Below are 55,918 nucleotides of genomic sequence, written 5' to 3' on the forward strand. Positions count from 1 at the left end.
ATTATGGTGTTTTTCGTTACGCATACCTGGCGGCCGATACGCGGCCGCTCCTTGATGCCACTCCGGAGGACACCATGGCTCACGATCAATCCAGCCGTTACGCCGATCTCACGTTGAAGGAAGAGGACCTGATTGCCGCAGGCAAGCACATCCTCGTCGCCTACCAGATGAAGCCGCAGCCCGGTTACGGCTACCTGGCGACCGCCGCCCACTTCGCGGCCGAGTCGTCCACCGGCACCAACGTCGAGGTGTCCACCACCGACGACTTCACCAAGGGCGTCGACGCACTCGTCTACCACATCGACGAGGCCAACGAGGACATGCGGATCGCCTATCCGCTGGAGCTGTTCGACCGCAACATGACCGATGGCCGGATGATGCTGGTCTCCTTCCTGACCCTGGCCATCGGCAACAACCAGGGTATGGGTGACGTCGCGCACGCCAAGATGATCGACTTCCACGTGCCCAAGCGCGCCATCGAACTGTTCGACGGCCCGGCCAAGGACATCTCCGACCTGTGGCGCATCCTCGACCGTCCGGTGGTCGACGGCGGTTACATTGCCGGCACCATCATCAAGCCCAAGCTGGGCCTGCGCCCCGAGCCGTTCGCCCAGGCGGCCTACGAGTTCTGGCTCGGCGGTGACTTCATCAAGAACGACGAGCCGCAGGGCAACCAGGTCTTCGCGCCGCTGAAGAAGGTCATGCCGCTGGTGGCCGACGCCATGAAGCGCGCCCAGGACGAGACCGGCGAGGCCAAGCTGTTCTCCGCTAACATCACCGCCGACGACCACTTCGAGATGTGCGCCCGCGCCGATTTCATTCTCGAGACCTTCGGCGAAGATGCCGACAAGGTGGCCTTCCTGGTCGACGGCTACGTCGGCGGCCCGGGCATGATCACCACCGCCCGTCGCCAGTACCCGGACCAGTACCTGCATTACCACCGTGCCGGTCACGGCGCCGTGACCTCGCCGAGTGCCAAGCGCGGTTACAGCGCCTTCGTCCTGGCCAAGATGTCCCGTCTGCAGGGTGCCTCCGGCATCCACGTGGGCACCATGGGCTACGGCAAGATGGAAGGCGGCAAGGACGACCGTGACATCGCCTACATGATCGAGCGCGATTCCGTCGACGGCCCGGTCTACCACCAGGAGTGGTACGGCATGAAGCCCACCACGCCGATCATCTCCGGCGGCATGAACGCGCTGCGTCTGCCGGGCTTCTTCGAGAACCTGGGCCACGCCAACGTGATCAACACCGCCGGCGGTGGCGCCTACGGCCACATCGACTCCCCGGCTGCCGGCGCGATCTCCCTGCGCCAGGCCTACGAGTGCTGGAAGGCCGGGGCCGACCCGATTGAGTTCGCCAAGGAGCACAAGGAATTTGCCCGGGCGTTCGAGTCCTTCCCGCACGACGCCGATGCCATCTTCCCGAGCTGGCGGGAAAAGCTGGGCGTGCACAAGTAAGTGCCGCCCGCTTGGCCGGGACATTTCCGGCCATTGCAATACTCCCTTTGGCCGCTCGGCGACGAGCGGCTCTTTCTTTCCGCCCATTCCCGAGCGTTTCGTCAGGAAACGCTGCGGAATGGATGGAACGCATTTCTTGCAGGCAGGCCAGTCAATGAACGAACGATTCGAGATCGAGCAGTACCTCGTCAGCGAGGAACCCTTCTACCAGGCGCAGGGCCACGAGGTATCCGCCTACGAGACCGCCTACTCGGCCCGCATGCCGGTGATGGTCAAGGGCCCGACCGGCTGCGGGAAGTCGCGGTTCATCGAGTACATGGCCTGGAAGCTGGGCAAGCCGCTGATCACGGTGGCCTGCAACGAGGACATGACCGCCGCCGACCTGGTGGGGCGTTTTCTGCTCGATGCCGATGGCACCCGCTGGGTGGACGGCCCCCTGACCCAGGCCGCGCGCTTCGGGGCGATCTGCTATCTCGACGAGGTCGTCGAGGCCCGCCAGGACACAACGGTGGTCATCCACCCGCTGACCGACCACCGTCGCAACCTGCCGCTGGACAAGAAGGGCGAGCTGCTCGCGGCGCATCCGGATTTCCAGTTGGTGATCTCCTACAACCCCGGTTACCAGAGCCTGATGAAGGACCTCAAGCAGTCCACCAAGCAGCGCTTCGCCGGGTTCGAGTTCGACTACCCGGACGCCGGGGTGGAGCGGGGGATCATCGTCGGCGAGACCGGCCTGGACGAAGGCACGGCCGACAAGCTGGTGCAGGTCGCCGAGACGGCACGCAACCTCAAGGGGCACGGCCTGGCCGAGGGCATTTCCACCCGGCTGCTGGTCTACGCGGCGACCCTGATCGGCAAGGGCATGGAGCCGGCAGAGGCGGCCCGCATGGCCATGGTCGTGCCGCTGACCGACGACGCCGATATCCGGGATACCCTGCACCACGCCATCGACTCTGTCTTCGGTTGAGCCGGGGTTGCCGCGTATGCCCTTCGAGTCGACCCGCGAGGAATACCGCGACCGCTTCACGTGCGGTTTCGACCAGGCGCGGAGTATCTTCGATCCCTGCCTGAGCAATGCCCTGGAGAAGCTGGGCTCGAACAAGGCAATGGACGACTTTCTCCAGGGCGCCAACCTGCTCTGCATGATGGGGCAGGGGGTCGAGCCGGTGCTCGTGTACCTGGAAGAGGCCCCGGACACCGCCGCACTGGTGGGCGAGGCCATGATCGATGAGCTGGCCTACTACGCCTACAAGCTGGCCACCTCCACCAATGCCCCGGCGGTGGTGCCGTTCCTGCAGTCCATGCTGCCCGTGGCCCGACGACTGGAATGCGGGGAGGCCATGCAGGGCTTCCTCGATCTCGGCCTGGAGGTCATGCGTGAGACCACGCCGTCGATCCATGGCCACCACGCCATCCATCCCAGCCCGGCGCTGGATCGCTTCTTCGAGACCGCGCCCCGCGTGTTGGCCTTGCTCAACCTGGCCGGTCTGACCAACTGGGCCCGGTTCGGTGCCCGGGTGCATGCAAGCGATCCCGATGCCCTGAAGGCCTACTTCAGCCTCGAGTCGGCCGACAGCCGCAGCGTGCTCCAGCGCGAGTGCCACGGGACGTTGCTGACCGACAACGAGCGCCGGCTGGGCTACTACCTGCAGGCCCTGTGGGGGGATGACGAGCCCCTGGTGCCGTACCCGACCTTCGAGGCGGAGATCCCGCAGCGACCGTACTTTGACGAGCACGGGCTGCGTGTTCCCGATCTCTTCGATGATCGCGGTGATATCCCGGGCATCGATCGCTACCGGGCGCTGCTGGCTCACATGATGGCTCACCGGCAGTGGAGCGAGACGATCGTCGCCGACAATTACAGCCCGATGCAGCGCCTGGCCATGGAGGTCTTCGAGGACGCCCGGGTGGAATATCTGGCGATGGCGCGTTACCCGGGGCTGCGCCGGCTATTCCGCGCTCTGCATCCCCGGGTGGCGGAGGGGGACTGCGATCCGGCACGCCAGTCGTGCGTGAACCACCGGCTGATGATGCTCTCCCGCGCGCTGCTCGATCCCGGCGGCCACGGGTACGCGGACGCGGTCATCGACGCGTTCGCCGCGCGGTTCCATGAGCGCATGGCGCGGGGCGAAACCGGCACTCGGGATGCCGTCGCGCTGGGGATGGCCTTCATGGCCCGCAGCCGGCGGCCGTCGGATTCCTTCGCCGAGGTGTGGTTTCCGCCCGAACGGGTCGAGTTCCGGGACGATAACCGCCACCTGTGGCGTTTCATCGAGGAGGGCGACGAGGAAGAGCTGTTCGATCGCCATGCGGCTCGCGCCGAGGACGACGAACCCGGGCGCGACTATGCCCTGCCGCCGCGACTCTACCCCGAGTGGGATGTCGAGGCCCGGCTCTACCGTCCCGACTGGGTCAGCGTGTTCGACAGCCTGCACCCGTCCGGTCGGGCCGCCCATGTCGACGGGTTGCTGGAAAAGCACCAGGGACTGGTCAAGCAACTTCGGCAGGTGGCCGACCTGTTAAAGCCCCAGAACCGCGAACGCATCCGTTACCAGGAAGAGGGGGGCGAGCTGGACCTGGACGTGGCCATCCGGGCCATGATCGACCGCCGCAGTGGGGTCGAGCCCGACCCCCGCGTCAACATGAGTCACCGTCCCGCCGAGCGCGACATCAGCGTCTCGCTACTGGTGGACCTGTCCGCTTCCATCGCCGAGCGTCCCGAGGGCTCGAGCCAGACCATCCTCGAGCTCAGCCAGACCGCGGTCTCTCTGCTGGGCCAGGCGGTGGAGGCGCTCGGGGATCCGTTCGCGATCGCCGGCTTTGATTCGAACACCCGCCACGAGGTGCGCTACCGGCATATCAAGGGCTTCGATGAGCCCTGGGGGACGGAGGTCAAGGCCCGCCTGGCGGGCATGGAGGCCGGGATGTCCACCCGCATGGGGGCGGCCCTCCGACACGCCGGTCATTTCCTCTCCCACCGTCGTAGTGACAAGAAGCTGCTGCTGGTGCTCACGGATGGCGAGCCCCACGACGTGGATGTGCGTGATCCACGGCGCCTGATCGCCGATGCCCGCGAGGCGGTCAAGTCGCTGGATGCCGACGGCATCTTCACCTGGTGCATCAGCCTCGACCCGCGCGCGGACGAGTACGTGGCCGACATCTTCGGTCAACACTACACCGTGGTTGATCGGGTCGAGCGCCTGCCCGAGGCATTGCCGCGGTTGTTCATGCAGATCACCGGCTGACCGGCGGGCGACCGGGGCGCGTGCCCCGGCCGAGGGGTGATGTCGTGAGCTGCGGTTGGCACGATGCGCGGCCCCGTCGGGGGCACCCGGCTGCCAAGGCGATCTCGGTGTGAGTGGGTGCGGCTAGTTGAAGCTGGCCCTTCCTCTAGCCGTGGGTGACCTCCTTCCTGGAGGCCTGTCCACGATGGTTCAACCGACGTTGACTCGTAGGGCGCCGAAGGAATGGTCGTTCTGAACGCGTTAGTTGTTGGGTGAGGTCAGGGGGAGTTCGCGGACGTTCCACTCGCGCAGCCCGGCATCGTGCACCCGCATGTTGCGATAGCCGAGGCTGTAGAACATCGCGTAGTCGATGGCCGCACCGGTGCCGCCCAGGCAGGTGATCAGCATCGGGGTCGACGGGTCGATGTCGTGCTTGACGAAGAAGGGGGCGAGATCGGTGCGTTCGGTGTAGATCCTCCCGTCCTCGGCGGTGCGAAGAAAATCCGCCCACGGCTGGCTGATGGTGTCCGGAATGCGTCCGTGGCGAGGATTGGCTGGGAACTTGTCCTCACCGGCAAAGTGCGACGAGGGTCGGCCGTCGATGACGGGATAGTGGTCGCGGATGGCTTCGAGTTCCGCGGTCGATATCTCCAGCGCGGGCAGGGGGCGGGCGACGAAATCACCCGATTCGGTTGTGCTGCCCTGGTCCGATATCGGGCCATCGATCTGTTGCCAACCGTACCAGCCGCCATCCAGCATCCCGACGTTGGTGTGCCCCAGGTAGTGCAGTAGCCAGAAGAGGTAATAGGCGCCCAGCACTTCGTCGCGATCGTTGCCCTTGTAGTAGATCACCACGCCATCGCCGTCGTTCACGCCCAGTTGACGAAAGCGGGTCTCCAGCGTTTCTGCAGGGAGCCTGGTCAACGTGCCTTCGTCGTTCTGTTCACGCCAGACCGATTTCGAGGTGAACGTCGCCCCCGGGATGTGCCCGTCGAAGATGAAGGACGACTGGTTCGACATTTCGATGATCGACAGGCGCGACGCGTCCAGTCGTTCGGCCAACCAGCCGGGCTCGACCAGTGGTGGGACGCTGAGTGCCAGCGCCATGCGGGCCGGCAGGGCAAGCACGGACAGGGTGAGCAGAATGACGAGGACCGGTTTCATCGCCGTCTTCTCCATGCCGTTGGATCAAGGGTTTCGTCTTGTCCCGATGACCACGGAACAAGACGGTGTGCAACGGACGGCGTCAGGCGCGACGGAAGGAGTGACCGCGGCACTCGGGACAGGCGGGAAGCGGGCCGAAGGTGTCGTGGTGCAGGATGGCCCCGCAGTCGACACACTGGAGTCGCTTGGGACTGGTGGCGTGGCCGGTGGTCCATTCGCGTGGCTGGCTGCGCTCGGCCTCGTTGCGGATCTGCTCGAGGGTCACGTCGGTATGATCGGCGATCGACAGCAGCTTGGCGCCGATGTCGCCGGCCCAGTGACGCAGGGTGTCCCGAATGCTTTCGCCCTCGGTGGCGAGGCTTTCGCGGGTGTGTTCCAGGTCGTCCTTGACCGCCTCGACGATCTCGTGGCGGAAATCGGGTGTGTCGAGCCCCGCCGCTTCCTCGTCGGCCAGCTGAGCGATGCGGGCCCGGTCGGCGGGGCGGTTCTCGGGCTCGTCGAGCAGACGGGCGTAGATTCGCTCGAGCAGCTGGTAGTAGCCGTGCCGCAGGGCGTCAAAGGTCTCGCTGTGTTCGTGCTCGTGCTCGTGCTGGTTGTCGGTCATTCGCTCTGGCCTCCGTCGTGCCGGCTGGATGGGCCACGCCCCGGTCGGCGTCATGCGCGCCGAGTCGTGCAGGGGGTGGCTCCTTTCGGTATTCTAGTCGCCTTTATCGTGGCCGATTCCAGGCCGTCTTGCCAGTCGGGCAATTAACACGCACGCAGCCAAGGTAGACCCCCTAGTTCATGCACGAGCAATACAACCCCGCGAAGATCGAGGACGAGGCGCAACGCTTCTGGGAAAAGACGCAGGCGTTTCACGTCCGCGAGGATCCCACCCGCGAGAAGTTCTACTGCCTGTCGATGTTCCCTTACCCCTCGGGCCGACTGCACATGGGGCACGTGCGCAACTACACCATCGGGGATGTGATCAGCCGCTACCAGCGCATGCTGGGCAAGAACGTCCTCCAGCCGATGGGCTGGGATGCCTTCGGCCTGCCGGCCGAAAACGCCGCGCTGAAGAACAAGGCCGCCCCGGCGCGCTGGACCTTCGAGAACATCGACTACATGCGCGGCCAGCTCCAGCGTCTGGGCTTCGCCTACGACTGGAACCGCGAGCTGGCCACCTGCGACCCGGACTACTACCGCTGGGAGCAGTGGCTGTTCACCCGCCTGGTGAAAAAGGGGCTCGCCTACAAGAAGACCGCGGTGGTCAATTGGGACCCGGTCGACCAGACGGTGTTGGCCAACGAGCAGGTCATCGATGGCTGCGGCTGGCGCTCGGGCGCGCCGGTCGAGCGCCGCGAGATCCCGCAGTGGTTCATCCGCATCACCGATTACGCCGACCAGCTGCTCGAGGATTTGGACAAGCTCGACCAGTGGCCGGAGCAGGTGCGCACCATGCAGGCCAACTGGATCGGCCGCTCGCGCGGGGTGCAACTGGATTTTGCCGTCGAGAATGGTGAGCCGCTGACCGTCTTTACCACCCGCCCGGACACGCTCTACGGCGTGACCTACCTCGCGGTGGCCGCCGACCACCCGCTGGCGGTGGCTGCCGCCGAGAAGGATACGCAGGTGGCCACGTTCCGCGAGGAGTGCCGCCACACCAAGGTCGCCGAGGCCGACATGGCGACCATGGAAAAGAAGGGGCTGCCGCTGGGCGTGACCGCCACGCATCCACTGACCGGCGAGACGGTGCCGGTCTGGGTGGCCAACTTCGTGTTGATGGAATACGGCACCGGGGCGGTGATGTCCGTCCCGGCCCACGACGATCGCGACTGGGAGTTCGCCACCAAACACGACATTCCGGTCAGGCCCGTGATCAAAGGCAGCGAGCCCGAGCACGACTACGCAAACGGGGCGATGACCGAGAAGGGCAGCCTGATCGACTCGGGCGAGTTCAGCGGGCTTTCCAGCGATGAGGCCTTTGATCGCATCGTGGCCAGGCTCGCCGCCGACGGGCGTGGCGAGCAGACCATCAACTATCGCCTGCGCGACTGGGGCGTCTCGCGCCAGCGCTACTGGGGCTGCCCGATCCCGATCATCAACTGCAAGCACTGCGGTCCGGTGCCGGTGCCCGACGCGGACCTGCCGGTGGTGCTGCCCACCGACGTGGTGATGGACGGTCCGGGCTCGCCGATCAAGTCGGATCGCTCGTTCATCGACACCACCTGTCCCGAGTGTGGCGCGGCCGCCGAGCGCGAGACCGACACCTTCGACACCTTCTTCGAGTCGAGCTGGTACTACGCCCGTTTTGCCAGCGCGAACTCCAGTGAGGCGATGCTCGACGATCGTGCCGGTTACTGGCTGCCGGTCGACCAGTACGTCGGCGGTATCGAGCACGCCGTGCTGCACCTGCTCTACGCGCGCTTCTTCCACAAGCTGATGCGCGACGAGGGGCTGATCCCGGCCGACTGCCCCGAGCCGTTCACCCGCCTGCTCACCCAAGGCATGGTGAACAAGGACGGCGCGAAGATGAGCAAGTCCAAGGGCAACACCGTCGACCCGCAGGAGTTGATCGAGGAATACGGCGCGGACACCGTGCGCTTGTTCATGATGTTCGCCGCGCCGCCCGACCAGGGGCTGGAGTGGTCCGACTCGGGCGTCGAGGGCGCGTACCGTTTCCTCAAGCGCCTGTGGCGGCAGGTTGCCGAGCGCAAATTTGCCGGCATCGACCTGACCCGGCGGATCGACTCGGCCACTGAGCTGGCCGACAGCGACTCGGCGGCAAAGGGCCTGTACCGCAAGCTCCACGAGACTATCGGTCGGGTCACCGACGACATCGACAAGCGCCAGACCTTCAACACCGTGATCGCGGCGAACATGGAGTTGTTTAACGAACTGGCCCGGTTCGAGGCGACCGATGAGGTCGGCCAGGCGGTCGTCGCGGCCACCGTCCAGGACATGCTGCGCATGCTCGCGCCGATCGTGCCGCACATCACCCACGTGCTCTGGCATGAGGTGGGCGGTGAGGGCACCATTGCCGATGCGGCCTGGCCGAGCCAGGACGAGGCGGCGCTGGTGCGCGACGAGATCGAGATGGTGGTGCAGGTCAACGGCAAGCTGCGCGCAAAGATCAACGTGCCGGCCTCTGCCGACAAGGCGGCCATCGAGGCGCAGGCCCTGGCAAACGACGACGTGCAGCGCTTTATCGCCGAGGGCGAGATCAAGCGCGTGATCGTGGTTCCCAACAAACTGGTCAATATCGTGGTGGCGAAGTAATGGATACGACTCGCGCAAGGACGACCCGCTCGCACACCGGCATGCGTGCCGTTTCCCGTGCCTTCTTCCTGGGGCTGACCATGGCGGTGGCGGCGGTAACGCTGGTCACCTCGGGCTGCGGCTACCAGTTGCGTGGCGTGACCGAGGTCGATCCGACCTTCGAGCGCGTGCATGTCTCGGGGCTGTCGACATCGAGCCCGGTCTACCTCACGCTGGCGGCCGAAATCGACAAGTCGAAGGCCGTGCTGGTCGACGATCGGCGCGACGCCACGGCCCGGTTGGTGGTCGAGAGCGATTCGGTCGAGCAGCGCGCCTCGGTGGTCGACCCGAGCGCGGATGTGCGCCAGTACGAGTTGCTCCACGAACTGCGCTATCACATCGAGCTGCCTGACGGCTCACGCACGCCCAGTCGCGAGATCAGCCAGGCGCGCAACTACAACTACGATCCGACCGGGGTGCTGGCCTCGTCGAGCAACGAGGGGCAGATCCGTCGCGAGCTGGGTGAACTGGTGGGGCAGCTGTTGTTCTACCGAATGCTCGCACCGATCGATCCCGACACCCTGATCGCGCCCGCCGACGGTCGCTGAGGTCCAATGCTCGCCAAGCCGCAGGAATTCGAGCAACGTCTCGCCCGGGGCCTGGAATCCCTGTATGTCATCGGCGGCGATCAGCCGCTGCTTGTCCAGGAAGCGCGGGATGCCATTGTCGCGAAGGCCCGGGAGGCCGGTTGCGAGGAGCGATTGCGCTTCGAGGTGGACGGCAAGTTCGATTGGGGGGCACTGGAGAGCCAGGGGGCCAGTCTGTCGTTGTTTGCCAGCCGCCGGATCGTCGACCTGCGCATGCCGGGCGGCAAGCCGGGAAGGATTGGATCGAAGGCGTTGAGCACACTCGCCGACCGGGTCAAGGGTGGCGGTGAGTCCGACGTCTGGATCGTGAGTTTGCCGCGGCTGGACAACCAGCTGCAGAAAAGCGCCTGGTTCAAGGCCCTGGCCGGGGCGGGGCTCGCGGTGCGCTTCAACGACGTGCCGCTGGCGCAATTGCCCGTCTGGATCACCCGGCGGGCCGCCGCACAGGGCGTGCGCCTCGAACGCGACGCGGCCGAATTGATTGCCGGGCGCGTCGAGGGAAACCTGCTGGCCGCCGCCCAGGAGATCGAGAAACTGGCCTTGATGGACATCGAGGGGCCGGTGGATGCCGCCCGCGTCGCCCAGGGCTTGGCCAACCAGTCGCGAGTCGATACCTTCGCGTTGAGTGATGCGGTGCTCGATGCCGACCGCGAGCGCGGGCTGTACCTGCTCTCGCGGCTGCGGGCCGAGGGCACCGAGCCATTGTTGATCCTGTGGGTGATCGCCCGCGATCTGCGCGCACTCGTGGCGCTGGCGGGTAACGACCAGGCCGGTTTCAAGAAGACCCGGATTCCGGCCTTTCTTGCCCGGCGCTACCAGGCGCGCGCCCGGATGCTGCCGGCGGGCAACTGGCAGCGATTGCTCGCCGGGTGCGCGGAGGTCGATCGCTGCATCAAGGGCCTGGGTGAGGGCTGCACCACCGCGGATGGGGGCGGCCGCGTCTGGGCTCTGCTCGACCGGGTGATCTTGCACGCAACCCGCCCGGGGCGGTGAGCCCGGTGCAGAGCCGAGTGAGCGGCCCAATGAATAGCTCCGGGCCGAGCCTCGAGCCGTAACCGAATCCATGACGAGCGCGCACCGGCGTCTCGTCTCGAACCTGATCAGGAGATAGCGACCGATGGCCAACGACAACAGCGTCACCGAGACCATTCAGGCGATGGGGAAGGCGGCCCGGCGGGCGGCACGTGCGCTGTCCCGTGTCGACACGCAAAAGAAGAACGCTGCCTTGCTGGCCATCGCCGATCAGTTGGTTCAACACGCCGACACCCTGATCGCGGCCAACCAGAAGGATCTCGAGGCGGGCCGGGCCAACGGGCTCGACGAGGCGATGATCGACCGCCTGGCCTTCGATGTTGCCGGCATCGAGAAGATGGCCGAGGGCGTGCGCCAGATCGCCTCACTGCCGGACCCGGTCGGTGAGATCACCGACACCGTCTTCCGCCCGTCGGGCATCCAGGTCGGCCGGATGCGCGTGCCGCTGGGCGTGATCGGCATCATCTACGAGTCGCGGCCCAACGTGACCATCGACGCCGCCGCGCTGTGCCTGAAATCCGGCAACGCCACCATCCTGCGTGGCGGCTCCGAGGCAATCCACAGCAACCAGGCGCTGGCCGCCTGCATCCGCGACGGGCTCGAGGCCGCGGGGCTGCCGGCCGAGACCGTGCAGATCGTCGCGACCACCGACCGCGAGGCGGTCACCGCGATGCTCCACAGCCCGGAGGCGCTGGATGTGATCATCCCGCGCGGCGGCAAGGGGCTGGTGGCGCTGGTCTCGCGTGAGGCGCGCATGCCGGTGATCAAGCACCTCGACGGTGTTTGCCATGTCTACATTGATCGGGACGCCGATCTCGACAAGGCCAAGGCGATCGCGGTCAATGCCAAGACCCACCGCTACGGTGTATGCAACGCCATGGAGACGCTCTTGGTCGACCAGTCGGTGGCCGAAACGGTGTTGCCGGATCTGGCCAAGCGCTTCGGTGAGCTCGACGTCGAGCTGCGCGGCTGCGAGCGCTCGCGCGCCATCGTCCCCTCGATGACCGCCGCGACCGAGGCCGACTGGGGCGAGGAATACCTCGGCCCGATCCTCGCCGTGGCCGTCATCGACGGGCTGGATGCGGCGATCGAGCACATCGAGACCCATGGCTCGCACCACACCGATTCAATCGTCACCGAGAACTACAGCACCGCGCGGCGTTTCCTGCGCGAGGTGGACTCGGCCTCGGTGATGATCAATGCCTCGACCCGGTTCGCCGACGGCATGGAATACGGGCTGGGCGCCGAGATCGGTATTTCCACCGACAAGATCCACGCCCGCGGCCCGGTTGGACTCGAGGGACTGACCTCGCAGAAGTTCATCGTGTTGGGCAACGGCGAGACGCGGCATTGAGCACCACCCGACGTGTGTTCCGTTTTTCGAACCGTCGTGAGCGGCACGAGTGCAAGGAGCCGCGGAGTGAGCGACGAGACATATCGAGTAGATAGGCGAGAAGCGAGCGAGCACGTGACGCCGCAATCGTGCCACGCAAAAGGTTCGGGGAACGGAATATGATTGGGGTTTTTGGCGGCACCTTCGATCCGGTCCACATCGGTCACCTGCGTCTGGCCACCGAGGTGGCTGAGACACTGCGCCTGTCCCGGGTTCACCTGGTGCCGGCGGCCATTCCGCCGCACCGGGGCGAGCCGTTGCTTGATGCCGCCACGCGGCTGGACCTGGTGGCCCGCTCGATTGCCGATGAACCGCGGTTCGTGCTCGACGATCGCGAGCACCGACGGGCCGGGCCGTCCTACACGGCGGACACGCTGGCTGAATTCGCCGCCGAGTTCCCGGGCGAGCCGCGGGTTTTGATGATGGGCATGGATGCCTTCAATGGTCTGCCCGACTGGCACGAGGTCGACCGGATTCTCGATCTGGCGCACATCGCGGTCGCGACCCGACCGGGGTCGCAGGCCGAGGGGAGGGCCGCCGACTGGCTGGCCGAGCGTCGTGTCGACCCGGCCATGCTGGCCGATGCACCGGTCGGACGGATCGTGCCGGTGGCCATTACCCGGCTGGATATCTCGGCGACCACGTTGCGTGGATTCATCGATCAGGGCCGATCGCTACGCTACCTCGTGCCCGAGCCGGTGGTCCGTCATCTCAGCCGTGGTTGACCGCATCCCCGGTTGGGCCGACCATTGGCCCGTTTTCAACGCTGATTTCACCCCGATTTCATTCCGTTTCAACTTTATTGGTGGCCCGATGCCGCCAAGCAACAGGTTTCCTTCATGAGCGCGAATCAACCACCATCCACCCGTACCGAGCCCGTCGACCAGACCGCGGCGATGCCGGCCGACGAAATTCTTAAGCATGCCATCGAGGCACTCGAGGGCATCAAGGCCGTCGACCTCGTCACGCTCGACGTGCGCGAGCGCTGCAATTTCACCGATTACATGGTGTTTGCCTCCGGCACCTCCAATCGCCACCTCAAGGCAATGGCGCAGGAAGTGGTCAAGGCCCTCAAGGAACGAGGCATGCGCCCGATGAACGTCGAGGGCGACGACACGCCCCAGACCGAGTGGGTGCTGGTCGATTTCATCGACGTGATCGTCCACCTGATGATGCCCGAGACCCGCGCGCTCTATCAGATGGAAAAGCTCTGGTCCGCACCCGCGGCAGGCAGCTCCAGCTAAGCGGTGCGGATCGAGCTGATCACGGTCGGGCACAAGCTGCCCGACTGGGCCGAGGAGGGCACGCAGACCTATCTCAAGCGCCTGCCCGCCGGTTGCCCGGTGCGCCTGACCGAGATTCCGGCCGCCCCGCGCGGCAAGAACGCCGACATCGATCGCGTCAAGACCATGGAGGCCGAGCGGATCGAGCGTGCCATCCCGAACGGGGCGCGCGTCATCCTGTTCGACGAGCGCGGTCGCGACCGTGACACGCGCCAGTGGGCCGCCTCGCTGGGCGACTGGCTGGTCGACGGGCGCGACGTCGCGCTGGTGATCGGCGGGCCCGACGGCACGGCGAAATCCCTGCGTCAGCGCGCCGACGAGACCTGGCGGCTCTCGGCGTTGACGCTGCCGCACCCGCTGGTGCGTGTGCTGGTGGCCGAGCAGATCTATCGCGCCTGGTCGCTGCACCAGAACCATCCTTATCACCGCGAGTGAATGTCACCGCGAGTGAATGCCGGCCGTGCCCGGGGGCGGTCCCACGGACCGGATCGAGTCGTTAGAATGTCACGATGATTCGCGAATCCGACCCGCATCCCGCATTGTGGTTGGCCAGCGGCTCGCCGCGCCGACGGGAATTGCTCGAACAAGCGGGTTTCGTCGTTGCCGGGCGGGCGCGACCTGCCAGACCGGTAGACGAGACGCTCCGGCCCGGGGAGACGGCCGATGCGGCGGTTGTCCGTCTGGCGCGGAAGAAGCTTGACGCCGCGCTGGTGGCGCCGTCGCGGCCTGCCGAGGCCATATTGCTGGCCGCCGATACCCTGATCGTGGCGCCCGACGGACGCCCGCTGGGCAAGCCCGTCGATGCAAGCGATGCCGAGGCCATGTTGACCACCTTGAGTGGGCAGTGGCATCGGGTGATCACCGCGGTCGCGGTGGGAGATGGCCAGGACCAGCGCAACGCGATGATCAGTTCCCGGCTGCGATTTGCCCGCCTGTCGGCGGAGACCATCCGTGCCTACGTGGCAACCGGCGAGCCGCTGGACAAGGCGGGTGGTTATGGCCTGCAGGGACGGGGCGGCAGCTTCGTCGAGGCGATCGAGGGCGACCCCAGCGCGGTGATCGGGCTGCCCCTGGCCGCTACGTGCCGCTTGCTGGCGACGTTCGGCGTCCAGCCGGCCTGGATGGATCGGGACATTACGCAGAACGATAACGAGAGCCAGCCATGAGTGAAGAAGTCCTGATCAACATCACCCCGCAGGAGACCCGCATCGCGATGGTCGAGAACGGGGTGCTCCAGGAGATCAACATCGAGCGCTCCCGCTCGCGCGGGATGGTGGGCAACATCTACCGCGGTCGCGTGACTCGCGTACTGCCCGGCATGGAAGCGGCCTTCATCGACATCGGCGCGGAGCGCGCAGCCTTTCTGCACGTCTCGGACGTCGAGCTGAGCCTGGCTGCCGAGACCGCTACCGAACTCGAGTCGGCGACGCCTTCCATCGAGACGCTGCTGCGTACCGGCCAGAACCTGCTGGTGCAGGTGATCAAGGACCCGATCGGCACCAAGGGCGCGCGGCTGACCACCGAGATCACCATCCCGTCGCGTTACCTCGTCTACGTGCCCAATGGCCGCAATATCGGCGTATCCAGCCGCATCGAGGACAAGACCGAGCGTGACCGTCTCAAGACGGGTCTGGCCGAACTGATCCTCGAGGAGGAGGGGGCGCTTGAAGGGGTCGGTGGCCTGATCCTGCGCACCGCGGCCGAAGGCGTCGAGGGGGAGCAGTTGCGCCACGACTATCGATTCCTGCGACGGCTGTGGAGCAACCTGGCCGAGCGTCGTCAGCAGATGACCGATCCGGGCTTGGTGTACGAAGACCTGCCGCTGGCACTGCGGACCTTGCGGGACACGCTCGGGCAGTTCGTCGAGAAGATCCGCATCGACTCGCGCGAGACCTACCACCGCGCGATCGCCTTTGCCGAGGAGATGGTTCCGGACATCCTGTCGATCGTCGAGCACTACCCGGGCGAGCGGCCGATCTTCGAGTTGCACAACATCGAGGAAGAGATCCAGCGCGCGCTGGAGAAGCGGGTTGCGCTCAAGTCCGGCGGTTACATCGTCATCGATCAGACCGAGGCGATGACCACCATCGACGTCAACACCGGCGCCTTCGTCGGCCACAAGACGCTCGAGGAGACCATCTTCAAGACCAACCTCGAGGCGGCCGCCGCGATCGCTCGCCAATTGCGTCTGCGCAACCTCGGCGGGATCATCATCATCGACTTCATCGACATGGCCGAGCCGGAGCACCGGGTGCAGGTGCACCAGGCACTCAACCGGGCGCTCGAGCGTGACCATGCGCGCACCAAGGTCTGTGATGTATCGACGCTCGGCCTGGTGGAGATGACGCGCAAGCGCACCCGCGAATCACTCGAGCACGTGCTTTGCAATACCTGTCCGATCTGTGACGGGCGCGGCTCGGTAAAGACCGCCGAGACGGTCTGCTACGAGATCTTCCGCGAAGTCACCCGTGATGCGCGCCAGTATCGTCCCAAGTCTATGCTGGTGATCGCCAGTGCCTCGGTGATCGACCGATTGCGCGAGGAGGATTCCACGTCGCTGGCCGAGTTGCAGGAATTCATCGGTGTGCCCCTCAAGCTCCAGATCGACCTGCATTACCTGCCGGAGCAGTACGATATTGTTCTGATGTGATCGGGCGTGGACCCGGGTAGGACGGGCTGCATCCATGCGATAACGCTCCGCATGTCATGAGCTGGGCAGGGGCAAGGCGACCGCTCGCTGCGGAAGGGTGATGCCCTTCCCGGGACGGCAAGGCAGCCGCTGTCTGGCTCAAGGCGAGCCCTTCGGGGGGCGAGCCGCTCATGCTCGACGTTGCGCCTTGATCACGCTCGACTCGCCAAGTCAGGGCGGTAACGGATTTATGTAGACCTTCCCGGGAGGGGGCGGTGATCACTGAAAGCAGCGTAAAACGCGAACGACGCTTCCGGCTGGTGTTTCGTCGCCTGTTGATGGCGGCTGCCGTGCTGCTTGTGCTGATCGCCGCTATCAGCGCCGTCTCCCGTGCGCTCTTGCCCTGGGTGGAGCGCTACCAGCCGGACTTCGAGACGGTCGTCAGCGAGGCGCTCGACGTGCCGGTACGCTTCGGCAGCCTCGACCTGCGCTGGCAGGGCTACCAGCCTCAGGTGATCTTTCGCGACGTGCGCATCGATGCCGGCCCGCGTGCCGATGCGCTGAGCCTGGGGCTGTCCTGGTGGCGCAGCCTGGTCGAGTGGCGCCTGGTCGCCGACAAGATCACGCTCGATGCCCCCCGCTTCACCCTGATCCGCGATCGTGAGGGCTGGTCGGTAGCCGATCTTTCGCTGGAGGGGCGTGCCGGCGTGAATGCCCAGCGGGTTTCCTGGGCCGAGGTAGAAGACCAGCTGGCCCGTCTGGGGCATCTGTCGGTGCGGGACGCCGTGGTGGAATTCCGCGATCCGGAAGGCGGTGGCGATCGGTTGACGTTCAGCCTCGCCGCTGAGCTCGATCGCGATCGGTGGCGTGCGTCGGGGGACGCCCGCCTTGCCGGGATCAGTGACGAGCCAATGCGATTTGCCGGGGAGGGCCGCTTCGGTGAGCAGAGCCGGGTGTCGCTGTTCCTGCAGGTAAGTGACTGGAAGCTGCCCGAGGTGCAACAGCGCCTTGATCGCTACGGTGGCCCGACCGTGCGACGCACGCTGGGCGGCTGTCCCGGCGACGGCAACCCGGCCCGTTGCGAGATCGGCATGCCACGCATCGACTCCGGGCGCCTCGACGGCCAGTTGTGGCTGGACTGGCAGCAGACGCGGCTGACCGATCTCACGGTGCAGGCGGACGTGCGCCATCTCGCCGTCACCCGCGAGCAGTTGCTGGGCGAGGACGACGCCAGCCAGGCATCACTGGATCGCGTTTCGGCGACGCTCGCCTGGGGGCGTGATGCCGAGGGGTGGCATCTCGACGCCGAGGACGTCAAGGTCCGCCCGTCGCGCGAGGAGCCGTTGCCGACCGAATTCGTGCGCATGCGCGCGATCGGCGAGGACCTTTTTTTTGCCACCGATCATGCCGATCTTGGCCATCTTTCGGTGTGGCTTGCCGCCGCGCCCCTGCCGACGGAATTTCTCGACCTGCTCGACCAGAACGTGCCGCGCGGCCAGGCGCGCGACGTGCGCTTGCATTTCATCGATGGCGAACTGGTCGAAGGCTTTCTCGACCTGCGGGGCTTTGGCAACACCACCGGCGTCCTGCTTCGCCCGGTCATTGGCACCCGCGCGGGTCGGGGCGGGGCGGACCTGACCCTGTACCGCCAACCCGGCGGCTGGCTTGCCCGTATCGAACAGCAGGATCTCGTCCTTGCCGTGCCAGGCATGTTTCGTGAGCCGGTGAGCATCGACCGTCTGCAGGGAGACCTCTATTGGTTCGACCGGGTCGGCTCGCCGGAAGGGGAGGAACCACCCGCTGGGTTGTCGCTCTTCAGCCCGAATCTGGTGTTCACGTTTCCGGGACTCAACGTGGCCGGACGGTTCTTCTACCAGCAAGCGAATGGCGAGCAGCCGGGCTATCTGGGAGTCGACACCGGGTTTGCCGTCGACGACACGCGCGGGATTCCGGGCTACCTGCCGCGGCACGTGATTGGTCCCCGGACGCTCGACTGGCTGGACGCTGCCCTCGAAGGCGAGGGCGCACAAGGGCGGATCGACGAGGGGCGTTTCATCTTCCATGGTGACCCGGCGCGTGCGCCGTTCACGGACGGGGGGGGCTACTTCTCGGTGGTGTTCGACTACCACGACCTGACCTTGCCCTATCGACCGGGCTGGCCGGCGCTGACCGAGGCCAGCGGCCACATGGCCTTCGTCAACCAGCAGTACCACGTCGATATTGCACAGGGACAGGTCGGGCCGGTGCCGGTCGGCGATTCGCGCGTGAGCATCTTTGACCTCGATGAACCCAAGCTGCAGATCGCGGTTAACCGACCGGTGGCGATCGATGCGCTCCTCGATGGCCTTGGACAGACCCCGTTGATCGATGCCGGGGCGCTTGCCGGCTTCTCGGGACGTGGTGAGGGGCAGTTCACCCTCGATGTGCTGATCGGTCTGGGCTCGGGCTCGCCGCCGCCCTCGGCGTCCGGGACGTATCGGTTTGCCGGTCATCGGCTGTCGGTTGCCGACGGCCGGTTCGTGTTCGAGGACGTCTCCGGCCCGCTGCGTTTCTCAGACATCAACTTCACTGCCGATGCACTGTCGGGGCGTTTTCTCGGCGAGTCGTTCCGCGCACGGGTCGATCCGCTTGGCGATCGATCCGCTACCCGCATTCAGGCGAGCACTCGCTTTACACCGACCGGCCTCGCCACGGTGCTGGGTCAGGCGGGCCGGGCACCGGTCACCGAGGCGCTGATCGGCAGTTTTGACGGCGCAACGGACGTCGGTGTGCGCGTGGACGTACCCCACGGTGAGGGCGAGGGCGGCGTCGGGATCCGGGTGGAAAGTGGCCTGGTCGGTTGGCAGAGCCGACTGCCGGCACCGCTGGCCAAGCCCGCCCCGACCAGTTGGCCGCTGACGGTCGACTTGGACGTGCGCAACGGTGGCCTGCGCGCGCTTTCGGCGCGCCTGGAGGCAGCCCAGACCTGGCGCGCCGAACTGGGCTTCGACGGGGCCGGTTCGCTGGCGAAAATCCAATTGGGCAACCGGTCTCTGGACAATGAGCCGCCCGGCGAGGGCGAGTCGGCGACCCATCGTATCGGCCTGACTCTTGGGGAGCTGGCGATCGACCCCTGGCTCGATTGGTGGGCATCGGTCGAGTCGAGTGGGGGGTCAACGAACAGGGGTACCACACAGGGCGAAACCTGGTGGGTCGACGCCCGCATCGGTCGGCTGAGCTTCGGCGACTGGTGGCTCGATGCAGTGACGGCCGGTTGGTCGACCCGTGCCGATGGCTGGTGGCTGGGTGTTTCGGGCGAAGAGAATCGTGGCGAGCTGAGGTTCTCGGCGGGCCGCGCTACGGCGGCCGGGGCCCTGGAGGGGCAGTTTGATCGGCTGCGCCTGCATCGCGAGTCGACATCGACGGACAGTGAGCCGACGCCGCCACAGGCCTGGGATCTGGCCACACTCCCGGCCGCCCGTTTCACGGTTGACTCCCTGACCGTCGACGAGCTTCGACTGGGCCGGTTGGGCGTGGAGTCGCGGCCCGAGAACAGTCACTACCGGATCGACCGGGTCGACTGGCAGCCGGTGCCGAGCTTGAGCGTCTCGGGGAGTGGCCGGGTGGAGAATGGTGTCAGCGACGCCGCCCAGGGTCAGCGGACCCGTCTGTCCCTGTCCATCGACGGCAGCGACCTCGGGGCGGGGATCGCGGCAATCAACGGTTATTCACCCATCCAAGGGGGCAAGGTCGAAGAGGGGCAAGTGACCCTTGCCTGGCCGGGCAGTCCGACGAGTTTCTTTGTCGGTCGGGCGGCCGGGAATGGCCGCTTTCTCCTCTCCGAGGGGCAGCTCAAGGGTATCGACCCGGGTGCCGGCCGATTGGTCGGGTTGATGAGCCTGGGGGCGCTGGCCGACCGGTTGCGTTTCGATTTCCGTGATGTCACCCGTGAGGGTCTGTACTTCGAGACCCTGGCAGGAAACTGGCGTCTCGACCGCGGACGGTTGATCGTCGATCCGCTCGAACTGATCAACCCGTCGTTGAATGCCCTGATCGACGGCGAGCTGCAGCTGGTCGACCGACGCCTCGACCTGACGGCGCGGATCTATGCCGATTTCGGCATGCTCCTGCCGCTGATCGGCACGGTTGCCGGCGGTCCGCTGGTCGGCGGGGCCGTGCTGGCCCTGCAGGAAACCTTTCGGCAGCTGGATCAGGCCCCGCAGCCATCGGTCACCTACCATATCGGCGGATCATTCGAACAGCCCGAGGTCACTAGAGGGGAGACACAGACACCATGAGCGAGTCGAAGCCGACCGTCGCCGTCGTGCAACTCAATGGCCGGGCCGACTGGAACAGCAATCGCCCGGTCGTCGAGCGGTTGATCGCCCAGGCGGCGGACGGCGGCGCCTGCGTCGTCGTATTGCCGGAAAACCTGCTCGCGATGCCGGCCGACCCACGCGAGCTGATCGCGATGGCCGCGACGGATACCCCGCGGGCGGTTCGGGATCTCTCGGCATGGGCGAAGCAGAGTGGGGTGTGGCTGGTGGCCGGCACCTTGCCGTTTGTCCCCGACGATCCGGCCGACAGCGATCGAGTCGCGGCGCGCACGCTGGTGATCAACGCGCAGGGCAAGGTGGTCGATCACTACGACAAGATCCATCTGTTCGACGTGGTACTGCCGGATGGCGAAAGCTATCGGGAGTCGAACACCTTTGTCGCCGGGGATCGAACGGTGGTTGTCGATACGCCGGCCGGGCGATTGGGGATGGCCACCTGCTTCGACCTGCGCTTTCCGGAGCTGTTCACCCATCTGGCCGAGGCCGGCGCCGACTGGTTCTGCCTGCCCTCGGCCTTCACCCGGCCGACCGGTGAGGCGCACTGGCACGTGCTGCTGCGTGCGCGTGCCATCGAGAACAGCGCCTGGGTGGTGGCCGCCGCGCAGGTCGGGCGCCACGCCGACGGCCGCGAGACCTTCGGTCACAGCCTGATCGTCGATCCTTGGGGGCGAGTCTTGGAGGATGCGAGGGACACTGCCGATTGCGTCCGCTTCGCGCGCTTTGATTACCCCTGGCTGCAAGGGTTGCGGCAACGCTTCCCGGTGCGAAAGCTGCACCGCGCGGCGCTTTTTGCCGGCGGGCGGTAGACCGTCCATGGCGCAAATACCGCTTGGCCTTTACCATGGGGTAACGAATTCCCGTCCGGTCGTACCGTCCGGATTCGTGCAGACCTTCCCTAACGACTAGTTGAGAAAAGATGACCGTACAGACCGACGACCTGCGCATCGAGGAGATTCACCAGTTGACCCCGCCCGAGGTCTTCCGGAGCGAGTATTTGCTCTCGGAAAAGGGCGCCGAGACGGTGGAGAGTGCGCGCCGGACCATCCAGAACATCCTCGACCGTCGTGACGACCGGTTGATGGTGGTGATGGGGCCGTGCTCGATCCACGACGTCGATGCCGCGCGGGATTACGCCGCCCGGTTGCGCGAGCTGGCCGACGAGGTCAAGGACGACGTGTTCCTGGTGATGCGGGTCTATTTCGAGAAACCGCGCACCACCGTGGGCTGGAAGGGCCTGATCAACGACCCGGATCTCGACGGCAGCTTCAACATCAACAAGGGGCTGGGCGTGGCCCGTCACCTGCTGGTCGACCTGGCCGAAATGGGTGTGCCGACGGCCACCGAATACCTCGACCTGATCAGCCCGCAGTACATCTCGGATTCCATCTCCTGGGGGGCGATCGGGGCGCGGACCACCGAATCGCAGGTCCACCGCGAACTGGCCTCGGGGCTTTCCTGCCCGGTCGGCTTCAAGAACGGCACGGATGGCGGCCTGCGCGTGGCACTCGACGCGATTCGTGCCTCGGCCCGCCCGCATCACTTCCTGTCGGTGACCAAGGCCGGCCGGTCGGCGATCTTCGCCACCAGCGGCAACCCGGATTGCCACATCATTCTCCGTGGCGGACGCAGTACCAACTACGACGCGGCGAGCGTCAGCGAGGCCCTCGAGCAGCTCCGCCAGACCGAAACGCCCGAGCGGCTGATGATCGATTTCTCGCACGCTAACAGTCAGAAGCAGCATGCCCGGCAGATCCAGGTGGCCGAGGACGTCGCGGCGCAGGTCGCCGGTGGCAATGCCGGCATCGTCGGCGCGATGGTTGAAAGCCACCTGATCGCCGGTCGCCAGGACGTGATCCCCGGCAAGTCACTGACTTACGGCCAGAGCATCACGGATGCCTGCATCGGCTGGGATGACAGCCGGGCGGTCATCCACCGTCTCGCCGAGGCGGTGCGGATCCGTCGCGCCGGCGGTGGCGTGCTCGACGAGCTGCCCGAACATGGTTGATCAGCCGATCAGTCGCCGTGCCGGCGTCAGCACTTGGCATCGTGCCGGGGCTGGTCTGTTGCTCGGCGTTGCCCTGCCGGTACTGGGTTGGACCAGTGCGGCGCAGGGCGCCGTTTCGGCCGAGATCGAGGCATTGATCGAGTCGGTCGATGACCACGCCATGGGCATCGAACGGTTGACCGTGGCACCGGCCGGGGCGTGGGTGGCCCGATCGCTGACGTTCGAATCGCTGGAACAACTCGACCAGGCCGACTCGTCGCTTTTGCATCGGGCGGCACCCGAAGAGGGTGGTCGGCTCTGGATCGGTGGTTTGCCGGCGACTCTCGACGGCGATTCGCTGCGCGTGGCCGGAGCGTTGGTCGACACCGAGGCCGGCGTGCGCCTCGAGCGTGAGATCACGCGTGAGACACCGCGTTACCAGCGCCTGTCCAACCGCCTGAAAGAGGCGCAAGCCGAGGCCCGCGGGCTGGCGGTGGAGCTGGAAGAGAACGCATTGCGCCGCCGGATCGCTCGCGATCAACTGGCCGCCTTGTCGGCGGCCGGCGAGGACCTTTCCACGCTGTGGCGTGACAACGGCCCGGTTGATCAGTTGATGTCGCGGTTGACCGACGAGCGTCGAGCGCTGCTCGATCGCCAGGCATCGATTGACGAGGACATCGACGCGTTGCGTGCGGCACTCGACGAATTGGCCGGGCAGGCACCCGGCTGGCAGATCGGGGTGGCGCTCACCCAGGCCGGTCTCGAGCCCGGCGACGAGGCACTGCGCCTGGAGTATCGCGTCGAGAACGCGGGCTGGGAGCCGATCTACCGGGCGCGGCTCGATACCACCGAGGGGCAGGTCGATTGGCGCATGACCGCTCGGGTGCACCAGCAGACCGGCGAGGACTGGCCGGCGGTACCGATGACCCTGGTCACCAGTGACCAGCGACGTTTCTACCCGGTGCCGGAGCTTTCGCCATTGACCATCGGGTTCATCGACCCGAACGATGGCGCACCGGTTCGCCCGATGGCCCAGAGTTCGCTGATGCGCGCCGACGCCGCCGGTTTTGCCGAGGCGGGACGGGTCGAAGACGAGACCGGCTTTGCCACGCGCATCGCCGTGAACAAGCCGGCGGCGATTCCCAGTGGCGAGGGCGGGGTGAGCCTGGTGGTGCTGGAACAGTCGCTCGACGCCAATATCTCCTTGCGGATCGCGCCGCAACTTAGCCGAGATGCGGTGGTAGTTGGCCGGTTCGCTCCCAGTATCGTCAACCCATTACCTTCTGGCCGGTGGGAGATTCATCGCGATGGACAGCAACAGTCCGGCCTTTCCCGGTCGGCCCTCAAGCCCGACGAGCCGGTCGAGCTGAGTTTCGGTGTCGATCCCCGACTGGTCGTCGACTACCAGGCCCCGCCGGACGAGCGAGCCGGTCATGGCCTGATCGGCAAGCTTCAACAGATCGAACGTCGCCGTCAGGTCACTGTCACCAGCCGGCACCAGAACGCCGTGCCGGTGGTCGTGCTGGTGCGCATGCCCACGCCGCTGGATGCCGATATCGTGGTCGAGGCGCTCGCGGAGAGCGACACGCCGGACGAACGCCAGTTCGATGGCCAGAAGGGTGTCTGGGCCTACGAGCGCAAGCTGGCGCCCGATGAGTCCTGGAAAATCGACTTCGGCTACCGCGTGCGCTGGCCCGAAGACAAGCAGATCTCGCCGTTTTGATGCATCCGGCATGACCGGCCCGGATCGATTCGTCGGCCGGGCGGGCCGGTTCGCTATGGCCGGCTAAACCTCCATCCACGGAAAAGGACCACCACGAACATGCTTGATCTCGTTCTGGCCGGCGGCGGCATGATGCTGCCTATCATCATTGCCTCGGTGATCGCCATGGCGATCATCTTCGAGCGTCTTTACACCCTGCGTCGCGGCCGCATCATGGGTGGCGACCCGGTCGGGATGGTTCGATCCTGGCAGGGCCACGGCGGCATCACGGCAGCGCGGCTCGACGAGCTGGGTCGGGTGTCGCCGCTGGGTCGAATCCTCGCAGAGGGCCTGGCGGGCAGCCATTCGGCCGAGAGCATGCGGGTGCGCATCGAGGATGCCGGCCGGCATGTCGCCCACCAGATGGAGCGCTACCTCAACACGCTGGGCACGATCGCGTTGATCGCCCCGCTGCTCGGCCTGCTGGGGACGGTGATCGGCATCATCGACGTCTTCCAGGCGATCACATCCCATAGCGGAGCCGGTGCGGTCGCGCCCGAGCTTTTGGCCGGTGGCATCGCCAAGGCGCTGATCACCACCGCCGCCGGCATCATGGTTGCGGTGCCGGCGTTCATCTTTCATCGCTACTTCCGTGGCCTGATCGACGAGTTGGTGATCGACATGGAGGCCGAGGCGATTCGCCTGGTCGACATGATTCACCCGGCGGGGCTGGGCCGGAGGCAGGCGGCATGAATTTCCGCCAGCGACCGCGCGAACCGCTCGAACTCAACCTGATCCCGTTGATCGACGTGGTCTTCATGCTGCTGATCTTCTTCATGCTGACCACGACGTTCGTCCATGACCGCACCCTCAAGGTCGATCTGCCCGTGTCCGAATCGGGTAGCAGCGAACGCGCCGAACTGGAGAACCACGTGATCGAACTGGATGCCCGCGGCGAGATCGCCATCGACGGGATGCGCGTGACCGAGCAGCAGTTGCCGCGCGTGTTGGCCGAAGTGGCCGATGACGGCCGCCCCGTGGTGCTCTGGGCGGATGCCCAGGTGGTCAACCAGCGCGTGGTCACGGTGCTCGATCAGGCCCGCCGCGCCGGCATCGAGAAGATCGGCTTGGGGACGACACCACCACGATGAACCCGGATTCGCTCAATCAGAAAGCTAACTCTGCGGCCGGCTGGGAAACCTACCGGCGGCTGCTCAACTACACCTGGCGCTATACGCGGATACTGGTGATCGCGATCATCGGCATGGTGGTCGCGGGGCTCTCCGAGGTGGGCTTTGCCGCGCTGATGAAGCCGCTGCTTGACGGCAGTTTCGTCGAGCGCGATCCGACCCTGGTCACCTGGATGCCCGTGGCGTTGCTGGCGGTGTTCGTCTTCCGCGTGGTCGGCGAGTTCGCCTCCAACTACGGCATGGCCTGGGTGGGGCGCTCGGTGATCCGCGACCTGCGCCGCGACACCTTCGCCCAGGTATTGCACCTGCCGCCGCGCTATTTCGACCGGGTGCCGTCGACCGAGGTGCTCACCCGGCTGAACTACCAGAGCGAGCAGGTCTCCGAAGCCGCCTCCAAGGCGCTCACCATCCTGATCCGCGACAGCGTGACCGTGATCGGCCTGCTGGTGTGGATGCTGTATCTGTCCTGGCAGCTGACGCTGTTCATCCTGGTCCTGCTGCCCATCCTCGTAGGCATGGTTGCGGGCATCTCGAAGGCCTTCCGCCGTTACGCCCGTCGCATCCAGGAGTCGATGGGCAAGGTCTCGCACGTCGCCGAGGAGACCATCAGCGGGCATCGCGTGGTCAAGCTCTACGGGGGCGAGGGTTACGAGAGCGCCCGCTTCGATCGCCAGAACCAGTACAACTTCCGCGCCTTCATGAAGATGCAGGCGGTGCAGGCGGCCTCCTCGCCGTTGACGCAGTTCGTGCTCGCCATCGGCGTGGCCGGCGTGGTGTGGTTTGCCACCAGCGGCGATCGCATGGACGACATCACCGTCGGCACGTTCGTCTCGTTCATCACCGCGCTGGCGATGACGCTGGCGCCGGCCAAGCGCCTGATCAACCTCAACGCCATCATCCAGAAGGGCATCGCTGCCGGCGAGAGCCTGTTCGCGCTGCTCGACGAGCCGCAGGAATCGGAGACGGGCACCCGGTCGGTCGACCGGGTGACAGGCCGGATTGCGATGGAGGACGTCTGGTTGAGTTACCGGGAGCCGGCCCCGGGCGATCATGACGATCCGGACTGGGTACTGCGCGGCGTGTCGCTCGAGATCGCCGCCGGCGAGACCGTCGCCTTCGTCGGCCAATCCGGCGCCGGCAAGTCGAGCCTGATGGGCGCGTTGCCTCGTTTTGTCGAGATCCAGCAGGGCGCGATCCGTCTGGACGAGTATCAGCATGATGACCTGCCGTTGGCCGACTTGCGCCGCCAGTTCGCCTACGTCTCGCAGGAGACGGTGCTGTTCAACACCACCATCGCGTCGAACATCGGTTATGCCGACGGGGCGGACTTCGACCTGGAACGCGTGCGCGAGGCGGCCAAGGCCGCGTTTGCCGACCAGTTCATCGAGCAACTGTCCGAGGGCTTCGAGACCAATATCGGCGAGAACGGCGTGCTGCTTTCGGGCGGCCAGCGTCAGCGGATCGCGATCGCCCGGGCACTCTACCGCGATGCACCGATCCTGCTGCTCGACGAGGCGACCTCCGCGCTCGATACCCGCTCGGAAGGCTTCATCCAGCGCGCGTTGGAGAATCTCACCCGCGGGCGAACCACGCTGGTGATCGCCCATCGCCTGTCGACCATCGAACACGCCGATCGCATCGTGGTGATGGACGGCGGGCGTATTGTCGAGCAGGGGCGTCACGCCGATCTGTTGGCCGCCGATGGCGCCTATGCCGGCCTGTACCGGCTGCAATTCGCCGACCAGGCCGACTGATGCGCTACCCCGGCTTTTGGCAACGACGCGGCCTGTGGGCCCGGCTGCTCTGGCCCTTGGGCCGGCTGGTCTGTGCCGAGGCCGCCCGGCGCCGGCGGCGAGCGTCTGGTCGGGCGCCGGATTGCCCGGTGATCGTGGTCGGCAACCTGACCGTCGGTGGCACCGGCAAGACGCCGGTGGTGATCGCGCTGGTCGAGGCATTGCGCGCCGCCGGGCACACCCCCGGCGTAATCAGCCGTGGGTTTGGCGTGAAGGTAGGCATCGAGCCGGTCGATCTCGCCGAGGCGGTCGCCCCGTCGAGTTGCGGCGACGAGCCCTGGCTGATTCACCGGCGCACCGGCGTGCCGGTGATCGTGCATCCGTACCGACGCGAGGCGGCCCGGCAACTCAAGGCCCGCTATCCCGAGGTGGACGTGATCGTCAGTGATGACGGGCTGCAGCATCATCAACTGGCGCGCACGATCGAGTGGGTGGTGGTCGATGGCCAGCGCGGGCTCGGTAACGGCTGGTGCCTGCCGGCCGGCCCGTTGCGCGAGTCGCCGGCGGTGCTGGACGAGGTCGATGCGGTGCTGGTCAACGGTGACGAGCCATCCCGTCACGGGGCGGGGACGCGTGGCGTGCCCGCCTGGCGAATCGATTTCCACCCGCAGGGGGTGATCGATCTGTTCGATCAGTCCGAACGGCCGATCACGGACCTGGCTGGCAGGGAGGTAATCGCGCTGGCCGGGATCGGTAACCCGGCGCGTTTCTTCGCCATGCTCGAGGCGCAGGGGGTGGTGATCGACGCCCGTGCTCTCGATGATCACGCCGCGCCGACACAGACGCAGGCCCGCGCGTGGCTGGCCGATGGCCGCCCGGTTGTCATGACGGACAAGGATGCGGTCAAATGGCCCGAGATGCCGACACGAGCCGGCCAGGTGCTGGTCGTGCGGGGTGGCATCGAACTGCCGCCGACACTGCTCGAGAATACCCTGAACACATTGCAATCATGATGCCCCTGGGGCGACCGGCAGGCCGCCGCCCCGAGGTCTCCACAAGGTGAAACCGTCGATGGACAAGAAGCTGCTCGATATCCTCGTGTGCCCCGTGACCAAGGGGCCGCTGATCTACGACAAGCCGAACGACGAGCTGATCTCGCTGTCGGCCCACCTTGCCTTTCCCGTCCGTGACGGCATCCCCGTGATGCTGGAGGACGAGGCCCGCCGATTGCCCGACGAGGAATACCAGGCGTGGCGCAAGAAGCACCCGGGCAAGGGAGAGACCGGGACATGATGGCCGAGAACGATTGGATCATCATCCCGGCGCGGCACGATTCGAGTCGCCTGCCGGGCAAGCCGCTGGCGGACATCGGTGGTCGACCGATGATCCACTGGGTCTATGAGCGGGCCGTCGCAGCGGGCAGTGAGCACGTGGTCATCGCTACCGACGACGAACGCGTCCAGGAGGCAGCGGCCGAGATCGGTGCGCGCGCGGTGCTGACCAGCGAGGGGCATGAGTCCGGCACCGACCGGCTGGCCGAGGTGATCGATCACCTCGAGCTCCCCGACGACACGGTGGTGGTCAACCTGCAGGGCGATGAGCCGATGATGCCGCCCGTACTGCTCGCCCAGGTGGCGAATCTGCTGCGTGCCAAGCCCGAGGCGGCGATGGCGACCCTGATGGTGCCGATCACCGGGCGTGACGATTTTCTCTCGCCCGATGCGGTCAAGGTGGTCGCCAACGAGCGTGCCGAGGCGATGTACTTCTCGCGCGCGCCGATTCCGTTTCATCGTGACGGGGTGCCCGACTCGGGCAAGGCGGGGCTGTTCGGTTTCCGTCACCTGGGCCTGTACGCCTATCGGGCGGGGTTCCTGCGCCGCTTCGTCGCAACGGCCAGCCCGGAGATCGAGCGGCTGGAAAAGCTCGAGCAGTTACGTGCCTTGTCGATGGGCGAGACCATCGCCATCGAGATCGCCGAGGTCACGCCGCCTGCCGGCGTGGACACCCCGGCGGATCTCGAGCGGGTGCGGGCACTGATGGCCGAGGAGATGGCCGACTGACTCAATCCGGTGGGATGTCGTCCGATCCGGTTTTGCGTGGCTTCTGGCGCTTGAGATAGATGAAGCCAGCCACGCCCCAGCCGACCAGGAACAGCACGCCAGCGCCGTGACCGAGCCAGAGGGTGGCGGCCATGATGCTGCCCAGGACCAGGGCGATAATCAGGAATTCGAGGGTGCTGCGCTGGATGACCATGTCGTTCAGGTGTTGCCGTCGCTGGAGTCGGGGGTGTCGAGGAATTCGGTATCCTCGTCGGAATAGGCCGGCTGGCAAATGCACAACAGCCGCAGCGGAACGTCGCTTCGGGTTTCGATCCGGTGCGGTTGGCCGGGGGCGATGCGGATGATATCACCCGGGACGACCGCCAGACGTTCCTCGCCCAGTTCCATCACCCCGGCGCCATCGAGGATCTGGTAGATCTCCTCGGCGATCGGGTGGCGGTGCAGGCGGGTCGACTGTCCCGCCTCGATGGTCGCCTCGGCCACGCTCAGGCGCTCGATGGTGTGACGAGACGGGTGCAGCAACTCGCGTACCGCCGAGCCATCGGGGGCCGTGATCGGCTCGACGTCGCTGCGGTGATTGAGGTAGCTCGAGCGGTCAGGCCCCAAGCGCCGTCGCTTCGCCATCGACAGGTTCTCCTCTCCGAACACATTGAACAAGGGCAGATCATGACAGAAATTTCCTCCAATCTCCCCGCGACTGGCCCGGAGGCGGTCGACGACGAAACGCTTTACGCGGAGCTGGTCGGACAGACCGCCCGGATCGAGTGGGCGGAACTCGAACGCTTCTTTGCCAAGGGTCAGATACTGAAGATTGCGCCGACGCTGGATCTCGTCGATGTCGCCATGGCGATGGTCCGGGATCGCGCCGACTCGGTCGGTGCCTGGCAGGAGGCCGGCGAGATCGATGCGCTGGACACGGATACCGCGCGACGCTGGGCGGCCGGCGAGGAGCCCCTGTGGGCGGTGGTCACGCCACCGTGGATCCTGGTTCAGGAGTCGGATGGCGCAGCCATTCGGCACTGAGGGGTTTTGCCGGATTGGCATTCTACGGCCATGTGAGCTACAAGTTAGCCAGCTAACCAAAGTTTCCTGCCGGCCTCCGGGGCTGATCACATGCCGGTGCCGGCCACCATCGTTCTCGAGGTTCCATGAGTCAGGATTCCGTGTTGCTTACCCCGGTCACCCTCGGTGATCTGTCCCTTCCCAACCGCGCCATCATGGCGCCACTGACCCGCTGTCGTGCCACCGTACCGGGCAATGTCCCCAACGAGATGATGCGGACCTACTACCACCAGCGCGCCGGTGCCGGCCTGATCATCAGCGAAGCCACCCAGATCGTGCCGGAAGGGCAGGGCTACCCGGCCACCCCCGGCATCCATAGCGACGAGCAGCAGGCCGGCTGGCAGATGATTACCCGGGCCGTGCACGAGGCGGGCGGGCGCATCGTCCTGCAGCTCTGGCATGTGGGCCGAGTCTCGCATTCGGACTTCCAGCCCGACGGCAAGCTGCCGGTCGCGCCGTCGGCGATCGCCATCGATGGCGAGGGCTACGTGCCATCGGGTGAGAAGAAACCCTTCGAGACCCCGCGTGCGCTGGAAACCGAGGAGATCCCCGCACTGGTCGAGGCCTACGCCCGGGCCACCGAGCGCGCCCTGGCGGCGGGATTCGACGGGGTGGAGGTGCACGCGGCCAACGGCTATCTGATCGACGAGTTCCTGCGCGACGGCACCAACAAGCGTACCGATCGCTACGGTGGCTCGTTGGATAACCGCATGCGTTTTTTGCGCGAGGTGCTCTCGGCGGTCATCCGCGTGGCCGGCGCTGCTCGCACGGGCGTGCGCATCTCGCCGTTGCAGCCGATGAACGGCATGATCGACAGCGACCCCTGGGGCACGTTCTCCTACGTGGTGCGCGAGCTCAATGCCTTCGGTCTGGCCTATCTGCACATTGCCGGGATGGGTGAGGACGCGCCGGGCGAGGCAGGGCCCGCCTTTGATCTCGCCGATCTGGTCCCTCTGTTCGAGGGGCCGGTGATTCGCAATTTCCAGTACGACCAGTCACGCGCCGAGCGTGACATCGAGCAGGGCCATGCCGCGGCCGTGGCGTTCGGCGTGCCGTTTATCGCCAATCCGGACCTCGTCGAGCGCTTTCGTCGTGATGCGCCGCTCAATGAACCCGACACCTCGACCTTCTACGGTGGAGGGGAGAAGGGGTACATCGATTACCCCACCCTGGGCCAGGGCTAAGCCGGTCCAGCAAAAAGAGCAGGTCGACACAACCCGGCACAACCTATAACCACCAATCCAAGAGGGAATTTCCATGCAATTCACCAAGAACGCGATTCGCCTTACCGTGCTCGCCGCAGGGCTCGCTTTGGCCGGTAATGCGGCGATGGCCGCCTCCGATCAGCCGGCAACCATCAGTGTCGATCGTCTCTCGATGGAAATGGCCCTGAAGGCCGCCAAGGCCACGATGGAGGCCTGTCGGGAGGAAGGTATCCAGATCGGGGTCACGGTCGTTGACCGAGGCGGCCACGAGCAGGTCGTTTTGCGCGACGTGCTCGCCCCTGACCTGACGCTGCGCATTTCCAAGCTCAAGGCCTACACCGCCATGTCGTTCAACACGGCCACCTCGACCCTCGAGGACCGTGGTCAGGGCGGTCTGGGGCACGTGCCCGGCCTGATGTTCGGTGCCGGTGGCGTGACCATCGAGGCGGGCGGCAAAACCTACGGCGCGATCGGCGTCTCGGGTGCACCGTCCGGTGAGACCGACGAGATGTGCGCGCGCAAGGGTGCCGAAGCGGTGGCCATGGATCTCGAGTTCCTCTGATCCAGTTGATCGACACCCACGCCGCCAAGGAGGTAGCGTGGCACTTTACGGCCCGGCATTGCCGGGCCGTTTTCGTTTGGTCTCTTGTTCCTACCGGCTCGATCGGTCCGCGAGTCGTGGTTTTCTAGGATGAGTTGCCACGCCTTGTTTCAAGGGGTTAGCCCGCGAGGGCGCTCATGGCCGCATTTTTATGGCCTCGGGTGTTGACGCACCCCGGGTGGATCATTAATATGCCGCCCCACGTCGAGAGACGTATTCCCCGATAGCTCAGTTGGTAGAGCAAGTGACTGTTAATCACTGGGTCGCTGGTTCGAGTCCAGCTCGGGGAGCCAAAGCGCCCGTAGCTCAGTTGGATAGAGCGTGCGGCTACGAACCGCGAGGTCGGGGGTTCGAATCCTCCCGGGCGCACCAATCAAGTCCCCATCGTCTAGAGGCCTAGGACACCGCCCTTTCACGGCGGTAACAGGGGTTCGAATCCCCTTGGGGACGCCATACGGTCGGGCAGTGCGTGACACGCGTGCTGCCCTACTTGTTGGTCACGTGGGAACGTGGCCAGCTGCTGGGCCCAGCCCGGCTTTTCACTAGGTCCCCATCGTCTAGAGGTCTAGGACACCGCCCTTTCACGGCGGTAACAGGGGTTCAAATCCCCTTGGGGACGCCACACCAACGAAAAAGCCCGCGCGGGTCATCCGTGCGGGCTTTTTCGTTCCTTGGAGATCGGTTCAGCGTCCGCCGCCGCCCCCGGGATTGCCGCCACCGACGCCAGCCCCGGCTCCCGGGCCACCTGCGGTCGGTGACCCCCCGAGCTTGCCGTAGGCGCCCTGGTCCATCACGCCGAGCATTTCGTCGTCGCCCGGGGTGTCCTCGCTCTGCTCCAGATTCTCATCGTGGTACTGCATAAGCAGATCGTCTTCCGGGGTGGCCCAGGGGTTGGCGTGTCCGGCATGGGCGGCGCCGGTCACCAGGAAGGTGCCAAGGAGGGTGAGAAAAAAGGTTGATCGCATGGGTAAACCTCTCGGTCTGGATGTCGTTTTGCCACCCGTTACTCAGACGGGCTGAGTGCTCCGACCCATAGATAAATAAATGGCTCAATAAGCAGTGGTCATGGCCCGCATGTCGAAATGGACTCGGCAGCCGGTGATGAGGGCTGCTTTACTCGATGTGGCCAATGCGAACGGTCACCATCGGGAGGGCTGCCATGGGCGCAGGTGCCGAAGACAAGTCGCGCGATTTCGTCATTCAGTGGCATGACGCGAGTCAGCGCCATTTCGATGTGCGCCTGGCAGTCGACGGGGCGCTCAAGTCCTGGGCTGTGCCCAAGGGACCGTCGACCGATCCGTCCGAGAGGCGCCTGGCCATCGAGGTGGAGGATCACGCGCTCGACTACGCGGATTTCGAGGGCGTGATTCCGGAGGGTAAATACGGCGCGGGCACGGTGATGGTCTGGGATCGCGGCAGCTATCGAAACCTCGATGAACAGCAGTCGGTGGCCGATGGGCTGCGAAAGGGTCTGGTCGAGGTGTGGCTCGACGGCGAGAAGATCCGTGGCGGCTACGCGTTCAAGCGCATCCAGGGCGGTGACAAGCCGCAGTGGTTGCTGATCAAGATGCGTGACGAGGCGGCCGATGCGCGCCGCAACCCGGTGTCCACCGAGACGCGATCGGTCAAAAGCGGCCGGACGTTCGACGAGATTCAAGAGCAAGAGGCGTCGGCATGACCGCGCCGATCGATGTCTCTCGCCCCGACAAGATCCTGTATCCCGACGCGGGATGGACCAAGGCGGACGTCGTGGACTATTACGACCGGGTGGCGGATTTCATGCTGCCGCACCTTGAAGGCCGGCCGCTGACATTGCACCGCTTTCCCGATGGCATCGATCACGAGGGGTTTTTCCAGCAGGCGCGGGCCGAGCATTTCGCCGATCAGGTTGGCAGCCTGCGGATCCGTCACGACGAACCGACCGGATCGGTCGACCATATCGTTTGCGAGGATGCGGATTGCCTGGCCTTTCTCGCTGACCAGGGCACACTCGCGTTCCATCGCTGGGCGGCTCGAGGTGACACGATTGATCGGCCCGATCTGATGATCTTTGATCTCGATCCGCCCGATCGCGACATGGGCCTGCTCAAACGCACGGCGCGCCGGGTCGCCGCGCTCATGCGCGACTGCCGGTTCTCGCCGTTCGTGATGACCACCGGCTCCTCCGGCCTGCACGTGGTCGCGCCGCTGCATCCCCGCTCGGATTTCGATGCGGTACGCCATCTGGCCGCCACGATGGCCGAGCGTCTGGTCGCCGAGTATCCCGACGAGCTCACCACCGAGCAACGTATCGAGGCCCGCGAGGGCCGGTTGTACCTCGACGTGATGCGCAACGCCTTCGGCCAGACGGCCGTGGCGCCGTATTCACTTCGAGCCCGCCCCGGTGCGCCCGTGGCAACCCCGCTTGACTGGGTCGAACTCGACAAGGGTGGTTTGCGGCCAGATGGCTACACGCTCGACAACCTCTTTCGCCGCCTGGGACAGAAGGGCGACCCCTGGGCGCGGATGTTCGAACAGGCGATCGATTTGCCCGAGGCCCAGAGGGCCTTCGACGCCCTGACGTGAGTCTCGGTCAGTCGTTGATCGGGTAGGTGTCGGGCGGCGGGACCTGCTGGCATTCGCGGGTCTCGCCGTCACGCGTGAAGCGCCCGTTGGTGCCCTTGCCCCAGAACGTCATCTCTCCGTTCTCGTCGCTGTAGCGCGAGCCCGACGCGCTTTCCTCGCGCTTCATCAGGACGGTCTCGCCATCGACATTCAGCCGGATCTGGCCACGGCGAATGACGTCAAAGACCACCGCTTGGCCCTGACAGTCGAAGTGGTAGGTTCGCGTGATCGGCTCGAGCATCATCGCGAGGGTGCGTCCCTGCGCATCGCGCAACAACAGGCGCTCGCCGTCGGTGTCCCACGCCCGAGTGTGCTCGAGTGCCTGAAGAAAGGCCGCCTCTTGCCCCATTTTCAGCTCCGAGCAGCTCTTGCGGGTCACGGCGATCGCGCCATAGCCGTCATCGTTCAGCGGGCGCCGGTACTGGTTGCAGCCGGCGACCCCGCTGAGATTTCCCTCGGCGTCGACCACCAGATCGGTGATCGACGGGTCGATGCTTTCCAGGCCGGCGACATTCGCCAGTCGCCAGTGCGTGTCAGTGGGCGGGGTGGGGGCGGCATGCGCCAACGGGGTGAGCAGACCGGCCGCCAGGCCGAAGGCGAGGGCGCGGATGGCGCGGGTTGGAAAAAGGCTTCCCATGGGACGTGACTCCTTGTCGAGGGGTAAGTGGTTGCGTGTCGAAATGGGGGCTAGCGCTGTTGCGACTTGATGAAATCGTCTAGGGCAACGGCCGTTTCCCGGGGCAGTTGCCGCTGCAGATCGGGGTGCAGCCCGCGGCCGGATTCCCCGGTGATCGGCTGGGTCCAGGTCGGCTGGGTCATCGAGCGGGGCCGGCCGAGATGATCGACCTGGAAGGCATCGGCGCTGCCCTGGGCGCGCATGATCAGCGCCGGCGGCACGTCGTGGATCTCGATGACCGTGCCGCGCTGGTCGCCGATCTGGATTTCGCGCCCGATCAGGGGTTCGAGCAGGGTGAGAATGGTGTTCATGGCATCCATCGGCCGGGCGAGCGTGCTCGCCGAAATGTACGATAGTCTGGAGAATCCGGACAACCCGCCGGTCTGCCGAGCGGCTTTCGCTCAATCCGCCGGCGCGCGGTGCGGACAGGTTAGCCCAGCCAGATCAACCCGAGGATGGTAGCAGGAGCCACCCCCAATGCGTTTCGACCTCTTGGCCAATGAGACCCTCTATCGGGGGGTTTTCTCCCTGCAGCGCTACCGGCTGCGCTTCGAGTATTTCGATGGCAGCTGGTCAGAGCCGATCGAGCGCGAGATCTTCGAGCGCGGCCATGCCGTCGCCGTGCTGCCCTATGACCCCGAGCGTGGCGAGGTGGTCCTGATCGAGCAGTTTCGTCCCGGGGCGCTGGATGCCCCGACCGGCCCGTGGCTGGCCGAGATTGTCGCCGGCATGATCGAGCCGGGCGAATCGGCCGAGGACGTCGCGCGGCGCGAGTCGGACGAGGAGGCGGGGCTTGCGATCGACGAGCTCTATCCGCTGACCCGTTACTGGGTCAGTCCGGGTGGCACCACCGAGAGCATCTACCTGTTCCTGGCCCGAGTGAACACCGCGCAGATCGACCGCGACGGCGATGGGCTGGTCGACGGGCAGTTCGGTCTCGACCACGAGCACGAGGACATCCGGGTGCGGGTGGTGCCGATCGAGCAGGCGTTGTCAGACGTCGAGGGTGGCCGGATCGTGGCGGCCGCCCCGGTGATTGCCTTGCTCTGGCTCGATCGGTTGCGGTTGCAGGGAAAGCTTTGAATGGCCGTGGTTTACCGCGGGTTCCTTACTCCGTCCGATAGGAAGGCACCGGATTTGATAGAATCCCGCGTCTTCGATTCATTGCGACCCGTCACGTGGGTCGGCCGGCCAGGCCGGCACGAAACAACGAATTTCATGATCACAAGCCGTTGAGGGTCACCCATGCTTGAAGCTTATCGCGAACACAAGGCCGACCGTGCCCAGCAGGACATCCCACCGCTGGTACTGACTGCCGAACAGACCGCCGAACTGATCGAGCTGATCAAGAACCCGCCGGCGGACGTGGAGCACGACGAGCTCAAGTACCTGCTCTCCCAGCGCGTGCCGCCGGGCGTGGACAAGGCGGCCTACGTCAAGGCCGCCTTCCTGGCCGACGTGGCCCACGGCCGTGCCGACTCCCCGTTACTTGATCGCCACGAGGCGGTCGAATTGCTGGGCACCATGATGGGTGGCTACAACGTCGATCCGTTGATCGAACTGCTCGACGACGAGACGGTCGGCGAGGATGCGGTCAAGGCGCTCTCCAAGCTGGTGATGGTCTACGACTCGTTCCGCGACGTCGAAGACAGGTACCGCGACGGCAGCGAGAACGCCGGCCGGGTGCTCGAATCCTGGGCCAACGCCGAGTGGTTCGAGGCCAAGCCGGCGCTGGAGGAGGAGATCGAGGTGATCGTCCTCAAGGTGCCGGGCGAGACCAACACCGACGATCTCTCCCCGGCCCAGGAGGCCTGGAGCCGACCGGACATCCCGTTGCACGCCCGCTCGATGCTGCAAGCGAAGATGCCCGAGGCGCTGGACACCATCAAGACGCTCAAGGAGTCGGGCCACAAGATCGCCTACGTGGGCGACGTGGTCGGTACCGGCTCCTCGCGAAAGTCCGCGATCAACTCGGTGCAGTGGCACATCGGCCGCGACATCCCGCACGTGCCCAGCAAGCGCACCGGCGGCGTGGTGCTCGGCGGCAAGATCGCGCCGATCTTCTTCAATACCGCCGAGGATTCGGGCGCCTTCCCGATCGAGTGTGACGTCGATGCGATGGAGACGGGCGACGTGCTCACCATCCGGCCCTTCAAAGGCGAGATCCTCAAGAACGGCGAGGTGATCACCACCTTCAACATGCGTCCGAGCACGCTGCCCGACGAGGTGCGTGCTGGTGGCCGTATCCCGCTGATCGTCGGCCGCGGCCTGACCGGCAAGGCGCGCGAGTCGCTCAAGATGGCGCCCTCGGATGTGTTCCTGCGTGCCGAGCAGCCGGCAGATACCGGCAAGGGTTTTACGCTGGCGCAGAAGATGGTCGGTCGGGCCTGTGGTGTCGAGGGCGTGCGCCCGGGCACCTACTGCGAGCCGAAGATGGCCACGGTGGGCAGTCAGGACACCACCGGCGCGATGACCCGCGACGAGCTCAAGGAACTGGCTTGCCTGGGCTTCTCCGCGGATCTCGTGATGCAGTCGTTCTGCCACACCGCCGCCTACCCGCGGCCGGTGGACATCGCCCTGCAGCACGAACTGCCGGAATTCATCTCCACCCGCGGCGGGGTTTCCCTGCGAGCCGGCGACGGCGTGATCCACTCTTGGCTCAACCGCATGATCCTGCCCGACACCGTCGGCACCGGCGGTGACTCGCATACCCGCTTCCCGCTGGGTATCTCGTTCCCGGCCGGTTCCGGCCTGGTGGCGTTTGCCGCCGCGCTGGGCGTGATGCCGCTGGACATGCCCGAATCGGTGCTGGTGCGCTTCAAGGGCGAAATGCGGCCGGGTATCACCCTGCGTGACTTGGTCAACGCGATTCCCTACAAGGCGATCCAGAGCGGTCAGCTGACCGTCGAGAAGAAGGGCAAGACCAACGTCTTCAACGGTCGCGTGCTCGAGATCGAGGGCCTGCCGGATCTGAAAGTGGAGCAGGCGTTCGAGTTCGCCGATGCCTCGGCCGAGCGCTCGGCCAACGGCTGCACCGTCCACCTCGGCCGCGAGCCGATCAAGGAATTCCTCAAGAGCAACATCACGCTGCTCGAGTGGATGATCAGCCAGGGCTACGAGGACAAGCGCACCTTGGGTCGCCGCATCGAGGCGATGCAGGAATGGCTCGACAACCCGGAACTGCTCGAGCCGGACGCGGATGCCGAGTACGCCGAGATCATCGAGATCGATTTGGATGAGATCACCGAGCCGCTGCTCGCCTGCCCGAACGACCCGGACGACATCAAGCCGCTCTCCGAGGTCGCCGGTGACGAGGTCCAGGAGGTGTTCATCGGTTCGTGCATGACCAACATCGGCCACTACCGCGCCGCCGGCAAGGTGCTGGAGTCCTACGGTGGCTCGGTACCGACCCGCCTGTGGATCGCGCCGCCGACCCGCATGGACCAGCACCAGCTTTCGGAAGAGGGTTACTACAACATCTTCGGCCGCGCGGGTGCCCGTATCGAGATGGCCGGCTGTTCCCTGTGCATGGGCAACCAGGCCCGCGTCGCCGATGGGGCGACGGTAATGTCGACCTCGACGCGCAACTTCCCCAACCGCATGGGCAAGGATGCGCGCGTCTACCTGGGTTCGGCCGAGCTCTCCGCGGTGACCGCGATCCTCGGCAAGCTGCCGTCGGTCGAGGAGTACCAGCAGCACGTCGCCCACCTGGCCACGATGTCGGCCGAGATCTATCGCTACCTCAATTTCAACGAGATCGAGGAGTACCAGGAAGAGGCCACCAAGGGGCTGCAGATGCTCAAGGACATCCCGGTGGTCACTGCCTGATCGGCGTTCCTCCTCTCCCCGGGTATCCCGCCCGGGGCGATGCCGGTTCTCTACCCGCCGAGCGACGCGTGACTCTCCGACCGGAGACACGCGTCGCTCGGCGGTTTTGTTTTCCGACCCCGTTGCCAGACTCCCCGTGAGTGCCAGCTACCTAGATTTTGATCGGCGAATCGTCGATATCCTGCCGCGGGGCCGGGAGGTTCCGACCTGTTCTCCGGAACAGCCGTGTTCGAGGTGGCCGGCCGGATGCGAATAACGAGCGTGAACTCGATCGTGGCGATCGCCGCGGGCGGCGAGACTGTCGAACAGTCACGCCTGTTGACCTAGAGGGGTGCCGATCGGCAACAGGGGATTACCACGGCCACCGGTGCCGTCCGAGGAGTTCACCCGGAACGGATGGCTAGAAAAGGGGCTTGTCGCTCGTATGGAAAATCACCGACCGGCTGCCTAGATTGTTGATTGGGCGCGAGAACGTCTATGCTCGTGTCCAAGTCAGGTGTAACAAGGCAGTCACGGAGGGTCTCGATGAGCAAGCGAATGACCATGGAAGTGGAGCCGGCCGGAGACCGCGCGGTCGCGACCGATTCCCGATTTGCGCAACTGTTGGCGAGGGCCGACATCCGTGTCGACGGCGACCGTCCCTGGGATATTCGCATCCGTGATCCACGGGCGGTCGATCGCATCCTTGGCTGGGGGAACCTCGGTCTGGGCGAGGCGTACATGGCCGGTTGGGTGGAGATCGATCGGGTCGACGAGTTCGTCGATCGCGTGTTGCGGGCCGAATTGACCCGTGAGGTTGGTCGATCCCCGCGCCTGTGGTGGCCTGCGGTCAAGGCGCGCCTGCTCAATTGCCAGACCCGGTCACGCTGCTGGGAAGTGGGCGAGCATCATTACGATCTCGGCAACGAGTTCTACCGCGACATGCTCGACCCACGCATGACGTACACCTGCGGGTTCTGGGGTGATGGGGCCGAGACACTGACCGAGGCCCAGGAGCACAAACTCGATATCATCTGCCGCAAGCTCGACCTCAAGTCGGGACAGCGCGTACTCGACATCGGCTGCGGCTGGGGCAGCTTCATGATCTATGCCGCCGAGCACTATGGCGTGGAGTGCGTGGGGCTGACCATTTCAAAGGAACAGGCCGCCTTTGGGCGAGATCTGGCGGGCGATCTGCCGGTGGAATTCCGCCTGATGGACTATCGGGACGTGGACGAACCCTTCGATCACGTGGTGTCGGTCGGCATGTTCGAGCATGTCGGCCACCACAACTACGATGAATACATGCAAGTCGCCCGTCGCTGCCTCAAGCCCGACGGGCTTTTCCTGCTGCACACGATCGGTACCAACCGCGAGGGCTCGCCGCCGGATCCGTGGACCAGCAAATACATCTTCCCCAATGGCGAGCTTCCGGCCATGCAGCAGGTGATCGATGCCTGCGAAGGGCGTTTCGTGGTCGAGGACATGCACAATTTCGGCGCCGATTACGATCACACCCTGATGGCGTGGCACGAGAATTTCGAGCAAGCGTGGCCGAAGTGGCGCGAGGTGTATGGCGAGACGTTCGGTCGGATGTGGAAGTACTACCTGCAGTCCTGCGCCGGCGGTTTTCGCGCCCGCCAGATCCAGTTGTGGCAGTTCGTGCTGTCGCCGACCGGGGCTCGCGGCGGCTATCGCCGTCCGGTATGAGCCCGCGCGCCGGCGATACCAATCCGCTTGTCGTCGGCTTCAGCCCCAACATCGTAGCGGTTACCCATTCCGCGCCCCGATAACGACCATGGCGACCAGCAACGCCAGGATCAGGCCGATGGCGATGGCCAGGTCGCGCCAGTAGCGCCAGTCCTCGCGCGGGTGGCGCGAAAACGACCAGCCGCGCCGGCGGGGCGGGAGTGTCGGGGGGCGGGTGGTCGTCCGGCGCTCGGCGGGGCGCTTGTGTCGGCGGCGCAGCGCGAGCAGGAGCATGGCAACAGCCACCAGGACGATTAGTAACAAGTCCATAACGCCCCTTTAGTGCCCGTCGCCGTGTTCTTCGGGGCCGCCTAGGTCCTCGAGGCGCACCCGGTAGGCCTCTTCCAGTGAGGTGATCCCGGCACGCGCCATTTCCAGCGCGTGTCGAGTGAGTGTGCGCATCCCCTTGTCGACGGCCAACTGGCGGAGTTCCTCAGTGGTGATGCCCCGGGCGATGTGGTTGGCCATGTCGCGGTCGACCACGATCAACTCGTAGGCCATGGTGCGACCGACGTAACCGGTCTGGTCGCAATGATCACAGCCGGTCGGGTGCCAGAAGGCCTCGTTGTCGTCCACGCCCATGGTTTCGCGCACCAGCGGTTCGGGTTGGTGCTTTTCCTTGCAGTGCGAGCAGAGAATGCGCACCAGGCGTTGGGCGAGCACGCCCATGATCGTGGAGCTGACCAGGTACGGGGCGACGCCCATGTCGACCAGGCGGGTGACCGCGCTGGAGGCGTCGTTGGTGTGCAGCGTGGAGAACACCAGGTGCCCCGTGAGGGCGGCCTTGACCCCGCTTTCGGCGGTTTCCAGATCACGCATTTCGCCGATCATGATCACGTCCGGGTCGTGGCGCAGGATGTTGCGCAGCGCCCGGCCGAAGGTGTAGCCGATCCCGGCATGCACCTGGACCTGGTCGATGCCGTCCATGTCGTACTCGACTGGGTCCTCGACCGTGATGATGTGCGGGTCGCCGGCCTTCACTTCCTGGAGAAGAGAGTAGAGCGTGGTGGTCTTGCCCGACCCGGTCGGACCGGTCACCAGGATCATGCCCTGGGCCCGGGCGATCAGGTTGCGGATGATGCGTTCGTCGGACTTTGAGAGCCCCAGCGCGTCCAGGGGCTGGAGGCCCTTGTTCTTGTTCAGGATGCGGATGACCACGCTCTCGCCGTTGAAGGTCGGCATGACCGAGATGCGCAGATCCACTTCCTGCTTGCCCATGTGCACGCGCGCGCGGCCATCCTGGGGCAGGCGGTGTTCGGCGATGTTCATCCGGCCGAGGATCTTGATGCGCGCGACCACCGCCGCCAGATGGGCCTTCTCGATCGAGCGGATCGTCTGCAACGTGCCGTCGAGACGGAACCGGACCAGCACGTCGTCACGTCGCGGCAGGAAATGGATGTCCGAGGCCCCGCGGCTGATCGCCTGCATCAGCAGGGTATTGACAATCTTGACCACGGGCGGGCTGGTGGCCTCGTTCTCGATCTCCTGCTCGGGAACCGGCCCCGGCTCCTCGCCCTCGTGGCGTAGCAAGGGTTCGCGATCATCGTCGATCGTCCCGACCCCATAGGCACGGTTGATCGCGCTGGCAATCTGGTGGGCCGTGGCGAGCACCGGCTCGATGCCCAGACCCGTGTAGAAGCGCAATATCGACAGCAGTTCCTGGTCGGTAGGCCGGGCCGAGGCCACCACCAGCACGGAATTCCGGCGGGCCAGTGGCAGGACGTTGAGGCGCAGGGCCATCTCGTAGGGGATCTGTGCGGCAACATCCGACGGTGGCACGAAGGCTCCGAGATTGACCTGCGGGATGCCAAGCTGCGCGCAGAGCGCCTGTTCGAGCTGTTCGGGCGAGATGATCTTGCGTTCGACCAGCCAGTCACCCAGGTGGGTTGCCGGGTGGTGTCGCAACGACTCCAGCGCACCCTCGAGCGCCTCGCGACTCAGCACGCCGTGCTGCACCAGTACCTCGCCCAGGCGCTGGACCCGCGCGTTGCGCGCCGAATGCAGTGCTTCGTTGATGTCCGTCTCGCTGCCGATGCGCATTACCGGCATGGCCGGGGCCGTTTCCGTCATCGTTGGTCCTCGTTACGTGATGGTCGAATCATCGCATACCGCCCGCCATATCCGCAGGCCCCGATTCCCAGCGTGGTAGGCTGCGGTCCCCTTTGTCTACCCGTACAAACCCGGTCCGTCCATGAGCGAAAACCAGCCATTCTGGCGCCACAAGCGTCTCACCGAGATGACCCCAACCGAATGGGAATCGCTTTGCGATGGTTGCGCCAAGTGCTGCCTGGAAAAGGTGGAAGACGAGGGCGGCGACGTCTATTACACCGACGTGGCCTGTCACCTGCTGGACGCCGGCACCTGCCAGTGCAGCGATTACCTCAACCGCCAGACCCGGGTGCCCGGATGCGTCTGGTTACGCCCCGAGGACGTCGAGGAGTTCGACTGGCTGCCGCCGACCTGCGCCTACCGGCGTATTGCCGAGGGGCGCGACCTGCCACCGTGGCACCCGCTGCTCACCGGTGATCCCAGCAGCACCATGAAAAGTGGCTACTCGGTTACCGGTCGGGCCGTGATCGCCAAGACTGCCGACCGCGAATCGATCGACTGGGAGACCCACATCGTCGACTGGCCACTCGAAGAGAGCGACTAGCCGACCAACTCAATCCAGCCGGATCATCCGCAGCCGCAACGCATTGCCGATCACGCTCACCGAGGAGAATGACATCGCGGCCGCCGCGATGATCGGCGAAAGCAATATGCCGAAGAACGGGTAGAGCAGGCCGGCGGCGATCGGGATGCCCGCCGTGTTGTAGGCGAAGGCAAAAAACAGGTTCTGGCGGATGTTGCGCATGGTGGCCCTCGACAGGCGGTGGGCCTGCACCAGCCCGTCGAGGTCGCCGCGCAGCAGCGTGATCCCGGCGCTCTCGATGGCCACGTCCGTGCCGCTGCCCATGGCAATGCCCACGTCGGCGGCGGCCAGGGCCGGGGCATCGTTCACCCCGTCGCCGGCCATGGCGACCACGCGCCCCTCGGCACGCATTTGTTCGACCACCTCGCTCTTGCCCTCCGGGAGTACCCCGGCGCGCACCTGATCGATGCCGATCTGCCGGGCGACGGCGTGGGCGGTCGCCTCGGAATCCCCGGTGAGCATCACCACCTCGAGTCCCGCTTCCTGCAGGCGGGCAATCGCATCGGCGGTCGATTGACGAATCGGGTCGGCGATCGCCAGTAGGCCGGTGGCCTTGCCGTCGATCGCGACGAAAATCACCGTCGCTCCCTCCTCGCGCCACGACTCTGCCGTGTCCGCCAACGATTCCGTGCCAACGCCGTGGTCGTCCATCAGGCGCTGGTTGCCCACCAGCAGGGATTGACCATCGACTTGGCCGGTTACGCCCTTGCCATTCTCGGCATCGAAGTCGTCGGCACCCGGCAGGTCCAGTTGTCGTTCGCGGGCCTCGGCGACGATCGCCTCGGCCAGCGGGTGTTCGCTGCCTTGTTCCAGTGCGGCAACCCGACGCAACAGCTCGTCTTCATCAATGGAGCCGGTTGCCTGGATGCGGGTCACGCGCGGGCGGCCCTCGGTGAGCGTCCCGGTCTTGTCGATCACCACCGTGTCGACCTGTTCAAAACGTTGCAGGGATTCGGCATCACGAATCAATACCCCGGCACGCGCGCCACGACCGACGCCCACCATGATCGACATCGGGGTGGCCAGGCCCAGGGCACAGGGACAGGCGATGATCAACACGCTGACCGCCGCGATCAGGGCATAGGCCATGGGCGGCTCGGGACCGACCACCGACCAGATGATGAAGGCAACCACCGCCGCGGCGATGACGCTGGGCACGAACCAGGCGGCCACGCGGTCGGCCAGCCCCTGGATTGGGGCACGGCTGCGCTGGGCCTTGGCCACCATCTGCACGATGCGCGAGAGCATCGTGTCGCGCCCGACCTTGTCGGCGCGCATGACGAAACTGCCTTGACCGTTGATGCTGCCGCCAATGACGGTGTCGCCCGGCTTTCGGGTGACCGCCATCGGCTCGCCGGTGATCATCGACTCGTCGATATTGGAACGCCCCTCCAGGATCTCGCCGTCCAGCGGGACGCGATCGCCGGGACGTACGCGCAGGCGATCGCCGATCTCGACCTCGTCCAGCGAGACATCCTCTTCCTGTCCGTCCTTGATGCGGCGGGCCGTGGTCGGCGCCAGGTCGAGCAAGGCGCGAATTGCCCCGGAGGTCTTCTCGCGGGCGCGCAGTTCGAGGACCTGGCCCAGCAGGACCAGCACCGTGATCATCGCCGCGGCCTCGAAATAGACGGCAACCGAGCCGTCGGCCTGCCGGAACGCCGCTGGGAAGATGCCGGGGGCGGCGGTGGCGACCAGGCTGTAGGCCCAGGCCACACCGGTCCCCAGCGCGATCAGGGTGAACATGTTGAGCTGACGGTCGACCACGGAGCGCCAGCCCCGCACGAAGAACGGCTTGCCGGCCCCCAGGACCACTGGCGTGGCCAGCAGTAACTGAATCCAGTGGTTCACCTGGGGCGCAATCCACTGGTCGATGCCGAGGAAATGCCCGCCCATGGCCATGAGGAACAGCGGCAGGGCCAGCAGCGCGCCGATCCAGAACCGCCGGGTCATGTCGATCAGTTCCGGGTTGGGGCCGTCGTCGCGGCTGACGGTCTCCGGCTCCAGCGCCATGCCGCAGATCGGACAGCTTCCTGGTCCCTGCTGGCGGATCTCGGGGTGCATCGGGCAGGTGTAGATTGCCTCGGGATCCGCCGGGGCGGTCGCCTCGTCCGACGGGTTGTCGTCGGACAGGTAGCGCTCGGGGTCGTCGTCGAACCGCTCCCGGCAGTGGGCCGAGCAGAAATGGAACGTCTCGCCTTGGTAGTCGCTGTGGTGTTCGCTTTTGGCCGGATCGACCTGCATGCCACAGACCGGGTCGGTGACGTGCTGCGTGGTATCGGTCGTCGGCTGAGTCATTAGGTCGGACCTCGAACGGGGTGGAGACAGATGTCTCGTTGGAGCCTAGACCTCAATCGGAGTGGGCGACTAACTGGTTGGTCGAGCGGTGAGGTGAGACTCAGCGCTTGAGCTTGTCCTTGAGGCACTCCATGAGCAGGGTCTCGTCCGGCGGGCCACCATTCTGCTGGGCCTGCCAGAGGGCCTCGCCGAGGCAGTCGATCATCTCGTGTTCGGCCTCGAGCGGGTCGGCTTTCTTCAGGGACAGTTCCGAATGCACCGAGCGGATGCCGGCGGGCCGGTCGGTCTGCACCATCTCGCGCAGGGACAGGTGCATGCTCATGTGCAGGAAGGGATTGGTCACGCCCATCTCCGGCGGCCAGTCGGCCTCCAGGGCGAACTCGGGCTGGTCGAGCAGCGAGTGATATTCGGGGTGATCACGAATCACGTCGAAGAGCATCTGCTCAATCGGCGCCAGCGGCTTTTTCTGTTTGCCCTTGGTCCAGGCATCGATGAAGGGCTGGCGCATCTTGCGACGGTCGCTGGAGTACATGGACGGCTCAACTGTCGGTGGGTTCGGTGGCGTAGCGGGCGATGAGCTCGGGGCTGCATGCCTCGGTCTTGTAGCGATAATCGCACAGGTCGCAGACGATGCAGGCGCCGCAATCGGGTTTGCGCGCTTTACAGACGTAGCGGCCATGCAGGATCAGCCAGTGATGGGCATCGAGCTGGTATTCCTTCGGGATGACCTTGAGTAGCTTGTCTTCGACGGCGCGCACCGTCTTGCCCTTGGCCAGCCCCGTGCGGTTGGCGACGCGAAAGATGTGCGTGTCGACCGCCATGGTCGGCTGGCGGGAGACGGTGTTCAAGACCACGTTGGCGGTCTTGCGGCCGACACCGGGCAACGCCTCGAGGGCCTCGCGATTGGCGGGCACCTCGCCGCCGTGGTTGTCGATCAGCTGTTGGCAAAGGGCGTAGACGTTCTTGGCCTTGGTCTTGTACAGGCCGATGGTCCGGATTGACTCGGTGAGCGCATCGAGCCCGAGATCGAGAATGGCCTGCGGTGTGTTGGCACGTTGGAACAGGGGGCGGGTCGCCTTGTTCACGCCGGCATCGGTCGCCTGGGCGGACAACACCACGGCCACCAGCAGTTCGAAGGCCGAGTTGTACTCGAGCTCGGTGGTCGGCTCGGGGCGTTGCCGCTGGAAACGGGCGAACATCTCGCGGCGGGTGCGGGGATTCATGCGGTCCGGTCACTCGGGAATCGGGTGGTGGGCTGCATGATAAACTCCGCGCCTTCGCCAAAAAACCACCAGACGGACTCGCGTCCGGGAGAATCGAAACGTGGAGAAGTCATCGGGAGTCGGGCCATTGGGAACCGTCGGGGCCGTATGGGGCGTGCTCGGCCTGTGCGCGCTGCTGCTCTGGGCGGTCTACCGCCTATCCTTCTACGCCATCGAGGCCTGGGCGGAACCTTGGGCCTGGTGGCACTGGGTGTTCTTTGCCGGCTGGATGGTTTTCATGCTCTACAGCGAGGGTTACAAGGGCTTTCAGAAAGGGTTCTCGCCGCGGGTGGTCGCCCGGGCGGTCCACCTGTCGCGTCATCCGGTCGCCTGGCATGTGCTGCTCGCGCCCCTGTACTGCATGGGATACATCCACGCGACCAAGAAACGCCGCATCGTTGCCCTGTCGGTGACTGCCGGCGTGGTCATGCTGGTGCTGCTGGTCAGCCGGCTGCCCCAGCCGTGGCACGGGATCGTGGATATGGGCGTCGTCGCCGGGCTTGGCTATGGCCTGATCGCGATTCTGGCCTTTATCTTGAAGGCGCTGTTGGGGCGACCGCTCGACTGGCCCACGGACGTCCCTGAAAGCGAGTCCCTTGTGGGGCAGGGCTGACCCAGATGACGGGATCGAACCACGAGCGCAATCGACTCTCGCGGGTGGTCACCCGCAGTGGAGACCATGGCGAGACCGGGCTGGCCGATGGCCGGCGTCTGGCCAAGGACACCGCCACCATCGAGCTGCTGGGTGAACTCGACGAGCTCAATGCCCGCCTGGGAAGCCTGAGCGTTTCGCTGACGGGCGAGCCGGACAAGCTGGCGTTTGTCCGCGAGCAGCAGCAGGCCGTCTTTGATCTGGGTGGGTTTGTGGCGATGGGGGCGATGGCCGTGGCGAGCCAGTTGCCTTCGCTCGAGCGTCTGGATGCCTGGATCGAGGCCGGCAATCGCGACCTGCCGCCGCTCAAGGAATTCATCCTGCCGGGCGGTACCGAGGCGATGGCGCGCGCGCACCTGGTGAGGACGGCGACTCGTCGTGCCGAACGCCTGGCCTGGTCCTGGTGCCAGGAAGGGGGCGACGCTAGCGAACGTGCCCCGTTGGCTACCTACCTGAACCGGCTTTCGGATGCGTGGTTCGTGTTCGCTCGCCTACTCGATCGCGACGGCCAGCACACGGTCTACTGGCGCGGCTCAGCCGCCTCGGACTGAGTCGCGTCGTCCGACCGCTCTGATGCCGGTTGGGTTGCCGCCAGCGTCGCCTCGCCCATGTCTTCCTCCCATTGCCGGCGGTGCTCGGCAAACCGCTGCAGTGCTGGGATGGCTTTCACCAGTTGCGCGGGAAAGTGGGGTGAGCTGCCTTCGATTGCTTCTTCCACCGCCGCCAGGGTGATGCGCTCGCCGGGCCGTGCCGGCAGGAAGCAGGTGGTGTCGCTCGGCTCGCTGATGCGCAACAGGTTGGCCTCCACCAGCTTTTCCAGCAATGGGTCGATCCAAACGGGTGCCAGTTCCCGATAGTGTTCTACCCGCTCGGCCAGTTGATCGCGGTCCGGCGGCAGTTTGCCGGCCTCGAAGCGGCGCTCGATCTCGTCGAGGAGCACGATGCCCGCCGCCAATCGCGTTCCCGGGTGAACCGGCTCGGGTTTCCCCAGTGTCAGTCGATCGCTGTGCTGCCACGCATAGCTGATGCCCGCGCCGATCAGCACGATCATCCAGGCAATCTGCAACCAGATCAGAAAGAGCACCAGCGAGGCGAAGGCCGAATACACGGCGGTGTAAGCGGTCGATCCGGCAATCAGTCCGCCGAACACGAAGCCTAGTAGGCTCCACAGGACAGCGGCCACCAGCCCGCCCACCAGCGCCGAGCTGAGGCGCACCCGCGTATTGGGGATGAACAGGTAAAGAAAGGCGAACGCCCCGGTCCAGATGGCCAGCGGAACGAGATACCCGAGCCACTTGAGCAGGGTGGCCAGCACCGAGAGCTCGGCGAACTCGCGAACGCCAGGGGCGGCAAACAGGGTGGCCGTCAGGCTGCTGGCGGCGATTACCAGCACCGGGCCGACCATGAGGACCGAGAGATAGTTGGCGAAACGGGCCGACATCGATCGCAGCTGGTGCACGTTCCAGATGCGGTTGAAGACCCGTTCGATCTTCTGCATCAGGGCGATGACCGTGAAGAAGAGCAGGGCGATGCCGACGGCACCGAGGATACCGACCCGGATATTCTCCACGAAATCGAGCAGGCGCAGCGTCAGTTCGTCCGCGGCCTCGCCCAGCGGCGCCATCAGCGAGAGCAGGAACGGCTCGACCACCGAGGCCGAGCCGAAGGCCTTGAGCACCGAGAACGCCACCGCCAATAGCGGCACCATCGACAGCAGCGTGGTGTAGGAGAGGCTCATTGCGTTGAGTTGCAGATCCCCGCGCGAGGCCGAGAACAACACACTCAAGATGGCGCGGATCAGTCGCTGGGCGTTTCGGCCGAAATGACTGGTCGGGCGCTCATGCCAGATCCAGCGTTTGGCCGAGTGGAACCATTGGCGGGGCGTGAAGGGAATCATCGAATCAGCCGGGTCCTTCGCGTGGCGTGGGTGGAGTGTGCGGCGGGCGGGGTGAGGTTTCGGCCAGCGGCCTGTGTCCGCGGCAGTTCGGCGCCTGCCCCGGGCGTAACCGTCCGGGCGTCGTTGGCATGCCGCGCCGGATCAATGCGTGTGGCGCTGGCTGCGTTATCATGCTCGACCCGGCGCCATCGTGACGCCGTTGCCGCTACGGCCTTATCGTTCGAGGGAGCTTAGCACCAGATGGAAACCACAACGACGCTCACCGACACGCCCGAGGTCCCGGTCGTCCTGGCCATTGCCGGACATGACCCCAGTGGTGGGGCCGGCATCCATGCCGACATCGAGGCAATCGTCAGTCAGGGCGTGCATCCGACCACGGTGATCACCGCGTTGACCGTGCAGGACACGGTCAACGTGCACGGCTTCGTCCCCAGCGATCCGAAGCTCGTCATCGACCAGGCCCTGGCGGTGCTCAAGGACATGCCGGTCGGCGCGATCAAGATCGGCATGCTCGGCACCGTCGAACTGGTCGAGGCGGTCGCCTCGGTGTTGGCTCGCTACCCGGATATTCCGGTGGTGCTCGACCCGGTGCTGGTCGCCGGCGGTGGCGGTTCGCTGGCCGAGAATGCGGTCGCGGCGGCAATCGTCGAACACCTGTTCCCGCGGGCCACCATCGTCACGCCCAATGCCCACGAGGCGCGGGTATTGGCGCCGAATGCGGCCAACCGTGATGAGCGCGGCCAGATGCTCTCGGCGCTCGGGGCGGAATACGTCCTGCTTAAGGGCGGCGACGAGCCGGGCGAGAAGGTGGAAAACTGGCTCTACGGCGTCGAACCGCCACGGCGTTTCGTCTACGAGCGACTGGCTGGCCAGTTCCACGGCTCGGGCTGCACCCTGTCCTCGGCCATCGCCGGGCTGATCGCCCAGGGCAGTGACCCGGTCAATGCCGTGCATGAAGGGCTCGAATACACCCACCAGACCCTGATGCACGCGGCGGCCATCGGCCGCGGCCAGCTGATCCCCCACCGGCTATTCTGGGCCGACGATGAGGGTGGGACGGACATGAACGACGAACCGCCCGGCTCATCACGGGTGCACTGAACGCCGACAAAGAGGGTTTAATGGACAACGTTCGCCCCAGCACTGACATGATGCTGCGACAGCTCGACCAGATTGCCCACGAGATGCAGCAGGCCGGTCTCTGGTCTGATCAGCGACCCAGCGAGCAGGCCTTGGCCAGCCCCCATCCGTTCTGCTTTGATACCTTGGCGTTCGAGGAGTGGCTGCAGTGGAAATTCCTGCCGCAGATGAGTGAGCTGCTCGACCGGTTTGGCACGCCACCGGAAAACTGCTCGATGGCACCGCTGGCCGAGCATCAATTTGCCGAACTCGAGGAAGAGACCGACCGCCTGCTGGCGGCGATCGCCGAGTTCGACAACCTGGCCTGGCATTTTTTCAACGCCCGCTGACGGCGGGCTCGATCGACAAGACCGGATATCCCATGACCGATCCGCACCGCCCCGATCCCGACTGGTCGCTCGCGACCCAGGCCATCCGCGTCGGTCACCATCCGACCCCGGAGCGTGAACACGGCGAGCCGATCTTCACCACCTCGAGTTTTACCTTCGAGTCGGCCGAGCAGGCCGCGGCGCGCTTCGCCGGCGACGAGCCGGGCAACATCTACGCCCGCTTCACCAACCCGACTACGCGCATCTTCGAAGAGCGCCTGGCGGCGATGGAAGGGGGCGAGGACTGTGTCGCCACCGCCTCGGGCATGGCCGCGATCCTGACCACCTTCATGGCGCTGTGCGAGGCCGGCGACGAGGTGGTGGTCGCCCGCCAGGTCTTCGGCACGACCAAGGTGCTGTTCGACAAGTACCTGGCCAAGTTCGGCCTGGTGGTGCACTGGGTGGACCTGACCGATTGGTCTCAGTGGGAGGCCGCCGTCAACAAGCGCACGCGCCTGCTGTTTATCGAGACGCCCTCGAATCCCTTGACCGAGGTGGCCGACATCCGCCAGCTGGCGGACCTGGCCCATGCATTTGAGGCGGCGCTGGTGGTGGACAACTGTTTCTGCACGCCGGCTTTGCAGCGGCCGCTGAGCCTTGGGGCGGATATCGTGATTCACTCGGCAACCAAGTTCCTCGACGGGCAGGGGCGCGCCATCGGCGGCGCCGTGGTGGGTGACGCCGAGCGGGTGGGCAAGGAGGTGCGTGGCTTCCTGCGTACCTGCGGGCCGACCATGGCGCCATTCAATGCCTGGATCTTCGCCAAGGGCCTGGAGACCTTGAACCTGCGCATGGAGGCCCACAGCCGCCATGCCCGCGAGGTGGCCGACTGGCTGGTGGCCCACGAGAGGGTCGCGAAGGTGCATTTCCCGGGACTCGCTGACCACCCACAGGCGAAAATCATCGCCAAGCAGCAGTCCGGCCCGGGGGCGATCGTCTCGTTCGTGGTCGAGGGTGGGCGCGAGAAGGCCTGGGAGGTGATCAACCGCACTCGGATGCTCTCGATCACCGCCAACCTCGGCGATACAAAGACCACCATCACCCATCCGGCGAGCACCACGCACGGTCGATTGAGCCCCGAGGCACGCGCCGAGGCGGGGATCGATGAGGGATTGATTCGCCTGTCGGTGGGACTCGAGGATCCGCAGGACATTATCGCCGACCTGGCGCGCGGGCTGGGCGATGCCATCGATTGAGGGCGGGCGCTCCCGCGGTCTACCGCACCTGCACCAGATCGCCGCGCTCGACCGATCGATTTCCCTGGTAACGCACCGTGGCGTCGTTTTCGCCCAGGAAGATGACCCGGACCTCGCCCAGGTTCATCGGTTCGCGCACCGGGCCGGCAGTGATTTCCATGACAGGACGAGTCAAGAGATTGACGCCGAGCGAGTCGGTCGGTACGCCCGGTTCGACGACGATCAAGCGATCGTCGGCGGCCAGCCCGTCGGCTCGTCCAAGATCGATCCGCAGGTCGGTGCCGCCGCCGCGACTTTCGGTGGACAGCACCCGCCCGACCAGCGGCCGGCATTCCAGCGTGTCGAGCACGTGTTGCGCCACCGTCTCGATCGCGGCATCCAGCGACTGACCCCAATCGCTTTCCCAGAAACGGGTCGAGTCCGCGGCGATCTCGGGCGAGAACGGTTTGCCGTCGGTGGTGGACAGGTCAATCCGCCAGGTATCCAGCCGCGCGCCCCGGGCGCCATCGTCCAGGGTGGCAGTAAGCTGTCCGCCGCGAGGCTCGTAACGATCGGGCAGCAGAACGATGCCCGAGGGGCGGCCCTCGGTGCCAACGTCGCTCGCCACCAGTCGCAGGAAGTAGGGCGCACCATGGCGGGAGAACCCGTCCATCGCGGGCTCCAGCCCCTCGCTTCGGGTCGGCGGAGTGATGTCGACCACCTGCTGTCCGGCCGCTTCCAGTCGGCTCGCTAGCCGGTCGGCGAGAGCCGCTGGAAGCCCCCTGACGTCCCCGGGCTCGTGGGTGAGTCGGGCCTCGGTCATGACCAGCCGGTGATTGGCTTGGCAATGGTCGGAGTCGGTTGCCGGCGCGGCGGTTGTCGCGATCGGCAGGAGTAGGGCAGCGAATGCCAACCAGGTCGTGTGGCGCGTGACGGGGTGTCCGGTCATGGGTGGTCTCGGCATTGGGAGCATGGTAATCAGTGATCGTGGGTGTTCAGCGTATCTCTGGAAGCACGAGATGTGCCATCGCTCCTTTTCGCGGTCCCGGTTCGGTGATCGGGCAATCGGTCGAATGGCTGCTTGAGTCGATTGGGGCGAAGAGAATGGGAAAATACCTGCGATCAATACCCGGGCTATACCGGGGTGACTCGAGTCGGGAGGACTGATATGTCGGGGAACGGCGCCTGGAATCGTGTTTTCGAATGGGGCTGGTTGCCACTGTTCCTGGTGGTGATGACCGTCGCGCTGCTGACGCGACCGCTGATGCCGGTCGACGAGACGCGCTACCTCGGCGTCGCCTGGGAGATGTGGCAGTCGGGCTCGTGGGTCGTGCCGTTGCTCAACGGCGAGCCCTACAGTCACAAGCCGCCGCTGTTGTTCTGGCTGATCCACGCTGGTTGGGCGGTGTTCGGCGTCAACGAGATCACGCCGCGGCTCGTCGGCCCGGCCTTCGCGCTGGGCAGCCTGTTCCTGATCCGCGCCGTTGCCCGTCGGTTGTTCCCGACTCGGCCGGTCATTGCCAGTCTGGCGCCCTGGATTCTCGCCGGGACGATCTACTGGCTGGGTTTCGCCACCATGACGATGTTCGATCAGCTGGTGGTCTTCTTCGTCCTGCTCGGCATTTTCGGCCTGCTTGAACTGGGACAGGGCCGTCGTCGCGGCTGGTTGTGGCTGTTTCTGGGGACGGCGCTGGGGGTGCTTGCCAAGGGGCCGTTTGCCCTGATCTACCTGGTGCCACTAACGGTTGTCGCCCCCTGGTGGGCCGGGGTGGGGGTGTCCTGGCGCTGGTTCTTCCAGGCCGGCGCGGTCGGGTTCCTCGGCTCCTGCGTGGCGCTCGGTTGGGCGCTCTGGGCGGCCCAATTGGGTGGGCCCGCCTACGCCGAGGCAATACTCTGGGGGCAGATGGCCGGGCGGGCCGTGGACGCCTTCGATCATGCCCAGCCCATCTACTACTACGTGTGGGTGCTGCCGCTGCTGTTTCTGCCGTGGACACTGATCCTGCCCGGGGTGCTGCGACGCGTGTGGAAGGGTCGCGGATCGGGCCAATCGGTCTGGCCCGACCCGCAGTTTGCCCGACTGATGCTGGCCTGGGTGCTGGTGCCGTTCGGTCTGTTGTCGCTCGCTTCGGGCAAGTTGCCGCACTATCTGCTGCCGGTGATCCCGGCGCTGTCACTCGCCACGGCGGCCTTGCTCGCCGGCCTGGTCGAATCGCCGCAGGCATTGCGCAGCCGGGCGGTGGCCGTCTTCTGGTGCGTGATGGGGCTGGTGCTCATCGTGCTGCCCTGGTCGACGAGTCACGGGCTGACCGCCATGCTGCCGGGTGGGGTAAGTGCCGTGGGCGTGGCGTTGCTGTTCGGTGGCGCCTGGCTGTGGGTCGCTCGTCGCGGGCCGCGGCAGTTGGTGGCGGTGGCGCTGGCCACCGGTGTCGGAATGGTCCTGCTTCACCTGGCGTTGCTGCCGTTGCGCCCGGCCTTCGACTTCAAGTCGTTCGCGACGCGGGTCGGCGAGTTGCAGCACGGCGGCCATCCGATCGCGTTTGTGGGCAGGTATCGCGACGAGTACAGTTTTTACGGCCGGCTGAGCCAGCCGGTGGTCGAGCTGGGCGGCGAGGCGGCCGCGAAGGAGTTCTGCGCCGCCTCGCCCGACGGTATCGTGGTGCGGCGCCTGCGGGGGGCGGTGCCGCCCGAGGCGCTCGTCTCGACCCAGTTTCGCAGCAAGCACGACGTGGCCCTGCCATGTTCCGCTCTCGCGTCATCGAATCGTGCCGAGGCTCCTTAAGGAACCTCGGCACGATTCGATGGCGCCTCTGGCGAGTCCCATACGGGCGGGCCGCCAAGGACCCATTTGCGGCGTTGCACTCCTTGTGAATGACCACCGCCATTCACGGCGGACTGCGCCTTGCAACTGGGCCCTTGGCGGTCCCGCAGAGGCACTATCGAATCGTACCGAGGTTCCTTAACCTCTATAATGTCCGCTTTGTCCCGGCCGGGGCGGGCCGCGCCCCGCCATCCGCGACCACGTTTCCGCTGTTCCCGAGGTATCGATGACTGTTCGCACCCGTTTCGCCCCGTCGCCCACCGGCTACCTGCACATTGGCGGCGCCCGTACGGCCCTGTTCAGTTACCTGTTCGCCCGCCGCCACGGCGGCGAGTTCGTGCTGCGCGTGGAAGACACCGACCGCGAACGGTCGAATCCCGAATCAGTCAACGCGATTCTCGAGGGCATGACCTGGCTGGGGCTGGACTACGACGAAGGTCCGTTCTACCAGACCGAGCGCATGGATCGTTACCGCGAGGTGATCGACCAGCTGCTCGTCGAGGACAAGGCCTACTACTGTTACGCCACCCGCGAGGAGCTCGACGCCCTGCGCGAGGCGCAGATGAAGCGTGGCGAGAAGCCACGCTACGACCGTCGTTATCGCGATTTCACCGGCACGCCACCGGAAGGCGTCAAGCCGGTGGTGCGTTTCAAGAACCCGCTCGATGGGCTGGTGGTGGTCGAGGATGCCATCCGCGGCCGGGTCACGTTCCGCAACGACGAGCTCGACGACCTGATCATCGCGCGCGGCGACGGCACCCCGACCTACAACCTCACGGTGGTGGTCGATGACATGGACATGCAGATCACGCATGTCGTGCGTGGTGACGATCATCTCAACAACACCCCGCGCCAGATCAA

The 55,918-nt window shown here is 65.8% G+C and carries 52 protein-coding genes and 4 tRNA genes (1 of these 56 cut by a window edge); 42 read left to right on the forward strand and 14 right to left on the reverse strand.

Going from position 1 to position 55,918, the window contains the following annotated elements; translation table 11 throughout:
- Positions 1-74 precede the first annotated feature (74 nt).
- The 3 genes from ABGV18_RS07735 (at position 75) to ABGV18_RS07745 (ending at position 4,705) form a co-directional block, all read left to right on the forward strand.
- A complete protein-coding gene (locus ABGV18_RS07735; protein ID WP_396585538.1) occupies positions 75-1,460 on the forward strand; it encodes a ribulose-bisphosphate carboxylase in 1,386 nt (461 codons plus the stop codon).
- Between the two features lie 154 nt (positions 1,461-1,614).
- A complete protein-coding gene (locus ABGV18_RS07740; protein WP_396585539.1) occupies positions 1,615-2,427 on the forward strand; it encodes a CbbQ/NirQ/NorQ/GpvN family protein in 813 nt (270 codons plus the stop codon).
- Between the two features lie 16 nt (positions 2,428-2,443).
- The gene (locus ABGV18_RS07745) at positions 2,444-4,705 is read left to right on the forward strand and encodes a nitric oxide reductase activation protein NorD (protein ID WP_396585540.1); all 2,262 of its coding nucleotides are present in this window, start codon (positions 2,444-2,446) and stop codon (positions 4,703-4,705) included.
- Positions 4,706-4,945: 240 nt separating this feature from the next.
- Here ABGV18_RS07745 and ABGV18_RS07750 read toward each other — a convergent pair whose 3' ends face one another.
- On the reverse strand, positions 4,946-5,848 hold the full coding sequence (locus ABGV18_RS07750) for a rhodanese-like domain-containing protein (protein WP_396585541.1): 903 nt from the start codon (positions 5,846-5,848) through the stop codon (positions 4,946-4,948).
- Between the two features lie 82 nt (positions 5,849-5,930).
- Complete coding sequence (locus ABGV18_RS07755) at positions 5,931-6,452, reverse strand: zinc ribbon-containing protein (protein ID WP_396585542.1); 522 nt, start codon at positions 6,450-6,452, stop codon at positions 5,931-5,933.
- Between the two features lie 179 nt (positions 6,453-6,631).
- Between ABGV18_RS07755 and leuS the strand changes: the two genes are divergently transcribed.
- The 19 genes from leuS to kdsB all read left to right on the forward strand — a co-directional run bounded on the left by leuS (position 6,632) and on the right by kdsB (position 29,054).
- A complete protein-coding gene (gene leuS, locus ABGV18_RS07760; protein WP_396585543.1) occupies positions 6,632-9,106 on the forward strand; it encodes a leucine--tRNA ligase in 2,475 nt (824 codons plus the stop codon).
- Positions 9,106-9,693: an LPS-assembly lipoprotein LptE gene (locus tag ABGV18_RS07765; protein WP_396585544.1), complete on the forward strand. Its 588-nt coding sequence runs from the start codon at positions 9,106-9,108 to the stop codon at positions 9,691-9,693. The genes leuS and ABGV18_RS07765 overlap by 1 nt, the downstream gene beginning before the upstream one ends.
- Before the next feature lie 6 nt (positions 9,694-9,699).
- Complete coding sequence (gene holA / locus ABGV18_RS07770; protein ID WP_396585545.1) at positions 9,700-10,725, forward strand: DNA polymerase III subunit delta; 1,026 nt, start codon at positions 9,700-9,702, stop codon at positions 10,723-10,725.
- 124 nt (positions 10,726-10,849) lie between these two features.
- Positions 10,850-12,118: a glutamate-5-semialdehyde dehydrogenase gene (locus tag ABGV18_RS07775; protein WP_396585546.1), complete on the forward strand. Its 1,269-nt coding sequence runs from the start codon at positions 10,850-10,852 to the stop codon at positions 12,116-12,118.
- Positions 12,119-12,276: 158 nt separating this feature from the next.
- Positions 12,277-12,882, forward strand: coding sequence for a nicotinate-nucleotide adenylyltransferase (gene nadD, locus ABGV18_RS07780; RefSeq protein ID WP_396585547.1), 606 nt, complete (start codon positions 12,277-12,279; stop codon positions 12,880-12,882).
- 114 nt (positions 12,883-12,996) lie between these two features.
- Positions 12,997-13,401: a ribosome silencing factor gene (gene rsfS / locus ABGV18_RS07785; protein ID WP_396585548.1), complete on the forward strand. Its 405-nt coding sequence runs from the start codon at positions 12,997-12,999 to the stop codon at positions 13,399-13,401.
- Between the two features lie 3 nt (positions 13,402-13,404).
- Positions 13,405-13,875, forward strand: a complete 471-nt coding sequence (gene rlmH / locus ABGV18_RS07790) for a 23S rRNA (pseudouridine(1915)-N(3))-methyltransferase RlmH (protein WP_396585549.1) — start codon at positions 13,405-13,407, stop codon at positions 13,873-13,875.
- A gap of 74 nt (positions 13,876-13,949) precedes the next feature.
- The gene (locus tag ABGV18_RS07795; RefSeq protein WP_396585550.1) at positions 13,950-14,606 is read left to right on the forward strand and encodes a Maf family nucleotide pyrophosphatase; all 657 of its coding nucleotides are present in this window, start codon (positions 13,950-13,952) and stop codon (positions 14,604-14,606) included.
- Positions 14,603-16,090, forward strand: coding sequence for a ribonuclease G (gene rng, locus ABGV18_RS07800; RefSeq protein ID WP_396585551.1), 1,488 nt, complete (start codon positions 14,603-14,605; stop codon positions 16,088-16,090). The genes ABGV18_RS07795 and rng overlap by 4 nt, the downstream gene beginning before the upstream one ends.
- Before the next feature lie 254 nt (positions 16,091-16,344).
- Positions 16,345-20,346 carry a YhdP family protein gene (locus ABGV18_RS07805; protein WP_396585552.1) on the forward strand — a complete coding sequence of 1,334 codons (4,002 nt, stop codon included), beginning with the start codon at positions 16,345-16,347 and terminating at the stop codon, positions 20,344-20,346.
- Positions 20,343-21,191, forward strand: a complete 849-nt coding sequence (locus tag ABGV18_RS07810) for a nitrilase-related carbon-nitrogen hydrolase (RefSeq protein ID WP_396585553.1) — start codon at positions 20,343-20,345, stop codon at positions 21,189-21,191. The genes ABGV18_RS07805 and ABGV18_RS07810 overlap by 4 nt, the downstream gene beginning before the upstream one ends.
- Before the next feature lie 110 nt (positions 21,192-21,301).
- Positions 21,302-22,390, forward strand: coding sequence for a 3-deoxy-7-phosphoheptulonate synthase (locus tag ABGV18_RS07815; protein WP_396585554.1), 1,089 nt, complete (start codon positions 21,302-21,304; stop codon positions 22,388-22,390).
- Positions 22,383-24,092, forward strand: a complete 1,710-nt coding sequence (locus ABGV18_RS07820; RefSeq protein ID WP_396585555.1) for a mucoidy inhibitor MuiA family protein — start codon at positions 22,383-22,385, stop codon at positions 24,090-24,092. Before ABGV18_RS07815 ends, ABGV18_RS07820 begins: the two co-directional genes overlap by 8 nt.
- A gap of 99 nt (positions 24,093-24,191) precedes the next feature.
- The gene (locus ABGV18_RS07825) at positions 24,192-24,824 is read left to right on the forward strand and encodes a MotA/TolQ/ExbB proton channel family protein (RefSeq protein ID WP_396585556.1); all 633 of its coding nucleotides are present in this window, start codon (positions 24,192-24,194) and stop codon (positions 24,822-24,824) included.
- A complete protein-coding gene (locus ABGV18_RS07830; RefSeq protein WP_396585557.1) occupies positions 24,821-25,222 on the forward strand; it encodes a biopolymer transporter ExbD in 402 nt (133 codons plus the stop codon). The genes ABGV18_RS07825 and ABGV18_RS07830 overlap by 4 nt, the downstream gene beginning before the upstream one ends.
- Positions 25,219-27,015: a lipid A export permease/ATP-binding protein MsbA gene (msbA, locus tag ABGV18_RS07835; protein ID WP_396585558.1), complete on the forward strand. Its 1,797-nt coding sequence runs from the start codon at positions 25,219-25,221 to the stop codon at positions 27,013-27,015. The genes ABGV18_RS07830 and msbA overlap by 4 nt, the downstream gene beginning before the upstream one ends.
- Positions 27,015-28,007, forward strand: a complete 993-nt coding sequence (gene lpxK / locus ABGV18_RS07840; protein WP_396585559.1) for a tetraacyldisaccharide 4'-kinase — start codon at positions 27,015-27,017, stop codon at positions 28,005-28,007. The genes msbA and lpxK overlap by 1 nt, the downstream gene beginning before the upstream one ends.
- A gap of 58 nt (positions 28,008-28,065) precedes the next feature.
- On the forward strand, positions 28,066-28,287 hold the full coding sequence (locus ABGV18_RS07845; RefSeq protein WP_396585560.1) for a Trm112 family protein: 222 nt from the start codon (positions 28,066-28,068) through the stop codon (positions 28,285-28,287).
- On the forward strand, positions 28,284-29,054 hold the full coding sequence (gene kdsB, locus ABGV18_RS07850; protein WP_396585561.1) for a 3-deoxy-manno-octulosonate cytidylyltransferase: 771 nt from the start codon (positions 28,284-28,286) through the stop codon (positions 29,052-29,054). The genes ABGV18_RS07845 and kdsB overlap by 4 nt, the downstream gene beginning before the upstream one ends.
- A 1-nt stretch (position 29,055) precedes the next feature.
- Here the strand turns inward: kdsB and ABGV18_RS07855 are convergent, their stop codons facing one another.
- Together ABGV18_RS07855 and ABGV18_RS07860 are read right to left on the reverse strand one after the other, a co-directional pair.
- Complete coding sequence (locus ABGV18_RS07855) at positions 29,056-29,247, reverse strand: hypothetical protein (RefSeq protein WP_396585562.1); 192 nt, start codon at positions 29,245-29,247, stop codon at positions 29,056-29,058.
- Positions 29,248-29,252: 5 nt separating this feature from the next.
- On the reverse strand, positions 29,253-29,678 hold the full coding sequence (locus ABGV18_RS07860; RefSeq protein WP_396585563.1) for a cupin domain-containing protein: 426 nt from the start codon (positions 29,676-29,678) through the stop codon (positions 29,253-29,255).
- 42 nt (positions 29,679-29,720) lie between these two features.
- On the opposite strand from ABGV18_RS07860, the gene ABGV18_RS07865 reads away from it, so the two are divergent.
- From ABGV18_RS07865 to ABGV18_RS07895, 7 genes are all read left to right on the forward strand, one after another.
- Entirely contained in the window at positions 29,721-30,077 is a 357-nt protein-coding gene (locus ABGV18_RS07865) for a DUF2288 domain-containing protein (RefSeq protein ID WP_396585564.1), read from the forward strand.
- A gap of 125 nt (positions 30,078-30,202) precedes the next feature.
- On the forward strand, positions 30,203-31,300 hold the full coding sequence (locus tag ABGV18_RS07870) for an oxidoreductase (protein ID WP_396585565.1): 1,098 nt from the start codon (positions 30,203-30,205) through the stop codon (positions 31,298-31,300).
- A 73-nt stretch (positions 31,301-31,373) separates the two neighbouring features.
- Positions 31,374-31,883, forward strand: a complete 510-nt coding sequence (locus ABGV18_RS07875) for a heme-binding protein (RefSeq protein WP_396585566.1) — start codon at positions 31,374-31,376, stop codon at positions 31,881-31,883.
- A 256-nt stretch (positions 31,884-32,139) separates the two neighbouring features.
- Positions 32,140-32,215, forward strand: a tRNA-Asn gene (locus ABGV18_RS07880).
- 2 nt (positions 32,216-32,217) lie between these two features.
- Positions 32,218-32,294: transfer RNA gene (locus tag ABGV18_RS07885), tRNA-Arg, on the forward strand.
- A gap of 5 nt (positions 32,295-32,299) precedes the next feature.
- Positions 32,300-32,375, forward strand: a tRNA-Glu gene (locus ABGV18_RS07890).
- A gap of 93 nt (positions 32,376-32,468) precedes the next feature.
- Positions 32,469-32,544: transfer RNA gene (locus tag ABGV18_RS07895), tRNA-Glu, on the forward strand.
- A gap of 61 nt (positions 32,545-32,605) precedes the next feature.
- Here ABGV18_RS07895 and ABGV18_RS07900 read toward each other — a convergent pair.
- Positions 32,606-32,887 (reverse strand): hypothetical protein, encoded by a 282-nt coding sequence (locus ABGV18_RS07900; protein ID WP_396585567.1) that lies wholly within the window; start codon positions 32,885-32,887, stop codon positions 32,606-32,608.
- Between the two features lie 194 nt (positions 32,888-33,081).
- On the opposite strand from ABGV18_RS07900, the gene ABGV18_RS07905 reads away from it, so the two are divergent.
- Positions 33,082-33,600 (forward strand): DNA polymerase ligase N-terminal domain-containing protein, encoded by a 519-nt coding sequence (locus ABGV18_RS07905; protein WP_396585568.1) that lies wholly within the window; start codon positions 33,082-33,084, stop codon positions 33,598-33,600.
- Positions 33,597-34,487 (forward strand): non-homologous end-joining DNA ligase, encoded by an 891-nt coding sequence (gene ligD, locus ABGV18_RS07910; RefSeq protein ID WP_396585569.1) that lies wholly within the window; start codon positions 33,597-33,599, stop codon positions 34,485-34,487. Before ABGV18_RS07905 ends, ligD begins: the two co-directional genes overlap by 4 nt.
- A gap of 7 nt (positions 34,488-34,494) precedes the next feature.
- Here the strand turns inward: ligD and ABGV18_RS07915 are convergent, their stop codons facing one another.
- Both ABGV18_RS07915 and ABGV18_RS07920 read right to left on the reverse strand, forming a co-directional pair.
- On the reverse strand, positions 34,495-35,163 hold the full coding sequence (locus ABGV18_RS07915; RefSeq protein WP_396585570.1) for an META domain-containing protein: 669 nt from the start codon (positions 35,161-35,163) through the stop codon (positions 34,495-34,497).
- A 50-nt stretch (positions 35,164-35,213) separates the two neighbouring features.
- Positions 35,214-35,513: a hypothetical protein gene (locus ABGV18_RS07920; RefSeq protein WP_396585571.1), complete on the reverse strand. Its 300-nt coding sequence runs from the start codon at positions 35,511-35,513 to the stop codon at positions 35,214-35,216.
- Positions 35,514-35,679: 166 nt separating this feature from the next.
- Between ABGV18_RS07920 and ABGV18_RS07925 the strand changes: the two genes are divergently transcribed.
- The 3 genes from ABGV18_RS07925 to cfa all read left to right on the forward strand — a co-directional run bounded on the left by ABGV18_RS07925 (position 35,680) and on the right by cfa (position 40,719).
- Complete coding sequence (locus tag ABGV18_RS07925) at positions 35,680-36,285, forward strand: NUDIX domain-containing protein (RefSeq protein WP_396585572.1); 606 nt, start codon at positions 35,680-35,682, stop codon at positions 36,283-36,285.
- A gap of 162 nt (positions 36,286-36,447) precedes the next feature.
- Positions 36,448-39,030 (forward strand): bifunctional aconitate hydratase 2/2-methylisocitrate dehydratase, encoded by a 2,583-nt coding sequence (gene acnB / locus ABGV18_RS07930; protein ID WP_396585573.1) that lies wholly within the window; start codon positions 36,448-36,450, stop codon positions 39,028-39,030.
- 525 nt (positions 39,031-39,555) lie between these two features.
- Complete coding sequence (gene cfa, locus ABGV18_RS07935; RefSeq protein WP_396585574.1) at positions 39,556-40,719, forward strand: cyclopropane fatty acyl phospholipid synthase; 1,164 nt, start codon at positions 39,556-39,558, stop codon at positions 40,717-40,719.
- A gap of 60 nt (positions 40,720-40,779) precedes the next feature.
- Here cfa and ABGV18_RS07940 read toward each other — a convergent pair whose 3' ends face one another.
- On the reverse strand, positions 40,780-41,028 hold the full coding sequence (locus tag ABGV18_RS07940) for a hypothetical protein (protein ID WP_396585575.1): 249 nt from the start codon (positions 41,026-41,028) through the stop codon (positions 40,780-40,782).
- Between the two features lie 9 nt (positions 41,029-41,037).
- The gene (locus ABGV18_RS07945) at positions 41,038-42,828 is read right to left on the reverse strand and encodes an ATPase, T2SS/T4P/T4SS family (protein WP_396585576.1); all 1,791 of its coding nucleotides are present in this window, start codon (positions 42,826-42,828) and stop codon (positions 41,038-41,040) included.
- 121 nt (positions 42,829-42,949) lie between these two features.
- Between ABGV18_RS07945 and ABGV18_RS07950 the strand changes: the two genes are divergently transcribed.
- Positions 42,950-43,411, forward strand: a complete 462-nt coding sequence (locus tag ABGV18_RS07950; protein ID WP_396585577.1) for a YcgN family cysteine cluster protein — start codon at positions 42,950-42,952, stop codon at positions 43,409-43,411.
- Positions 43,412-43,420: 9 nt separating this feature from the next.
- Here ABGV18_RS07950 and ABGV18_RS07955 read toward each other — a convergent pair whose 3' ends face one another.
- The 3 genes from ABGV18_RS07955 to nth form a co-directional block, all read right to left on the reverse strand.
- Positions 43,421-45,745 carry a heavy metal translocating P-type ATPase gene (locus ABGV18_RS07955; protein ID WP_396585578.1) on the reverse strand — a complete coding sequence of 775 codons (2,325 nt, stop codon included), beginning with the start codon at positions 45,743-45,745 and terminating at the stop codon, positions 43,421-43,423.
- A 100-nt stretch (positions 45,746-45,845) separates the two neighbouring features.
- Entirely contained in the window at positions 45,846-46,277 is a 432-nt protein-coding gene (locus tag ABGV18_RS07960; RefSeq protein WP_396581505.1) for a DUF1841 family protein, read from the reverse strand.
- Between the two features lie 7 nt (positions 46,278-46,284).
- The gene (nth, locus tag ABGV18_RS07965; RefSeq protein ID WP_396581506.1) at positions 46,285-46,968 is read right to left on the reverse strand and encodes an endonuclease III; all 684 of its coding nucleotides are present in this window, start codon (positions 46,966-46,968) and stop codon (positions 46,285-46,287) included.
- A gap of 127 nt (positions 46,969-47,095) precedes the next feature.
- Here nth and ABGV18_RS07970 point away from each other — a divergent pair, with 127 nt between their 5' ends.
- Together ABGV18_RS07970 and ABGV18_RS07975 are read left to right on the forward strand one after the other, a co-directional pair.
- Positions 47,096-47,620, forward strand: coding sequence for a hypothetical protein (locus ABGV18_RS07970; RefSeq protein WP_396581507.1), 525 nt, complete (start codon positions 47,096-47,098; stop codon positions 47,618-47,620).
- Between the two features lie 5 nt (positions 47,621-47,625).
- Positions 47,626-48,210 carry a cob(I)yrinic acid a,c-diamide adenosyltransferase gene (locus ABGV18_RS07975; protein WP_396581508.1) on the forward strand — a complete coding sequence of 195 codons (585 nt, stop codon included), beginning with the start codon at positions 47,626-47,628 and terminating at the stop codon, positions 48,208-48,210.
- On the opposite strand, the gene ABGV18_RS07980 is transcribed toward ABGV18_RS07975, so the two are convergent.
- Positions 48,180-49,556, reverse strand: coding sequence for a YihY/virulence factor BrkB family protein (locus ABGV18_RS07980; RefSeq protein WP_396581509.1), 1,377 nt, complete (start codon positions 49,554-49,556; stop codon positions 48,180-48,182). The genes ABGV18_RS07975 and ABGV18_RS07980 overlap by 31 nt on opposite strands.
- A 240-nt stretch (positions 49,557-49,796) precedes the next feature.
- Between ABGV18_RS07980 and thiD the strand changes: the two genes are divergently transcribed.
- The 3 genes from thiD to ABGV18_RS07995 are packed head-to-tail and all read left to right on the forward strand — an operon-like array spanning position 49,797 to position 52,260.
- Positions 49,797-50,657 carry a bifunctional hydroxymethylpyrimidine kinase/phosphomethylpyrimidine kinase gene (thiD, locus tag ABGV18_RS07985; protein WP_396581510.1) on the forward strand — a complete coding sequence of 287 codons (861 nt, stop codon included), beginning with the start codon at positions 49,797-49,799 and terminating at the stop codon, positions 50,655-50,657.
- A 20-nt stretch (positions 50,658-50,677) separates the two neighbouring features.
- Positions 50,678-51,025, forward strand: coding sequence for a YqcC family protein (locus ABGV18_RS07990; RefSeq protein ID WP_396581511.1), 348 nt, complete (start codon positions 50,678-50,680; stop codon positions 51,023-51,025).
- Between the two features lie 32 nt (positions 51,026-51,057).
- The gene (locus ABGV18_RS07995) at positions 51,058-52,260 is read left to right on the forward strand and encodes an O-succinylhomoserine sulfhydrylase (RefSeq protein ID WP_396581512.1); all 1,203 of its coding nucleotides are present in this window, start codon (positions 51,058-51,060) and stop codon (positions 52,258-52,260) included.
- 19 nt (positions 52,261-52,279) lie between these two features.
- On the opposite strand, the gene ABGV18_RS08000 is transcribed toward ABGV18_RS07995, so the two are convergent.
- Entirely contained in the window at positions 52,280-53,188 is a 909-nt protein-coding gene (locus ABGV18_RS08000) for a hypothetical protein (RefSeq protein WP_396581513.1), read from the reverse strand.
- A gap of 219 nt (positions 53,189-53,407) precedes the next feature.
- On the opposite strand from ABGV18_RS08000, the gene ABGV18_RS08005 reads away from it, so the two are divergent.
- Together ABGV18_RS08005 and gltX are read left to right on the forward strand one after the other, a co-directional pair.
- Positions 53,408-55,018 carry an ArnT family glycosyltransferase gene (locus tag ABGV18_RS08005; protein WP_396581514.1) on the forward strand — a complete coding sequence of 537 codons (1,611 nt, stop codon included), beginning with the start codon at positions 53,408-53,410 and terminating at the stop codon, positions 55,016-55,018.
- Between the two features lie 265 nt (positions 55,019-55,283).
- Positions 55,284-55,918, forward strand: partial view of a glutamate--tRNA ligase gene (gene gltX, locus ABGV18_RS08010; protein ID WP_396581515.1) — the 5' portion only. 769 nt of this gene lie beyond the right edge of the window; only the first 635 of its 1,404 coding nucleotides appear in the window; the start codon lies at positions 55,284-55,286; the stop codon falls past the right edge of the window.

The sequence above is a fragment of the Guyparkeria halopsychrophila genome (genome assembly GCF_044582135.1).
Taxonomy (GTDB): Bacteria; Pseudomonadota; Gammaproteobacteria; order Halothiobacillales; family Halothiobacillaceae; genus Guyparkeria.

Bases quoted from the DNA above. Each gene is read 5' to 3' on its own strand.
- ABGV18_RS07735 (WP_396585538.1), top strand. From the start codon at position 75: ATGGCTCACGATCAATCCAGCCGTTACGCCGATCTCACGTTGAAGGAA.
- ABGV18_RS07740 (WP_396585539.1), top strand. From the start codon at position 1,615: ATGAACGAACGATTCGAGATCGAGCAGTACCTCGTCAGCGAGGAACCC.
- ABGV18_RS07745 (WP_396585540.1), top strand. From the start codon at position 2,444: ATGCCCTTCGAGTCGACCCGCGAGGAATACCGCGACCGCTTCACGTGC.
- ABGV18_RS07750 (WP_396585541.1), bottom strand. From the start codon at position 5,848: ATGAAACCGGTCCTCGTCATTCTGCTCACCCTGTCCGTGCTTGCCCTG.
- ABGV18_RS07755 (WP_396585542.1), bottom strand. From the start codon at position 6,452: ATGACCGACAACCAGCACGAGCACGAGCACGAACACAGCGAGACCTTT.
- leuS (WP_396585543.1), top strand. From the start codon at position 6,632: ATGCACGAGCAATACAACCCCGCGAAGATCGAGGACGAGGCGCAACGC.
- ABGV18_RS07765 (WP_396585544.1), top strand. From the start codon at position 9,106: ATGGATACGACTCGCGCAAGGACGACCCGCTCGCACACCGGCATGCGT.
- holA (WP_396585545.1), top strand. From the start codon at position 9,700: ATGCTCGCCAAGCCGCAGGAATTCGAGCAACGTCTCGCCCGGGGCCTG.
- ABGV18_RS07775 (WP_396585546.1), top strand. From the start codon at position 10,850: ATGGCCAACGACAACAGCGTCACCGAGACCATTCAGGCGATGGGGAAG.
- nadD (WP_396585547.1), top strand. From the start codon at position 12,277: ATGATTGGGGTTTTTGGCGGCACCTTCGATCCGGTCCACATCGGTCAC.
- rsfS (WP_396585548.1), top strand. From the start codon at position 12,997: ATGAGCGCGAATCAACCACCATCCACCCGTACCGAGCCCGTCGACCAG.
- ABGV18_RS07795 (WP_396585550.1), top strand. From the start codon at position 13,950: ATGATTCGCGAATCCGACCCGCATCCCGCATTGTGGTTGGCCAGCGGC.
- rng (WP_396585551.1), top strand. From the start codon at position 14,603: ATGAGTGAAGAAGTCCTGATCAACATCACCCCGCAGGAGACCCGCATC.
- ABGV18_RS07810 (WP_396585553.1), top strand. From the start codon at position 20,343: ATGAGCGAGTCGAAGCCGACCGTCGCCGTCGTGCAACTCAATGGCCGG.
- ABGV18_RS07815 (WP_396585554.1), top strand. From the start codon at position 21,302: ATGACCGTACAGACCGACGACCTGCGCATCGAGGAGATTCACCAGTTG.
- ABGV18_RS07820 (WP_396585555.1), top strand. From the start codon at position 22,383: ATGGTTGATCAGCCGATCAGTCGCCGTGCCGGCGTCAGCACTTGGCAT.
- ABGV18_RS07825 (WP_396585556.1), top strand. From the start codon at position 24,192: ATGCTTGATCTCGTTCTGGCCGGCGGCGGCATGATGCTGCCTATCATC.
- ABGV18_RS07830 (WP_396585557.1), top strand. From the start codon at position 24,821: ATGAATTTCCGCCAGCGACCGCGCGAACCGCTCGAACTCAACCTGATC.
- msbA (WP_396585558.1), top strand. From the start codon at position 25,219: ATGAACCCGGATTCGCTCAATCAGAAAGCTAACTCTGCGGCCGGCTGG.
- lpxK (WP_396585559.1), top strand. From the start codon at position 27,015: ATGCGCTACCCCGGCTTTTGGCAACGACGCGGCCTGTGGGCCCGGCTG.
- ABGV18_RS07845 (WP_396585560.1), top strand. From the start codon at position 28,066: ATGGACAAGAAGCTGCTCGATATCCTCGTGTGCCCCGTGACCAAGGGG.
- kdsB (WP_396585561.1), top strand. From the start codon at position 28,284: ATGATGGCCGAGAACGATTGGATCATCATCCCGGCGCGGCACGATTCG.
- ABGV18_RS07855 (WP_396585562.1), bottom strand. From the start codon at position 29,247: ATGGTCATCCAGCGCAGCACCCTCGAATTCCTGATTATCGCCCTGGTC.
- ABGV18_RS07860 (WP_396585563.1), bottom strand. From the start codon at position 29,678: ATGGCGAAGCGACGGCGCTTGGGGCCTGACCGCTCGAGCTACCTCAAT.
- ABGV18_RS07865 (WP_396585564.1), top strand. From the start codon at position 29,721: ATGACAGAAATTTCCTCCAATCTCCCCGCGACTGGCCCGGAGGCGGTC.
- ABGV18_RS07870 (WP_396585565.1), top strand. From the start codon at position 30,203: ATGAGTCAGGATTCCGTGTTGCTTACCCCGGTCACCCTCGGTGATCTG.
- ABGV18_RS07875 (WP_396585566.1), top strand. From the start codon at position 31,374: ATGCAATTCACCAAGAACGCGATTCGCCTTACCGTGCTCGCCGCAGGG.
- ABGV18_RS07900 (WP_396585567.1), bottom strand. From the start codon at position 32,887: ATGCGATCAACCTTTTTTCTCACCCTCCTTGGCACCTTCCTGGTGACC.
- ABGV18_RS07905 (WP_396585568.1), top strand. From the start codon at position 33,082: ATGGGCGCAGGTGCCGAAGACAAGTCGCGCGATTTCGTCATTCAGTGG.
- ligD (WP_396585569.1), top strand. From the start codon at position 33,597: ATGACCGCGCCGATCGATGTCTCTCGCCCCGACAAGATCCTGTATCCC.
- ABGV18_RS07915 (WP_396585570.1), bottom strand. From the start codon at position 35,163: ATGGGAAGCCTTTTTCCAACCCGCGCCATCCGCGCCCTCGCCTTCGGC.
- ABGV18_RS07920 (WP_396585571.1), bottom strand. From the start codon at position 35,513: ATGAACACCATTCTCACCCTGCTCGAACCCCTGATCGGGCGCGAAATC.
- ABGV18_RS07925 (WP_396585572.1), top strand. From the start codon at position 35,680: ATGCGTTTCGACCTCTTGGCCAATGAGACCCTCTATCGGGGGGTTTTC.
- acnB (WP_396585573.1), top strand. From the start codon at position 36,448: ATGCTTGAAGCTTATCGCGAACACAAGGCCGACCGTGCCCAGCAGGAC.
- cfa (WP_396585574.1), top strand. From the start codon at position 39,556: ATGAGCAAGCGAATGACCATGGAAGTGGAGCCGGCCGGAGACCGCGCG.
- ABGV18_RS07940 (WP_396585575.1), bottom strand. From the start codon at position 41,028: ATGGACTTGTTACTAATCGTCCTGGTGGCTGTTGCCATGCTCCTGCTC.
- ABGV18_RS07945 (WP_396585576.1), bottom strand. From the start codon at position 42,828: ATGACGGAAACGGCCCCGGCCATGCCGGTAATGCGCATCGGCAGCGAG.
- ABGV18_RS07950 (WP_396585577.1), top strand. From the start codon at position 42,950: ATGAGCGAAAACCAGCCATTCTGGCGCCACAAGCGTCTCACCGAGATG.
- ABGV18_RS07955 (WP_396585578.1), bottom strand. From the start codon at position 45,745: ATGACTCAGCCGACGACCGATACCACGCAGCACGTCACCGACCCGGTC.
- ABGV18_RS07960 (WP_396581505.1), bottom strand. From the start codon at position 46,277: ATGTACTCCAGCGACCGTCGCAAGATGCGCCAGCCCTTCATCGATGCC.
- nth (WP_396581506.1), bottom strand. From the start codon at position 46,968: ATGAATCCCCGCACCCGCCGCGAGATGTTCGCCCGTTTCCAGCGGCAA.
- ABGV18_RS07975 (WP_396581508.1), top strand. From the start codon at position 47,626: ATGACGGGATCGAACCACGAGCGCAATCGACTCTCGCGGGTGGTCACC.
- ABGV18_RS07980 (WP_396581509.1), bottom strand. From the start codon at position 49,556: ATGATTCCCTTCACGCCCCGCCAATGGTTCCACTCGGCCAAACGCTGG.
- thiD (WP_396581510.1), top strand. From the start codon at position 49,797: ATGGAAACCACAACGACGCTCACCGACACGCCCGAGGTCCCGGTCGTC.
- ABGV18_RS07990 (WP_396581511.1), top strand. From the start codon at position 50,678: ATGGACAACGTTCGCCCCAGCACTGACATGATGCTGCGACAGCTCGAC.
- ABGV18_RS07995 (WP_396581512.1), top strand. From the start codon at position 51,058: ATGACCGATCCGCACCGCCCCGATCCCGACTGGTCGCTCGCGACCCAG.
- ABGV18_RS08000 (WP_396581513.1), bottom strand. From the start codon at position 53,188: ATGACCGGACACCCCGTCACGCGCCACACGACCTGGTTGGCATTCGCT.
- ABGV18_RS08005 (WP_396581514.1), top strand. From the start codon at position 53,408: ATGTCGGGGAACGGCGCCTGGAATCGTGTTTTCGAATGGGGCTGGTTG.